The following is a 55,875-nucleotide window of genomic DNA, read 5'->3' on the forward strand; positions in this document are numbered from 1 at the left end:
ATCTTCTTCGAATTCACCGCCACCGCGGCCTCCCCTGCGCTGCTGTGCCCGTATGGAACGCCTGTTTGCCGGCGGTGAGTGTAGCTTCACGTCGTATTTGAGGACCAACGGCGCGCTGAACGGGGACCGTGCACGAGGAGGCGGCGCGGCGGCCCGCGCGGGATCATCGGTGCATGGACGTCACACTTCACCTCGCACAGGACCCCGAGGCCGACGAGCTGCTCGGCCGCTCCCCGCTCGCCGCGCTGATCGGGATGCTGCTGGACCAGCAGATCCCGATGGAGTGGGCGTTCAAGGGACCGTCGACCATCGCCGGCCGGATGGGCACGGACGACCTGGACGCGCGGGAGATCGCCGCGTACGACCCCGAGGCGTTCTCCGCGCTGCTCTCCGAGAAGCCGGCCGTGCACCGCTACCCGGGGTCGATGGCGCAGCGGATCCAGCAGCTGTGCCAGTTCCTGGTCGAGACGTACGACGGTGACCCGAGCGGCCTCTGGGAGGGCGTCGGCGACGGGCCGGAGCTGCTGAGGCGGCTTCAGGAGCTGCCCGGCTTCGGCAAGCAGAAGGCGCAGATCTTCCTCGCGCTGCTCGGCAAGCAACTCGGCGTGACGCCGCCCGGCTGGCGGGAGGCCGCGGGCGACTACGGCCCCCCGCGGGCCTTCCGGTCCGTCGCCGACATCACGGGCCCCGAGTCACTCGCCAAGGTGCGGGCACACAAACAGGAGATCAAGGCAGCGGCAAAGGCGGCGAAGAAGTAGCCCCCCGGGCCGGAACAGGCAGGCCCACGGCCGGGACCGGCCAGCCCGCTTGTCGGAAGAGGCGGGTCCGCACGTCGGGACGAGCCGGCACGCGGGGTCGCATCAAGCGGTCCCGGACGTCGGGTGAGAGCAGGGTCGCTGCTCGGAACGAGCAGGCCCGCGGCTCGGAACAAGCAGGTCCGCGGCTCCCAACAAGCAGGTCCGCCGCTCGGAACGAGCAGGCCCTCGGGCCGGGACAGGCGGGCCGCAGGTCCAGACCGGCAGGCCGCAGGTCCGGACAGGCGGGCCGCAGGTCGGGCAGCTCGGCCTGCTGGCCGGGACAGGCGAGTCCGATGGCCCGATGAGGCCGACCCGCGGTCGCAAGCGGCAGTCCCGCACGCCGGAAGGGGTAGGCGCGCGGGGTCGTATCAAGCGGGCCCCGGACGTCGGGTGAGAGCAGGTCCGCCGGCCGGGTCAACTGGGTCTGCCGGCCGGGGACAGACGGGCCGCCGGACGGGACGGATCGGCCCGCCGGTCGGAAGAGGTGGGTCCGTGCGGCGGGACGGGTAGGCGCGCGGGGTCGTAGCAAGTGGGCCCGGACGGCGGGTGAGGGCGGGGTCGCCGGGCGGAACAACTAGGTCTGCCGGCCGGGGACGGATGGTCCACCGGACGGGACGGGTCGGCCAGCCGGTCGGGGTAGGCAGCCGTCCGACGGTCGGAAGAGGTGGGGCCGTGCCTTGGATGAGGGGGGGGCGGGGCGGGCTGTGTCGACGGGGGTCGGCCGCCGGGCGGATGAGGCGGGGTCGTGCGTCATTCTTCTGGCCCGTTCCGGCGTGCGACGGGGTCGGTGGCGTTCTCAGCATGGAGCATGACCGAGCCACCGAGCGGATCCCCGAGGGGAGCGGAGTTCGACGACCGGCACGTGCACGCCACGCGTGACCCGCGCGCGCCGAGACCGCCCCACGAGGGTCCCGAGCCGCCCTTCGAGGGCCCGCTGCACATGCTGTCCAAGGCGGCCTGGCAGGCGGTGCTCCTCACCGGCGTCGCGTCCCTGATCCTCGGCGTCCTGGTCCTGATCTGGCCCGGCGCCTCGCTCGTCGCCGCCGGTGTCCTGTTCGGTCTGTACCTCCTCGTCAGCGGTGTCCTCCAACTCGTCGCCGCCTTCGGCACCCACAAGACGACCGCGCTGCGCGTGCTCGCGTTCGTCAGCGGCGCCCTGTGCATCCTGCTGGGGCTGTTCTGCTTCCGCGGCGCCATGCAGTCGATCCTGCTGCTCGCGCTGTGGATCGGTATCGGCTGGCTGTTCCGCGGGATCACCCAGACGCTGGCCGCCGCCTCCGACCCGGCGATGCCCGCACGCGGCTGGCAGATCGTCCTCGGAGTGGTCAGCGTCCTCGCCGGCGTCGTCCTGATCGTCTCGCCGTTCGAGTCGGTCGCCGTCCTGACGGTGGTCGGCGGCTGCTGGCTGGTCGTGGTGGGCGCCGTCGAGATCGCCACGGCCCTGCGCATCCGGGGTCGCGCCCGCCAGGTCCCGCGCGAGGTGTGACGGACCATGCCCACCACCGCCTGTGCCCCGCCGCCCCGCACCGACATATCCCCGCGCCGCCCACGCCCCGTCGGACCACGCGCCGGCGCCCCGTCGCCGGTCTCCGGCAGGTCCCCTTGCGCCACGGCGGTCTCGGGGCGAGGCGTGGGCCCGGCGGACTTCGGCGGTGCGGGCCCGGCCCGGCTTCCCGGCGGGGCCCCGTGCCTCACCGGTGCCTCCCGCGGGTGCCCGCCTAGGCCGAGCGGGGGGATTCCGCCCGCCATGCGATGGACGCCGTACACCGGCCGGGGAGATGACCTGCTGTGAGCACGCCCCAGCAGTCCCGCCGCGCCGTGCGCCGGCGCGCCTGGCCCCGGCTGCTCGTACTGCTGCTCGTGCTGCTGCTGCCGGTGGCGCACGCGGAGACGGCGGCCGGACCCGCCGCCGTCGTGGCGGGCGAGGCGGTCGAGGCCGACGTGCTCGACACCGCGCTGCGGCCGCCGGGGCGGGGCGGTCACCGACCCGTGGTGGCGCAGCGGCCGGTGCGGTCGGCCACCCCGCGGGGGCGGATCACGCAGGCCCGACCGGCGCACGCGCCGACCGGGCCGCCGTACCCGCTGCGGACCTTGCGCTCGGTGGTACTGCGCTGCTGACGGACCTGTGGTTCCCCCAGGTCAGTCGGTACGACGCAAGGAGTCACCACATGCCCACGGATCCCTACGCCGTCCTGCGCGCACTGGTTCGCGCGGAGGCCATCCGGAACGAACCGAAGACGGAACTCAAGGACACCAAGCAGCCGCAGCAGCCGCCGAAGAAGCGGGACCGCTGAGCCGTGGGCGGAGGCGGGCCCTACCGCCTCCGCCGCGCCGTCCCGAAGATCGAGCGGGTGATCTCCCGCCCGATCTGGGTGCCGATGGAACGCGCCAGGGACTTGAACATGCCACTGCCGACGACCTGTTCGACGACGGACTCCTCCCGCCGGGGCGCGCCCTTCGCCGCCCGCGGTTCCTGCTCCGCCTCGGCCTTCTCCCGCGGCGCCGGTCGCCGGGCCTTCGCCGCCTCCAGCTTCTCGTACGCCGACTCCCTGTCCACCGCCTGTGCGTAGCGGCCGAACAACGGCGAGGACGTCACTGCCCGGTCCAGGTCGGCCGCGTCGACCGGGCCCATCAGGGACTCGGGCGCCCGCAGCCGGGTCGCGGCGACCGGTGTCGGGGCGCCCCGCTCGCTGAGGACCGTGACCACCGCCTCGCCGGTACCGAGGCCGGTGAGGAGCTCTTCGAGGTCGTAGGCGGAGTCGGGGAACGTCCTGACCGTCGCCTCGAGGGCCTTCTGGTCGTCCGGGGTGAAGGCGCGCAGCGCGTGCTGGACGCGGTTGCCGAGCTGCGCGAGGACGTCACCGGGCACGTCCTTCGGGGTCTGGGTGACGAAGAAGACGCCGACCCCTTTCGAGCGAATGAGCCGCACGGTCTGCGTGATCGCCTCCAGGAACGCCTTCGACGCGCCGTCGAACAGCAGGTGCGCCTCGTCGAAGAAGAACACCAGCTTGGGCTTCTCGACGTCGCCGACCTCGGGCAGATCGTGGAAGAGATCAGCGAGCAGCCACATCAGAAAGGTCGAGAAGAGCTGCGGCTTGTCCTGGACGGCCGGCAGTTCCAGGACCGACACGAGGCCCCGGCCGTCCCGCGCCGTGCGGGTCAGCTCCGCCGTGTCGAACTCCGGCTCGCCGAAGAAGGGGCCCATCCCCTGTGCCTCGAAGGTGGTCAGCGCGCGCAGGATCACCCCTGCGGTGGCGGTGGAGAGGCCGCCGACGGACTTCAGCTCGGCCCTGCCCTCCTCGGAGGTGAGGAAGGCGACGACCGCGCGCAGGTCCTTGAGGTCGACCAGTTCCAGGCCCTTGGTGTCGGCGTAGTGGAAGATCAGGCCGAGGGACTGCTCCTGGGTCCTGTTCAGCTGGAGGACCTTGGCGAGCAGCACGGGGCCGAAGCTGGTGACGGTGGCGCGCAGCGGGATGCCGTGGCCGATGCCGCCGAGGGCGTAGAACTGGGCCGGGAAACCGGTCGCCGTCCACCGCTGGTGCACCTCGGCGGCGCGGGAGCGGATCTTGTCGTTGGGCAGGCCCGGCGCCGAGACGCCCGACAGGTCGCCCTTGACGTCGGCCAGGAACACCGGGACGCCCTGCGCGGAGAGTTGCTCGGCGATCAGCTGGAGCGTCTTGGTCTTGCCGGTTCCGGTGGCGCCCGCGACCAGGCCGTGCCGGGTGAGCATCGGCAGCGGGATGCGGATCTGGGCGTCCGGCAGGCACCGGCCGTCCCAGAGCAGGGCGCCCAGATCGAGGGCGGGTCCGCCGAACGCGTATCCGGCGGCGATTTCCAGGGCCTCCTGCGGGAGGGCGGGGGCGCCGCCCGGCGCCTCGGGGTGGGCGGCCGCGGGCACGGTCTCGCTGTCGCTCATGTCAGACCCCTGTTCCGTTTCACCCGAATTGCGGCATCTTTTCCAGCGTTGCACTCCCTCTCCATGGCTGCGCCCGGAACGTCTTGACCGGTAGGCTTTCCGTGTGATCTTCAAGCGCATCGGAAACGGCCGGCCGTACCCCGACCATGGCCGGGACAGCACCCGGCAGTGGGCGGACGTCGCGCCGCGCCCGGTCCGCCTCGATCAGCTCGTGACGACCAAGCAGCAGCTCGACCTGGAGACCCTCCTCGCCGAGGACTCCACCTTCTACGGTGACCTCTTCGCGCACGTCGTGAAGTGGCAGGGCGACCTCTACCTGGAGGACGGACTGCACCGGGCGGTGCGGGCGGCGCTCCAGCAGCGCCAGGTGCTCCACGCGCGCGTCCTGGAGCTGGACTGACCCGTCCCGCGCGGGGACGCGAAGCGGCACCGGCCGGTCACGGCTTGGCCCTTTCGGGTTCTCCTGAGCGGCGTCCAATGATCATCTAGTAGGCAGAGCCGCCCGCGCGCACTACGCTGCGCTCATGAGCATGCTGACTCCCCCTGGCATGGGCGGCCAGTACCGGATCACGGGGGACAAGTACCCACGGATGCGTCCACCCCGTCGGCGCGGCAGGCTCGTACTCGTCGTCACCGCGTCCGTCGTCGTGATCGGCGTCCTGAGCTGGGGAACCCTGCAACTCGTCGACGTGTTCACGGGCGGCGGCGACAGCGCGTCGGCGGCCGGCACGAAGGCGGGCTGCGCGACGAAGGCGAGTCCCTCGCCCAGCGCGGCCGCGGCCGTGAACCTGCCGAAGCCCGGTGCGGTCACCGTCAACGTGCTCAACGCCACGACCCGCAGCGGTCTCGCCAAGAAGACCGCCGACGAGCTGAAGAAACGTGGCTTCAAAATCGGCGAGGTGGGCAACGCGCCAAAGCAGTGGGACAAGAAGGTGAAGGGCACCGGACTGCTGATCGGGCCCACCTCGGCGCTGAACACCGCGCTGCCGGTGCTCGCCACCCAGCTGCCCGGCGCCGAGCGCAGCGCGGACCGGGCCCGCAAGGGCGCGGCGGTCGACCTCATCATCGGCAACGGCTTCAAGGAACTGGCGAAGAAGCCGTCCGCCGACCGTGCGCTGGCGGCCCTGACGGCGCCGCAGCCGGCGACGGCCACGAAGAAGAACTGCTGACCCGGCTCCACCACGCGCTGTCCCCCGGGCCCGCGCGCGGCGGTCTCTGAGTCCGCCTGCGCGGCGCCCGTCGGGTCCGTGGGCGGGCTCCTGTCAGGACCGGCGGACGGGCGCCCTATGCGTGGGGCGGGCGAGCGCGGGATGTCCCGGTCCTGGGGCTGCGGGCGGTTGCGGGAGCCGTACTAGGAGGGGCGGACTCGGACCGTGTGACGCCTTTGGTCGCCGCGGCCGTGTCCCACCGGCCCGGCGGTCGGCGCGGCGAGGGTCTGCTTCGGCGGGCGCTTCGGCCCCGCGCTCGGGTGGCCGTGGGAGTGCCCGTTCGCGTGCCGGTGGTGCGGGGTGCGGGGGCTCTGTCGCGGTGCGGGTCTGCCTCGCCCCTTCGGGTGGGCCGACTCAGGCCCGTCGGTGTCCGTCGGTGTCCGTCGTGCCGGGATGCTCCGGCGGCCGTGCGGCCGCGCGTCCGGCGGGTGTTCGGCCGCAGCGGCGGCCGCTGCTCCCGCCCCGGTGCACGTCGAGGCGCCGCCGGTCCTCTTCGCACCTCGCGAGCGACCGCTGGCATGGCGCGCGTCGAGGCCGTTCGGGTGGGCGCCCGTCGTGGAGGGGGCCGGGCGCCCCTGTGGGGTGGTTACTCGGCCGCGCCGTACATGCGGTCCCCCGCGTCGCCCAGACCCGGGACGATGTAGCCGTGCTCGTTGAGGCGCTCGTCGACCGACGCCGTCACGACCGTCACCGGGGTGCCCGCCAGCTCGCGCTCCATCAGCTCGACGCCCTCGGGCGCGGCCAGCAGGACCACCGCCGTCACGTCGTCGGCGCCCCGCTTGATCAGCTCCTGGATCGCCGCGACCAGGGTGCCGCCGGTGGCCAGCATCGGGTCCAGGACGTACACCTGACGCCCGGAGAGGTCCTCGGGCATGCGGGTCGCGTACGTGGAGGCCTCCAGCGTCTCCTCGTTGCGGATCATGCCCAGGAAGCCCACCTCGGCGGTCGGCAGCAGCCGGACCATGCCGTCCAGCATCCCGAGGCCGGCGCGCAGGATCGGCACGACCAGGGGGCGCGGGTGGGAGAGCTTGACGCCGGTGGTGGCGGCGACGGGGGTGGAGAGGTCCACCTGCTCGGTGCGCACGTCGCGGGTGGCCTCGTAGGCGAGCAGGGTGACCAGTTCGTCGGCCAGACGACGGAAGGTCGGGGAGTCGGTGCGGCGGTCGCGCAGCGTGGTGAGCTTGTGGGCGACCAAGGGGTGGTCGACGACGTGGAGACGCATGGGCACAACAGTAACCGCGCTTCGGCGCGGGTACTCCCTGGCGTCAAACCGCCCGTCCGGGGGAAGGTGAGAGGGATGGATAGGGGTGGTGTGCCTATGCCTGACCTGCCAGAGCTGCCCGACCAGGCGTCCAGGTCGGACGCCGGCGCGCAGGAGAACGACACGGCGCGCAGGCGCCGCCGGGCGCAGTTCCTGCGGGAACTCGCCGAGGCCAGGGAACTGCGTGATCGCGTCCAGCCGCGCCGCGCCAAGGCGGCCCGGCTGCGCCGCGCGATGCGCATGCGAACGTTCCGCTGGTAGCCCGCGCGTCCCGCACCCGGGTGGGAAGAACCCCGCCACGTGCGGTCGTTGCCGGGGTGGGGGTACGTGGCACCGGTCGAAAGCCGCGTACGATCCGCTGGTGGCGGCAACGAGTGTGCGGATGAGTGGTTCGCGGACATGCGATCAAAACAGCCGGACACAGCGGGCCGAAGACGTCCCCTGAACGCCTTGTTTCTGCCACGATTCCGAGTGGGTGGGGCTCGGAGCCCGAGCGCTCCCCGCCCGCAGCCTCCGCCGGGGGGACCCCCAACCGGCACGCCTAAGACCAGTGGGAGAGTCACGGTGTACTTCGCCGCACTGCTCGCGCGCACCGAAGACGGGTGGGAAGCGAGCGACACAGAGCTCGACGACGTGGAGACCCTGTCGGATCTGGCCGACCTGGCCCGGGAAGCCACTCCCGACGACGACACGGTGCTCGTCCTGATCGAGCAGGAGGACGCCTGGTTCGGCGTCGTCCGCATCGATGGTGAGGACGACCCTCGTATCTACGTCTCGGACGCCGCCGCCGCTGCCCGCAGCAGCTACGGCGAGATCCTTCTCACCGACGAACTGCTCGGCCGGGATCCCGCCGACGACGGCAACGACCTGGACGCCCTCGACCTGGACGGCACCGAGGACGGTGAGCCCGACGAGGACGGCGAGGACGCCGAGGAGGACGGCGGCGGCGCCGACGCCGTGCCGCACGGCCCGGTCGGTGACGTCGGCATCCTCGACGACCTGGGCGTCACCGAGAAGGAGTTGCTGTCGCTGTCCGCGGACGCGGTCACCGAGATCGCCGACGCGCTCGGCGCCTCGGAGACGCTGGAGACCGTCCGCTGATCCCGTCCGCCCCCCGCACGGCCCCGGATCCGGTGCGTGACCCCTGGCGGGCCGCGATGCGGCACGCACTGGACGAGGCCCGGCAGGCCGTCCGGGGCGGCGACGTCCCCGTCGGGGCGGTGGTCCTCGCCGCCGACGGCACGACCGTGCTCGCCGCCGGGCACAACGAACGTGAGGCCACCGGCGACCCGACCGCGCACGCCGAGGTCCTCGCGATCCGGCGGGCGGCGGCCGAGCTGGGCGAGTGGCGGCTGACCGGCTGCACGCTGGTCGTCACCCTGGAGCCCTGCACGATGTGTGCGGGTGCCCTCGTGCAGTCGCGGGTGGACCGGGTGGTCTACGGCGCCCCAGACGAGAAGGCCGGGGCGGCCGGCTCGCTCTGGGACGTCGTCCGCGACCGGCGTCTGAACCATCGTCCCGAGGTGATCGAGGGCGTGCTGGCCGCGGAGTGCGCGGGTCTGCTCACCGAGTTCTTCCGTGATCGCTGACGGTCCGGGGCCGGCGGTCCGGGCCCCGGAAACGGATTTCGGAGCATGCCGCACCTTGCTGTAAGGTCTCCCTCGGTAGCGTGTCCGAGCGGCCGAAGGAGCTCGCCTCGAAAGCGAGTGTGGCGCAAGTCACCGAGGGTTCAAATCCCTCCGCTACCGCTCGTAGCCGAAAGGGCGGCCCCGATGGGGCCGCCCTTTCGTGTTCCTCCGGCTGTTCCTCCGGCTGTTCCTCCGGCGTCAGCCGACGCGGACGTCCTTCTCCACCGTGACCTGGTCGATGTCCGTCGTACGGACGGTGATCTTCATGGTCCAGACGCCGGGCAGCGGGAGCTGGAGCCGGTCGGTGCCCCAGTAGCCGCCGCGGTTCTCCAGTGCGGCGTCGATCGGCCCGACGTCCTGCGCGCGCAGGGTGAAGGTCAGGCGCACCTCGGGGACGGTGACGATACCGCCGTCGGGGCCGAAGACGACGGCCTGCACCTGGTTCCGGCCGACCCGGCCCGGGGCGAGGTCGAGCTGCACCTTGCCGTGGCCGTTGGGGGTGCCGACGTCGAAGGGCACCACGCTGCTGGAGGCGGTGGGCCTACCGGCGTCGGCGGCCTCCGTCCGGGCCGCGGCCGACTCGGCGGCGGCCCGGCCCGGGAGGGTGATGGTCAGCAGGGTGGTGATCACCAGGACCAGCACGCCGGTCACGAACTCGGCGAGCACGGAGCGGCGCAGCGCCCGGCGGTGGTGGTCGTCCCCAGGTGCCGTGGGCGGGGGCCGGTCGTCGCCCGGTGAGTCCGCGTCCCGCGCGTCGGCGTCGGCGGGCGCGGATTCGGCGGGGCCGTCCACGGCCGGGCCGTTCCGGCTCACGGTCGCCCGGTGTCCCCCCACCCCCGCGCCCGCGGCCACCGGCTCCCGCTCCCGTACCTCGGCCTCCGCCCGCGCCGGTCCCGCCTCCGCCCACCGCCGGGTCCACCGGCGGGAGAAGCCTGCCGCCGCCAGCAGCAGCGCCACCGCGGCCACCTTGGCCAGCAGGATGCGGCCGTACGTCGTGCCGGTGAGGGCGTCCCAGGAGCCGAGGCCACGCCAGGACTGGTAGACGCCGGTGACGGTGAGGACGGCCACCGAGGCGAGGGCCAGTCGGGAGAAGCGGGTGACGGCGGCGAGCGTGAGGTCCTGCGGGGCCCGGTAGAGGACGGTGAGCAGGGCCGTCAGGCCGCCCAGCCAGATCGCCATCGCCAGCAGGTGCAGCACCGACGACGTCATCGCCACCGGCACCTGGATGCCGGCGGAGGCGTGTTCGGCGGCGGCCCAGGTGACGGCCAGCGCGAGGCAGAGCGCGATGCCGGGCGCGCGAGGGGCGGTGCGGCGGGCCGTGCGGCGTACGACGAGGAGGGCCGCGCCCAGCAGCGCCAGCCGGGCCAGCAGCGCCAGGCCGGGCTTGGTGGTCAGGGTGGTGCCGAGGACGGCCGGGTCGAGGGCGTCCGTCAGGCCGGTGCCGCGTTCGTAGGGGCCGCGCAGGAGCAGCAGGGCGGCCGTGGAGATCACGAGGGTGAGCCAGGCGGTGGGCAGGAACCGGCGCAGGGCGGCGGTGGGGCCGCCGAGGACCGTGGACAGGAAGACGGCGACGCCGATGAGGAGGGCCAGCCCTCCGTACGCGGCGTAGCGGGCGATGTTGTAGAGCGAGGCGATCGCCGGGTCCTCGGTCGGGCCGGTCACCGCAGCGGTCGTCGCCGACGGTTCGCCGACCGAGAAGATGAACGCGCCCGAGACCGGGTGGCTGTCCGCCGAGACCACCCGCCAGGCCACGGTGTACGTGCCGTCCGCGAGGCCGGTCGGCAGGCCGACCCGGACGGTGTCGGCGCGGTCGCCGGGCTGCGTGGCGGCGCCCGTGTCGACGGGGCGGTTCTCCGGGTCGATCACCCGGACCGAGTCGTCGAGCAGACCGACGGACTCGGTGAAGGTCAGGGTGAGGTGGCGGGGGGCGGAGGCGAGGACGGTTCCGTCGGCGGGGTCGGTGCGGCCGAGGGCGGCGTGCGCGGACGCGGGGGCCGCGCCGCCGAGGAGGCACAGGGCCAGCACGGCGACCAGCAGCAGCGGGCGCCGAAGTCGCCGGAGGACGCCGGGTGGGGGGAAGGCCTCGCCGCCGTTCCGGTCGTCGTCGCTCCCGTCGCTGCCGCTGCCGTCGTGCCGTGCTTCGCCGTCGCGCATCCCCATCGCTTCTCCGTCGTCGGATCTGCTTCCGGGATACGTACGGACGCGGGGCCCGCCGTGCTCATGCGAAGGACATACGGATGCGGGCGCCGATCCGCTCAGCCGGCGGCCCCGCCCGCCGTCCTGTCACCAGGTGGGCCGCGCCGAGATCCCCCCGTCCACCACCAGGTCGTGCCCCGTCACCCAGGACGCCAGGGGCGAGGCCAGGAAGACGCACGCGTCCCCGACGTCCTCCACCCGCCCCAGCCGCCCGAGCGGCACCGCCCGCTGCCAGCGCTCCACGCCCTGAGGCCAGGCCTGGGCGAGCCCTTCCCGGTCGATCAGCCCGGGGGAGACGGTGTTCACGCGGATGCCGTGGCTCCCGTACTCCAGCGCCGCCGACCGGGCGTGCATCACGACCGCCGCCTTGGAGGCGCAGTAGTGGGCGTGCGCCGGGGCCGGCGCGCTCGCCTCGATCGAGGCGATGTGCGTCACCGAACCCCCTTCGCCGCGCTCCCGCATGACCTCGACGGCCGCCTGGGTGCAGGCGAACACACTGGTCAGATTGGTGTCCACGACCGCCCGCCAGTCGGTGGCGGTCATCCCGGCGAGTTCCTGCACGGGCTGCACGGCGGCGTTGTTGACCAGTGCGGTCAGGCGCCCTCCGCCCCATTCGGCGGCCTCGCGCACCACGCGCCGGCACTCGGCCTCGTCGGCGAGATCGGCCTGGAGCACGACGGCCCGGCCGCCCAGGCCCTCCACCAGTGCCGCCACCTCACGCGCCGGCTCCAGCGACGTACGGCAGTGCACGGCGACCGCCGCGCCCTGTTCCGCGAACCGCAGGGCGATGCCCCGCCCGATGCCGCCGCCCGCGCCCGTGACGAGGGCAACCTGGCCCTCCAGCAACCTCATGGCCGGCACAGTTCCACGATCCGGTCGGTCAGCTCCGGGTGGCGGGCGGTCAGCTCGGCGGCGTCGCCGTGCTCGTACCCCTCGAAGGTGAAGCCGGGCGCCATCGTGCAGCCGAAGAACGTCCAGGAGCCGCCCTCGGCGACCCGCCCGCCCATCCAGGTGCCGGCCGGCACGGTGAACTGCGGGTGCTGGCCGGCGAGCACGTCCGGTCCGAGGACCACCGTGCGCGAGGAGCCGTCGGGGGCGAGGAGCAGCAGTTCCAGCGGGTCGCCGAGGTAGAAGTGCCAGACCTCGTCGGTGGGCAGGCGGTGCAGGGCGGAGTAGTCGTCCCGCCGGAGCAGGGCGACGATGGCGGTGCCCTCCGGGCGCCCGTCGGGGCGGTCCGGTCCGGCCCAGGTCTGCCGGAACAGGCCGCCCTCGCGCGGGATCGGCTCCATGGCGTAGTGCGCGACAAGCTCTTCTGCGGTCACGCCGGGCAGGCTACCGGGCGGAGCAGGAAGGCCAGTTGAGCGTGCTTCTCCGGCAGGTGCACGTCGGGCAGATTCACCTCCGGCAGTACGACCTTCGGACCGGCCACGAACCCCTGCTTCAGGAAGCGCTCGATCGCCTTGTCGTTGCGCACGTCCGGGTCGACGACGACGCGCTGCCGGCCGAGGACCAGCCACACGTAGGAGGCCGCGGCCTGCAGCAGCGACGCCGTCCAGCCGCCGCGGGACCCGCCGGATCCGGCGGGCGCGAGCAGCAGATGGAGGCCGATGTCGCCGGGCAGGACGTCGTAGCACTCGCCTACCCGGTCTGCATCCGGCTCGTAGGTCTGGAACAGGGCCGCCGGTTCGCCGTCCTTCACGAGGAGGTAGGCGTGATGGGTGGCGAGGGTGTCCATGTGGGCGTAGATGCCGGCCACCTCCTCAGCGGTGAGCCCGTTCATGCCCCAGAAGGCGGCGCGTTCCCGGCTCACCCAGCCGTGGACCACCTCGGCGTCGCCCTTCGCGTCGAGGGGCAGCACGCGTACGGTGCCGAAGCCGTCGACCACCTCTTCGTGGACGGCGGTGCGGTCGGCATACGGGTCAGTCATCGTCGGTCTCCTTGGTGAGGCGGGCCCAGTCGGTGACGACCGGGACGAGTTCTCCCCTGGTCCACAGGGGGAGTTGGTCGCGGTGGTGCGCCGAGCCGGGCACGCCGGACGCGCCCAGCGGCACCACCCAGAGGCTGTCCTCGCGCCGGGCCAGGTCCCACACGTAGCGGGCGGCCGGTCCGCGCGCGGCGAGGTCGGTGAGGCCGGGGACGGCGGAGGTGCACAGCACGCAGTCGTGGTCGCCGGACAGCGCCGGCTCGGCGTACGTGTCGGTGGCGTACGGCGTGCCGGGCAACGCCCGCCAGGGGGCGAGGCGGTGGGTGTCGCCCCAGGTGCGGCCGGCAGTGTCGGCGGTGGCCGGCGCCGCCACCTCCTCCAGGGCCGCCCGGACGAGCGCCGGACGGTCCATGCCGTACAGCTCCTCGGCCGTCAGCAGGTTCTCCAGGGCGAACGCGGTCCGTGCGGTGAGCCCCAGCCAGGGCAGCAGGACCTCCGGGTAGGCGGGCGGCTCGGTGAGCGCGGCGAACGCCGGGTGGGCGGCGAGGCGGCGGACGACGGCGCCGCGGACGGCCGCGTAGGCGGCGGCGGGCTCGCTCGTGGCGTCCATGCGCCGGTCCCAGCGCAGCAGCCGGTCGCGCAGCGCGGCGGCGGCGGGTGCGAGGCCGTCGAGGGCGGCGAGCAGACGCAGGAGGGGCGCGGCGGAGGCGAGGTGGGTGTCCGTGTGGATGGCGGGCATGTCGGCCGCCGACCACCGCTTCTTCTCGTCGAGCAGCGCGGCGATCCGGGCGGCGCGGTGCGGCGGGGCGAACTCGACGCCGAGCGAGGCGGACGGGCCGCGCTGGTTGGCCATCACCGCGATGCCGTCGGTCAGGCCGGCGCGCGGCATGGTGTGCCAGCCGTGCCACTCGTGGCCGGGCTCCCAGGCGGGCACGATCCGGACCTTGTTGGCCGAGGAGCGCACCGGCACCCGGCCGGCGACCCGGTGCAGGGTGCCGCCCTCGGTGTCGGCGGCCTGCACGACGTTGACCGGCTCCACCCAGCTGTCGAAGGCGCGGTCGACGTCGGCGACCGTGCGGGCCCGCAGCAGCGGGAGCAGGGCGGCGAAGCCGGCGTCGGCGAGGACGCGGGGCGGGTAGCGCAGGCTGAGGGCGAGCGGGGGCTCGGCGTCGTCCGGCAGCAGCGTGCCGTCGGTCAGACCCTCGGGCCCGCCGGCGACCACCGGTCCCCGTCCGGTCTCGATCACCTCGACCGGCACCGGCTCGGCGCCGCGCACCTCGACGACCTCCGTCACCCGGCAGGCCCGTTCCCACCGTCCGTCCGGGCCGAGGGCCTCCACGCCGGCGCCGGTCCTGCGCAGCCGCTCCCGGTACAGGTCCTGGTAGTCGGCCATGGCGTTGGTGATGGCCCAGGCGACCGAGCCGGTGTGCCCGAAGTGCGCGGTGCCGGGGACGCCGGGCACGGCGAGGCCCACGACGTCGAACTCGGGGCAGCTCAGCCGGATCTGCTGGTAGACGCCCGGCTCCTCGATGAAGCGGTGCGGATCCCCGGCGATCACCGCCTGTCCGGTGACGGTCCGTTCCCCGGCGGCCAGCCAGCCGTTGCTGCCGGAGGTGCCGGGGCCGTCCGTGGCGAACAGCGCCACCGCCTGCGGTCCCAGATGCCGGATCACCTCCTCGCGCCAGAGCTTCGCCGGGAAGCCCGCGAAGAGGAGATGGGTGGCGATCCAGACGGCGAGCGGGGTCCAGGGCTCCCAGCGGCCGGGGACGAGTCCCGCGTCGGCGAACTCGGGGGTGCGGCGGGCGCCTTCCGCGAGGCCCTCGTTGACGCCCTCGACGTAGGCCAGGACCCAGTCGGCCGTGTCGGGGTCCAGGGCCTTGAAGGAACGTTCCGCCGTGTCCGTGAGGCGCGCCCGTCTCGCGAGCACGTCCCAGGGCACGGCGGCCGTACCGAGGAAGGAGGCGGAGGTGCCCTGGGAGCGGTGGCGTTCGACCTCCAGCTGCCAGGCACGGTCGTGGGCCGTGACCCGCCCCTGGGCGCGGGCGAGTTCGCGGGCGTCGGAGGCGCGCAGGTGGGGGATGCCCCAGGCGTCGCGGTAGATCTCGATGGTCACCTGGACATCACCCTGTCATTCCTTGAGCTCTTTAGGTTAGGCTTCCCTAAGTAAGTCGTGGCGGAATGGTACGCGAGATGTGAAGGAGCACCATGGGGCAGGGGCACGGTTGGCAGGGCGCGGTCCTGAAGCTGATGGGCGCGAAGGACTTCCTCCTCACCGTCACCGGCGCCGAGGACGTCACGCCGGAGTACCGGCGGGTGCACTTCACCGACGGGGGGCTGCTCGCGGCGGCCGGCGTGCACCCCACGATGTGGGTCCGGCTGTGGTTCGACAACGGGGGCAAGTCGCACCAGCGCGCGTACACGCTGGTCGACGCGGACCCCGAGACGCACACCTTCAGCCTCGAGTTCGCACTCCACGAGGGGTGCGCCAGTGACTGGGCGCGGGCGGCGAAGGAAGGCGACACCATCGAGGCGACGGTCCAGGGCACGGGCTTCCAGCATCCCCGGCCCGAGCCCTCGCACGTCTTCGCGATGGGCGACCCTGCCTCGCTGCCCGCGCTCAACTCCCTTCTCGACGCCCTCGGTTCGGCGCCCGCGACGATCTGGTTCGAGGGTGAGCTGGACGGCCTGCCGTGCCAGGCGGACACCGACCGGCACGAGATACGCCAGGTGTCCCGTCCGGGCCTGGTCGACGACGTGCGGGCCACGCTGCCGGCGCTCCTGGCGGCCACCGCGGACCCGTACGTCTGGATCGCCTGCGACACCGCGACGACCCGCACCCTGGCGTCGTACGTGCGCAAGGACCTGTCGGTCCCGAAGGAGCGGATGCACGCGCTGGGGTACTGGCGGGCGACCTGACATCACCCGCGCGACCACGCGACCCGGGGCCGGCGTCCAGCCGGCCCCGGGTCTTCTTCGTTTCGCGGACGGCCCGCGGGGGTCCCCGCCGCCCTTCACTTGGACGCCCGTTGGGCGGAGCGCCGTGTTGATTTCTGTGAAAAACCCTCGCGGGCAGGGGGATTGAGGCGCGTCGGCGCGGTCACGTTTCCACAAACTACGACGTCATCTCTTGACGTATGACCGGACATGGGGCTGTTATTGCGCCACCTTCGTGTTCGGTCAGGTTGGTTTCTGATTGGTTTCGACCAATTTCCGGACCGGACCCCTGTCCCCCCAGGAGCCGTCATGCGCAGAACCCCCTCCGGTCTCACCCTCCCCGGCCCGAGCCGCCGCACCCTTCTGCGCGGCGTCGGTGGCGCGGCCGCTCTCGGCGCCGGAACCTCCCTGTTGAGCGCCTGCGGAGGCAGCGGCGCGGCCGCCGACCCGAAGACGGTCACGGTCGGGTCGAAGGCGTCCGACCCCGTGCCGAAGAAGGCGTACGCCGACATGTACGCGGCGTTCACGAAGCAGTCCGGGCTCACCGTCGACGTGAACACCAAGGACTCCAACACCTTCCAGGAGCAGATCAACTCCTACCTCCAGGGCACGCCGGACGACGTGTTCACCTGGTTCGCCGGCTACCGGATGCAGTTCTTCGCCGCCAAGGGCCTCGCCACCCCGGTCGACGAGGTCTGGGAGAAGATCGGCGGCAACTTCCCCGAGGCGATGAAGGCGCTCAGCAAGGGCGAGGACGGCAAGTACTACCTCGTGCCGCTCTACACCTACCCCTGGGCGATCTTCTACCGGAAGAGCGTCTTCGCGGAGAAGGGTTACGAAGTCCCCACCACCTGGGACGACTTCATCGCGCTGTGCAAGCGGATGCAGAAGGACGGCCTCGTCCCGATCGCCTTCGGGGACAAGGACGCCTGGCCCGCCCTCGGCACCTTCGACCAGATCAACTTCCGCAAGAACGGCTACGACTTCCACGTCGACCTGATGGCCGGCAAGGCCTCCTGGACCGACGCCAAGGTCCGCGCCGCCTTCGACCTGTGGGCCGAGATACTCCCCTACCACCAGGAGGGAGCCATCGGCCGCACCTGGCAGGACGCCGCCCAGACGCTGGTGGCGAAGAAGGCCGGCATGTACCTGCTGGGCACCTTCGTCGCCCAGCAGTTCTCGAACGAGGCCGACCTCGAGGACCTCGACTTCTTCGCCTTCCCGGAGATCGACCCGGCCTTCGGCCAGGAGACCGTCGAGGCGCCGACCGACGGCTTCATGATGAGCAAGAGCCCGAAGAACAAGGAGGGTTCGCTCAAGCTCATGGAGTACCTCGGCTCCCCGGCCGCCGAGGAGACCTACCTCACGTCGGACCCCAGCAGCGTCGCCGCCTCGACCAAGGCCGACACCTCCTCGTACACCCCGCTCCAGAAGAAGGCGTACGAGATGATCGCCGGCGCGAAGAACCTGACGCAGTTCATGGACCGCGACAGCCGCCCGGACTTCACCTCCACGGTCATGCAGCCCGCGCTGCAGAAGTTCATCCGTGACCCCAAGGGCGTCGACGGCCTGCTCTCCTCCATCGAACGCCAGAAGAAGACGATCTTCGCGTCCTCATGACCACGGAACTCACCACGGAGAACCCGGAGGCGGCCGACGTGCCGCCTCCGGGCGCTGCCCCGCTCGCGCGACGGAAGGTGCCCAGGGGCCACCGGCGCCTGCTCACCCGCCGCGACCGGCTCACGCTGGGCCTGATGGCGACCCTGCCGACGGTCCTGCACATCGCCCTGGTGTGGGTGACCGCGCTCGCCTCGATCGCGCTCGCCTTCACCACCTGGGACGGCATCGGCTTCGACTCGATCCACTGGGTCGGGCTGCGGAACTTCAAGGAGCTGTTCGAGCAGAACCCGCAGTTCTGGCCCGCCGTCCAGCACAACGTCGTGTGGTTCGCGGTGCTGATCGTGATCCCGACGCCGCTCGGGCTGTTCCTGGCCGTGCAGCTGGACAAGAGGATCCGGTTCAGCCGCGTCTACCAGACGGCGTTCTTCCTGCCGGTGGTGCTGTCCATGGCCGTCATCGGCTTCGTCTGGCAGCTCGTCTACAACCCCGACACCGGCCTGATCAACAGCGTCATCGGGGCCAACGAGCCCGGCAAGTACATCGACTGGATCGGCGACCCGGACCTCAACCTCTGGGCGGTGCTGGTCGCCGCGTCGTGGCGGCACACCGGCTACATGATGATCCTCTACCTGGCCGGCCTGAAGGGCGTCGACCCGACGCTGCGCGAGGCCGCCGCGATCGACGGCGCGGGCGAGTGGCAGACGTTCCGCGGCGTCGTCTTCCCGGCGCTGCGCCCGACCCACACGATCGTCCTGGTCGTCACCATCATCGAGGCACTGCGCGCCTTCGACCTCGTCTACGTCTTCAACGGCGGCGCCGAGGGCACCGAACTGCTGTCCATCCTGGTGACCAGCAACATCATCGGTGAGTCGAGCCGCATCGGATACGGATCGGCGATCGCGGTCGTCCTGCTGCTGATCTCGCTCGTCGTGATCATCCCCTATCTGGTCAGCACCTTCCGGAAGGAGCGGCGGGCATGAGCGCAACGACGGTCGTCCCGAAGAACCGCGCCCCGATCCGCCCCGGCCGCGTCGTGCTGCACCTCGTCCTCGGGACCATGGCGCTGGCCTGGCTGGCCCCCTTGCTCTGGGCGGTCTACGCGGCGCTGCGCCCGTACGCCGAGACCAGCGAGAAGGGGTACGTCTCCCTCCCGGACACCCTGAGCCTCGACAACTTCACGAACGCGTTCACCCAGTCGGACATGACGCACTACCTCGTGAACACGCTGGTGATCGCCGTCCCGGCGGTCCTGGTCACCCTGTTCCTGTCGTCGATGGTGGCCTTCTACGTCAGCCGCTTCGACTTCCGGGTCAACCTCGCCCTGCTGCTGCTCTTCACGGCCGGCAACCTGCTGCCCCAGCAGGTGATCATCACCCCGCTGTACCGGCTCTACCTCCTGGTGGACCTGCCCGGCATCACCATGAGCGGCAAGCTGTACGACTCCGCCCTCGGCCTCGTCCTCATCCACGTGGCCTTCCAGTCCGGCTTCTGCGCGTTCGTGCTGAGCAACTACATGCGCTCGCTGCCGCACGAACTGACCGAGGCCGCGCTGGTCGACGGCGCCTCGGTGTGGCGCCTGTACTGGCAGATCACCCTGCCGCTGTGCCGCCCGGCGATGGCGGCCCTCGCGACCCTGCTCTCCATCTGGATCTACAACGACTTCTTCTGGGCCCTGGTCCTGATCTCCACCGGCGAGAACATGCCGATCACCTCGGCGCTGAACAACCTCTCCGGCCAGTTCTTCACCGATCCCAACCTGGTCGCCGCAGGCGCCCTGCTCACCGCCATCCCGACGCTGATCGTCTACTTCCTGCTCCAGCGGCAGTTCGTCAGCGGCCTCACGCTCGGCGCCAACAAGGGCTGACGTCCGCCTTTTCGAGAGAGAACCACCGTGTCCCACTCCTTCACGCCGCTGGCCTCCGTGCCCGTGGACGTCTCACGAGCCCGCGTCCACGAGGAGGGCTGGCAGTCCTGGAGCCCCAGCGGCGCCTACCACCTCACCGGCCGGCCGTACCGCCCGACCAACGCCAACTGGGCGACCGTCTGCTACCGGCCCGGCGTCACCGTCCCCGAGGGCGCCTTCCAGGGCGAGGGACTGCTCGCCCTCGACCCGGGCGACGGCACCCCGGTCCGCCTGTGGGCGGCCGCCGACCCGACCCGCGAGGTCCCCTCGATCCGGCTGACGGTGACGGACGGCACGGCACAGGTGAGCGCGGACGGCCGGGTGAAGGAATGGACCGGCACGCACATCCAGTCGGTGCTGGCCGACTGGGCCGACGCGCTCGGCCTCCCGGCCCCGCGGCCCGCCCCCAGCGTGTGGTGCTCCTGGTACGAGTACTTCACCGCCGTCACCGAGGACGACATCCACGAGAACCTCCGCGCGATGGACACCCTCGACCTGCCCGTCGACGTCGTCCAGATCGACGACGGCTACCAGAGCGCCCTCGGCGACTGGCTCACCCTCTCCGGCCGGTTCCGCTCCCGCGAGGGCATGGCGGCCGCGATCCGCGCGAAGGGCCGCCGGGCGGGCATCTGGACCGCCCCCTTCCTGGTGGACCCGGCGAGCGCCCTGGCCGCCGAGCACCCGGACTGGCTCGTACGCTCCCCCGACGGCGCCCCCTTGCACGCCGGCCGCAACTGGGACCACGACCTGCACGTCCTGGACACCACGCACCCCGCCGCCGCGGCCTACCTGACGGAGGTCTTCCGCACCCTGAGCGCCGAGGGGTACGACTACTTCAAGGCCGACTTCCTCTACGCGGGCGCGCTGGACGGCGTACGGCACGCGGACGTGGACGCGCTGACGGCGTACCGCTCCGGCGTCGAGTTGATCCGCGCGGCGATCGGCACGGACGCGTACCTGCTGGGCTGCGGCGCGCCGGTGCTCCCGTCGATCGGCCTGTTCGACGCGATGCGGGTCAGCCCCGACACGGGCCCCCACCGCCGCCCCGAGGCCGACGACTACAGCCAGCCCGGACAGGATCCCGCCGAGTTCACCGGCGCGGGCCGTCAATGGCAGCACCGCCGCCTGTGGATCAACGACCCCGACTGCCTGATGGCCCGCCCGGCCGTCGAGACCCGCGAGCGCTGGGCGGCCCACGTGGAGGCCACCGACGGCCTGATGGCCTCCAGCGACCGCCTGCTGTCGCTGGACGAATGGGGAGTGACGACGACGCGCCGCCTGCTGGGAGGCACAGGGGGCTGAGGTGGCGCCGCCGTTCGGACGGGTGGGGCGGGAGGTCGGCGTGCCGTGGCGTCCGCGGGCGTCGGCAGCGGTTCACATGGGAGGGGCGCCACGCCGGCCCGCCGTGCGAGCCCCGCATCGAGGACGGGCCACGACGACGGAGCTGAGCCATGCCCGAACTGCCGGATGTCGAAGCCTTCCGGAACGTGTTCGCGTCCTGCGCTTCGGGCCGGGTCGTGCGGCGGGTCGAGGTCCGGGACACGGGCGTCCTGCACGGCGTGAGCGCGCGGCGGCTGCGCGAGACGCTGGAGGGCCGGCGGTTCGGCAGGCCCGAACGCCACGGCAAGTGGCTGCTCGCCCGCACCGGCGGCGGCCACACCCTCATGCTGCACTTCGGCATGACCGGCAGCCTGGTCTGCGAGCGCCCGGACACCGCCGCCGCGCCCCACGACCGCGTCCTGTTCACGGTGAGCCGGGACCGTCAGCTCCGCTTCCGCGACCAGCGCAAGCTCCAGGGACTCTGGCTCGTCGACGACGCCGGGGTCGCCCGGCTGCTCGAACGGCAGGGCCCCGACGCGATGGCGGTCGGCCGCGAGGAGTTCGGGGCCGCGCTCTCCGCCCGCCGCGGCACCCTCAAGACCACGCTCACCGACCAGTCCGTCCTGGCGGGCCTCGGCAACCTCCTCGCCGACGAGATCCTGTGGCGCGCGGGGCTGCGACCGGCCGCCCGGGCGAGCGACCTCACCGAGGCCGACCGGCGGCGCCTGTACACCCGGATGCGCGGCACCCTGCGCGCGGCGGTCGGCGCGGGCAGGGTCCCGCCGCGCGACTCCTGGCTCACCGGCCACCGCGACGATCCCGACCCGCACTGCCCCCGCTGCGGCACCCCCTTGCACCGATCCCGCCTGGGCGGCCGGACCACGGTGTGGTGCCCGCACTGCCAGCCGGGAGAGGCGTGACCCCCGCGTCACCGTCCGGTGGTCGCCGCTCCCGCCCGCAGCGGGCAGCGGCTGCCCGTGCCTGAGTCCGGGAGCGGCTGCCTGTGTCAGGGGCCGCGAGCCGCTGTTTGCGTCGGCGGATGGGCGCCGCGGGCGTGACGCCCGCGTGAGCGAGCTGGAGCCGCTGCCCGTGTCTGCGTCCGGGGCCCCCGTCTGCGTCCGGGAGCGGCTGCTTGCGTCGGTGGCTGGGCGCGGTGGGCGTGACGCCCGCGTGAGCGAGCGGGAGCCGGCGGCCGCGGCAGCGACCGAGAGGCGCCGCTCGCGTTCTGCGGCCGCGAGCCGCCGCCACCGTCGGCGACCGGGAACCGTCGCGCGCCTCAGTGGCCGAGCGTGGCGACGCCCGCCTGTGCGTACTTCTCGTCCAGGTCGCCGGACGGCGCACCCGCCACACCGATGCCCGCAACGGGAGCGCCCTTGACGGCGACCGGGGCGCCGCCCCCGAGGAACAGGGTGCCGGGGATGTCCTTCAGGTTCGGGGCCTGCTGCAGGCGCTTCGCGAGTTCCGAGGTGGGCGCGTTCCAGGAGACGGCGGTGAACGCCTTGCGCTCGGCGGACTCGTACGACTGCGGGCCGGCGCCGTCGCCGCGCAGGGTGACGAGCGTGTTGCCGTCGCGGTCGACGACCGCCACGGAGACGCGCTGGTTCTCCTTCTCGGCGGCGTGCAGCGCGGCCTGCGCGGCCTCGGTGGCGGCGGCCACGTCGAGGTGCGTGGTCTGCGTGAGGTGGTGCCGGGCCACGTCCTGCTCGGGGCTCGCCGCGCTGGCGGCGACGGTGCCGCCGGTGAGGCCGAGGGCGAGGAGGGCGGAGGCGGTGACGAGACGGGCGCGCTTCATGGTGGGCCTTTCGGTCGGGACCCCTCGTGCGGGGCGGTTGCCTCTCCGATCCTCACGGCGGGCCGGACGGCGACCGGTCGTCGGTCCGGCTGCGCGCGCCGAGCGGTCCGGACGACGAGGGGGTCATCCGTTCGGATGACCCCGGGTGCGGTGATGTGGGCGACACTGAAGGTGTTTGCCCAGTTCAGAGGCCGAGTGAGGGTGCGCGGAGTGGTGGTGAGGAGATGACCGTACGGGAGCAGGTCCCGCCGGAGGGGGCCGTACCGGAGCGGGCCGTGACGGGGCGCGGGGACGACGTGGAGTCCCCGGACGTCGGCACCCGCACCCTCACGCTCGTCATGCACGCGGCGTTCTTCGTCCTGCTCGGCGCCTCCCTCGCCCGCTACCTGGCGCGGCACGCCGCCGACCCCCTCACCCCCTGGGTCGTCGCCCTGAGCGCCCTGCTGGCCGCCCTCTACGTCCTCGGCCCCGCCCTGGGCACCCGCCCCACCCCGCGCCGCCTGATCTGGCTGGGGGCCGTCGTCGCGGTCTGGGCGGTCCTCGTGGTGCCGGCCCCGAGCTTCGCCTGGTGCGCGGTCCCCCTCTTCTACACGGGCCTGCGCACCCTGCCGCCGCGGGCCGCGATCACGCTGGTGGTGCTGCTCACGGCGCTGGTGGTGGCCGCGCAGCTGAAGCTGGCCGGCTGGCCGGACCCGAACGTCGTGCTGGCGCCCCCGGCGGTGGCGGCCATCGCCACCACGGTCTTCGTCGTCATGGAGGGCCAGGCCGCCCGGCAGCGCGTCCTCATCGACGACCTGGTCCACACCCGCCGCGAACTGGCCGCCACCGAACGCCGCGAAGGCACCCTCGCCGAACGGGAGCGGCTGGCCCGCGAGATCCACGACACCCTCGCGCAGGGCCTGTCCAGCCAGAGCATGCTGCTCCAGGCCGCGGACCGGATCTGGGACGCCTCCCCGGACGCGGCCCGGGACCATGTCCGCACGGCCGCCGCGATCGCCGAACGGGACCTCGCCGAGGCCCGCCGCTTCGTCCACGACCTCACCCCCGCCGACCTTGCCGAGGCCGGCGACCTCGCCGAGGCCCTGCGCACGCTGGCCGACCGCGAGTCGACCGGCTCCCTCACGGTCCGCTTCCACGCCGAGGGCACCCCTGCGGCGCCGCTGTCCGAGATGGTGCAGTCGGCGCTGCTGCGCACCGCGCAGGGCGCCCTCGCGAACGTCCGCGAACACGCGGCCGCGACAACCGCCACGCTCACGCTGACCTGCCTGGACGACCAGCTGGTCCTGGACGTCGCGGACGACGGCCGCGGCTTCACCCCCGGCATCCGGTCCTCGTCGCCCGCCCGCGGCCACGGCCTGCCGGCGATGCGGGCCCGGCTGCGTCAGGTGGGCGGCGCTCTCACGATCGAGTCCACGCCGGGCGAGGGCACCGTCCTCTCCGCCTGCGTCCCCCTCACCTCGGAGCCGGCATGACGACGGTCCGCGTCCTCCTCTGCGACGACCACGCGGTGGTACGGGCGGGGCTGCGCGCCCTGCTTGCGAGCGCTCAGGGCATCGAGGTGGTCGGCGAGGCAGCCACCGGCGAGGAGGCGCTGGCCCTGTCGCGGAAGCTCACCCCGGACGTGGTCCTGATGGATCTCCAACTGGGTGCCGGGATGACCGGAGTGGACGCCACCCGCAGGCTCACCTCGGGCGACGGCACCGCGCACGTCCCCCATGTCCTGGTGCTGACCACCTACGACACCGACGCCGACATCACCCGCGCCATCGAGGCCGGCGCCACCGGCTATCTCCTCAAGGCGGAACGCCCCGAGGAGCTCTTCGCCGCCCTGCGTGCCGCCGCCGAGGGCCGCACCACCCTGTCCGCCCCGGTCGCCGACCGGGTCATGGCCCGCCTGCGCGCGCCGCGCCCCGGCCTCACGCCCCGGGAGCACGACATCCTCCGCCACCTCTCCGAGGGCCTGACCAACCGCGACATCGCCCGCACCCTGTTCATCAGCGAGGCGACGGTGAAGACCCACCTCCGGCGCATCTACGACAAGTTGAACGTCGACACGCGCGCGGGAGCGGTGGCCGTGGCGATGGAGCGGCGCCTGGTGCCTTGAGGACCAGGTGCCGTGAGAAGCCGGGCGGGAACGTCCTCGACGGACGCCCGGGCGGGGCCGGCGGACGGTTTACGGCCGGCTGCCGGGATCACCGTCGCCGTCGAGCAGGGGATGCTCGTCGTCCCCGAAGTCAGGGGCCTGGAACGGGTTCGTCGTCGGAGGCGGCGAGACCGCGGCTCCGCCGCGGGGTTGCCCTTCCACGGCGGAGAACAGCGAAGTCGGATCGATGGGAGGTCTCTCTTTCGTCACGGGTCCCTGACGGGCCCCGGTGTGCCGCGACCGGGCACTGCGGTCCTACAGCTTGGTCATCTTGCTGTACGGGCTCAGGATGCGCATCTGCGCCGAGCCGAAATCGACGAGCGCGGCGATTCCGTCCTCGATGCCGATCACGCGGCCGAGGCCGTACATGTCGTGTGTGACCTGGTCGCCCACCGCGAAGTGCTCGGGAGCGCGAGTGACCGGGGCCTTGAAGGGGCTGGTAGGCAAATGACGCTTCGGTACATCGGGCTTTGTCATCGCCCCCAGTATGCGCCCAGGTGTGTCCCCCTGGGGAACGCCGGAGGGCCGGACCTTTACGGTCCGGCCCTCTGAGCTGGCGGAGGATACGAGATTCGAACTCGTGAGGGGTTGCCCCCAACACGCTTTCCAAGCGTGCGCCCTAGGCCTCTAGGCGAATCCTCCGCCGGAAACATTACATGACCGAGAGGAGTGCTCGCGAACTCGTTCCCGCACCTCAGCATCGGGTAGGCTGTGCGAAGCCCCTCACGCGGCGCTATCTGACTGAACTCCCCCAGGGCCGGAAGGCAGCAAGGGTAGGTCGGCTCTGGCGGGTGCGTGGGGGGCGTTCGCGTGTCCGGGGCCGTGGGAGGCCGAGGATCCCCGGGATTCCGGGGCGGATCCCGTTGTCGGTGGGCGCCTATAACCTCGTATGCGTGTCGTCTCTCGCGCTGTACCGCCGCTATCGCCCGGAGTCGTTCGCCGAGGTCATCGGGCAGGAGCATGTAACCGACCCGCTGCAGCAGGCGCTGCGGAACAACCGGGTCAATCACGCGTACCTGTTCAGCGGTCCGCGGGGATGCGGCAAGACCACCAGCGCCCGGATCCTGGCCCGCTGCCTCAACTGCGAGCAGGGGCCCACCCCGACGCCCTGCGGGGAGTGCCAGTCGTGCCAGGACCTCGCGCGCAACGGCCCCGGTTCGATCGACGTCATCGAGATCGACGCCGCTTCGCACGGTGGTGTGGACGACGCCCGTGAGCTGCGGGAGAAAGCCTTCTTCGGCCCCGCGAGCAGCCGGTACAAGATCTACATCATCGACGAGGCCCACATGGTCACGTCGGCCGGCTTCAACGCGCTCCTCAAGGTCGTCGAGGAACCCCCGGAGCACCTGAAGTTCATCTTCGCCACCACCGAGCCCGAGAAGGTCATCGGGACGATCCGCTCCCGCACGCACCACTACCCGTTCCGGCTGGTGCCGCCCGGCACCCTGCGGGAGTACCTCGGAGAGGTGTGCGGCAAGGAGGAGATCCCGGTCGAGGACGGTGTGCTGCCGCTCGTCGTGCGGGCCGGCGCCGGATCCGTGCGTGACTCCATGTCCGTCATGGACCAACTGCTCGCGGGCGCCGGGGCGGACGGTGTGACATACGCCATGGCCACCTCCCTGCTCGGCTACACCGACGGGTCGCTGCTCGATTCCGTCGTCGAGGCGTTCGCCACCGGGGACGGCGCCGCGGCCTTCGAGGTCGTGGACCGTGTGATCGAGGGCGGGAACGACCCGCGGCGCTTCGTCGCCGACCTGCTGGAGCGGCTGCGGGACCTCGTGATCCTCGCGGCGGTTCCGGACGCCCTGGAGAAGGGGCTCATCGACGCCCCCGCCGACGTGCTGGAGCGGATGCGGGCCCAGGCCGGCACCTTCGGCCCCGCGGAGCTCAGCCGCGCCGCCGACCTCGTCAACGAGGGCCTCACCGAGATGCGCGGCGCCACCTCGCCGCGCCTTCAGCTGGAGCTGATCTGCGCGCGCGTGCTGCTGCCCGCCGCCTACGGCGACGAGCGGTCCACGATGGCCCGCCTCGACCGTCTGGAGCGGGGCGTGAACTTCTCCGCGGGAGCCCCGGCGCCCGCCATGGGATACGTTCCCGGACCCGACGCGCACGGGGCAGCGCCCGCGAGCACGGCCGCGGCCGTACCGCCCGGCGGCGGCGTCGCCGCGGCACGTGCCGCGGTGCGCACCCCGGGCGGCGGCGCCCCGGAAGCCGCGGGTGCCGCACCGGCGGGCCCGGCCGGGTCCGGCGACCGGCGGGCCGACGTACCGCCCGCCGCGGCCCCCGGCGCGGGCGGGCCCGCCCAGCCGCCCGCGCCCCCCACCCCGACGGAGGCACCGGCGCCGGCCCCCGCTCCGGCAGCACCCGGCGCCTGGCCCACGGCCACCCCGGCCGGCTCCGGTCCCGCCGCCCGGCGGCCCGGCGGCTGGCCCACCGCCACGACCCCCGGTGGCGGCGGACGGCCCGCGTCGGCCCCCTCGCCTGCCCCTGCTCCTGCCGCACAGGCACCGGCGCCCACACCCGCGCCCGCCCCGGTCGCACCGGCCTCCCCGCCCCCGGGCGGCGGCCCTGACCCCCGCACGCTCTGGCCGAACATCCTCGAAGCGGTGAAGAACCGCCGCCGCTTCACCTGGATCCTCCTCAGTCAGAACGCCCAGATCACCGGCTTCGACGGCACCACGCTCCAGCTCGGCTTCGTCAACGTCGGAGCCCGCGACAACTTCGTGAGCAGCGGCAGCGAGGACGTGCTGCGGCAGGCCCTGGCCGAGCAGTTCAACGTCCACTGGAAGATCGAGGCCCTCGTCGACCCCTCGGGCGGCGGCGCGGCACCACCGCCGCCGGGCAGCGGCGGCGGGGGTGGTTACGGCGGCGGCGGGGCGACCGGCGGCTTCGGTGGCGGTGGCGGCTCCCTGGGCTCCGGCGGCGGAGCCGCGAGCGGCGGCTTCGGCGGCGCCGCGCCGGGCGGCACCGGCGGCGGGACCACGACCGCCCAGCGCCCGGCGTCGGGGCAGCCGTCCTCGGCCGCCCCCGCCCCGGTTGGCGCCGCGTCCGCCCCGGCGGCGGCCCCTCACCCCCCGGCCCGGCCCTCCGCGCCCGAGCCGCCCCCCGTCTCCATCGAGGACGACATCCCCGAGGACGACGACCCCGACCTCGACGAGTCCGCCCTCTCCGGCCAGGACCTGATCGTGCGGGAACTCGGGGCGACGGTGATGGACGAGTTCTCGAACGACTGACGACTGACGACTGACCCACGACGCATGACCAGTGACGCATGACGCATGACGCATGACGACTGACAGACGCTGGCGACGGCCGGCGGGCGCTGACGTCCGGCGATGAACGCCCCCCTTTCGGAGAAACCCACAACGCCCCGCCCCGCCCTCCTTCGGCATCCCCCACAAACCCACCCCACCCGCTCCCGTTAGGCTGGCCCCGTGAAGGTCCTCGTCATCGGTACCGGCGCCCGCGAACACGCCCTGTGCCGCTCCCTGTCCCTCGACCCCGCCGTGACGGCGCTGCACTGCGCCCCCGGCAACGCCGGCATCGCCGAGGTGGCCGAGCTGCACCCCGTCGACGCCCTGGACGGCGCGGCCGTGTCCGCGCTGGCCCTGGAGCTGGGCGCCGACCTCGTGGTCGTGGGCCCGGAGGCCCCGCTGGTCGCGGGTGTCGCGGACGCCGTGCGCGAGGCGGGGATCGCCGTGTTCGGCCCCTCCCAGGAGGCCGCGCGCCTGGAGGGCTCGAAGGCCTTCGCCAAGGACGTCATGGCCGAGGCCGACGTCCCGACCGCCCGCTCGTACGTCTGCACGACGGAGGCGGAAGTCGACACCGCGCTCGACGCCTTCGGCCCGCCCTACGTGGTCAAGGACGACGGTCTGGCCGCCGGCAAGGGAGTCGTCGTCACCGCCGACCTCGACGCCGCCAAGGCGCACGCCGTCGCCTGCGACCGCGTGGTCATCGAGGAGTACCTGGACGGCCCCGAGGTCTCCCTCTTCGCCGTGACCGACGGCGAGACGGTCGTCCCGCTCCAGCCGGCCCAGGACTTCAAGCGCGCGCTGGACGGCGACGAGGGCCCGAACACCGGCGGCATGGGTGCGTACTCCCCGCTCCCCTGGGCCGACCCGAAGCTCGTGGACGACGTCCTGCAGAGCGTCCTGCAGCCGACGGTCGACGAGATGCGCCGCCGCGGCACCCCCTTCTCCGGCCTCCTCTACGCCGGACTGGCGATCACCGGGCGGGGAGTGCGGGTCATCGAGTTCAACGCCCGGTTCGGCGACCCGGAGACCCAGGTGGTCTTGGCCCGCCTGAAAACCCCGCTGGCCGGCATCCTGATGGCCGCCGCCACCGGCAACCTCGCGAGCATCGAACCGCTGCGCTGGAGCGAGGACGCGGCCGTCACCGTCGTCATCGCCTCGCACAACTACCCCGGCACCCCCCGGACGGGCGACCCGATCACCGGCCTGGACGCGGTGGCCGAGCAAGACGCCCCGCACGCGTTCGTCCTGCACGCCGGCACCAGGCAGGACGGCGACTCGGTCGTCAGCGCGGGTGGCCGGGTCCTGTCCGTCACCGCGACGGGCGGCGATCTCGCCCAGGCCCGCGAGCGGGCGTACCGCGCCGTCACCCGCGTCCACCTGGACGGCTCCCAGCACCGGACGGACATCGCGGCGAAGGCGGCGTCGGGCGCCTAGCCCGAACCCGCCCCGATCTTCGTCGTCAGCCGTCTGACCAGGCACTCCGCAGGCCCCGGACCCCCCATGGATCCGGGGCCTGATCCTTGCCCTGCGTCATCCACCTTTCCCCAGAGCCATTCCATCGAGTGACCGATGCCGTATCCGGCTGACGGGGGCCGGGGCCCCAACTAGGGTGCGGCGCAAGCGTTCCGGCACTTGGCCCACCGGCATTGCGATGTCAGTGGTGGGTGCCACAGTGGGGGAGTGAGCAACGCCAGGACAGCCAGCAATGCCAGGACGGGAGGGGGTGAGGTCCGGACGTGACAGGCATCGGTGTGGAGACAGGGACTCAGAGCGCACGTCACCGTGCGCTGGCCGTGCTGCGGATCCGCAGCCGGGCACTGGCCGCCGCCGTGCTGCCCGCGGCCGTGGCCGTGGTCCTGCTGGCGGGCGGCTCCACCGGCCGTCTCGCCGGCGCCGGGTGGGACGGCGCGCGCTGGGCGGTGAGCGCGGTCGCGCTTCTCGTGCTGCTGGCCGCCGGCGGCTTCGCGCTGCTGCTCGCCCGGGCCCGGCCCGCGATGAGCCCGACGGTTGCGATCGCCGAGCGTGCGGCGCCCGATCTCTACCGGCTGGTGCGTGACCTCGCCGACCGCCTCGACGTCCCCGCTCCCTCCGCGATAGCGCTGACCCCGGACTGCGACAGCTGGCTGGAGGACCGCACGCATCCGGCTCACGGCCCACCGGCCGGGCCGACCGCCCGCGACGAGATGACGAACCCCGTACGACGGCACGGGCAGCGCCGTACGACGGCCAGTCCCGTCCTCGTCATCGGCTCCCCCTTCCTGTGGTGGATGCGCGTCGGCGAACTGCGCGCGGTGCTCGCCCCGGTCGTCGCCGGTACGGGGCCTTCGGCCCATCCCGACATAGCGGCCGCCCGGCGTTTCGTGCGGGCCCTGGACGCGGCGGTCGCCGTGGCCTCGGCACCGGGCCGCCGCCGCGTGACCCGCACCGGGTGCGCGGCCGCCGGCCGGCTGGCCCGGCTGCTGCTGCGCAGCTGCCGCGAGCACGCGGCCGAGATGGAGCGCGGGGTCGCCGCGGCGGCCGCCGAGCGTGCACAGGCTGTGGACTACGGGCTGCGGATCGTCGCGCAGGAACAGGTCGGCCTGGCGTACGCCGGCTGGGACCGCCTGCTCACCCGGGTCGCGTTGCCCGCCTGGCGGATGGGCCGCTGGCCGTCCCGGCTGGACGCCGGCGTCGTCGCCGCCCTCACCGAGCTGTCCCGGCGGGACCGCCTCGCCGAGGGCTTCGCCTCGCGCCTGGGCGAGCGTCCCGCCTGCGACCTCCTCGAAGAGCCCGGCCTGGTCGACGAGGCCACCTCACTCCTCGCGGCCCGCCTCTTCCACGGCGGCCCGGCGGAGTCCGGTCCCGACTGGTCGCCGGTGGCCTGGCAGGAGTATCCGGACGAAGTGGTGGACCGCAAGTGGCGCACCGACGCCGCCCGCCTCCACCGCGTCCTGGACACCCTCGGCGTACGCCGCGCCACCCGCGACACCGACCACGGCCCCACCCTGGCCCGCGTCCTGAACCACCTGACGGACCCGCCCCTGAACCCGGACCCGGAGCACGAAGCCCCCACGGCCGACGCCACGCCGCTCGACGCCGACCAGGCGGCCCCGGACCGGCCCACCGACCCGGCCACCGTCATCGACGGGACCCGGACCCCCGACCCGGCCCCGGACACCGCACACGCGGACCTCCCGGAACCTGAGGCCATCGAACACCTCGAACACCTCGAACATCTGGAAGACCTCGCGGACTTCGCCGACTTCGAGGACCCGGAGGACTCGACGCCCAGCGACCCCCGCAGCGCCGCCCTCGCCGCGGGCCTCAGTGCGGAACTCGCCCGCGAAGAGGCGGTCCACGCCCCGTCCCGCGCGAGCGCGCCCGCCCCCAGCCCGGACGCCCTGTGGGACGACGGCGCCCTCCCCCTCTTCCCCCTGCAACCCCCGCGCACCCCGCGCGAGCTGCTCGCCGACCACGTCACGGCGATGGTCTGCTGCGCCGCGATGGACACCGCCGGCGCCGCTCCCGGCCTGGACTGGCTCGACGGCCCCTCCCTCCTGGTCAAGGGCGAGCGCGCCGCCGACCTGACGCCCCGGGTCCTGAGCCTCATAGAGGACGGTGACCCGGCCCCGCTCAGAGCCTGGCTGGCCGAGGTCGGGATACGCGCGGAGAAGCCTGTACGTCTTGTCTGAGCCGGGCGCGACCGCCCGCCTTTCGGCCCGCACCCCTCCTGCCCCCGCCTCCTGCGGAGTCGCCGCTTCCGCTTTCGGTCAATTCGAAACGAACAGTGACGAAGTCCGTGCGTAATGTGATGTGCTGGGTAAGGAACGCGCACATGGCAATCGCACGCGACATAAGACAGTCGTACAAATGCGACAGCGGGTCACGCCAAAGCGGCCCCAAGCGATCCACAACAGAAGAAACCGCACCGCACCGCGCCACAGCACACTCACCGCCGCCGAGAGCGACCGCACGACCAGAACACACGGCGCCGAGGGAGGGGAACGACCATGGGGTCGGAGCAGATTCGACGCTGGGAGTCGGGAGCACTGGCACACGCCGTGACGGATCCTTTCGGCCAGGGCCCGCTTCCCTGGCTGCGCGGCAGCGAGACGTATTTCGACGACACCGGCCAGGTGGTCCCCTGGTACGTGGACCCGGCCCCCGCCGGCCGGCAGGCCCTGGGCACCGCGTCCGCACGTGTCCCCGCCCCGCGCTCCGGCGGTCCCCGCGCCGCCGACGACGTGCGACGCCAGATCAAGGGCTTCGTCTCCACCGGCGCGGCCGCTCCCGGCGAGGCCGTCGACTTCCACGTCACCGTCGACCCGCCCCAGGAATTCGCCGTCGACGTCTACCGCATCGGGCACTACGGCGGCGACGGCGCGGCCAAGATCACCACCAGCCCCCGCCTCTCCGGCATCGTGCAGCCCCCGCCGCTCACCGCCGACCGCACGGTCTCCTGCCACCACTGGTGGCTGTCCTGGCGGTTGCAGATCCCGTCGGACTGGAGCGTCGGCGCGTACGTCGCCGTCCTCACCACCGTCGACGGCTACCGCTCCCACGTGCCGTTCACGGTCCGCGACGACCACCCGGCCGACCTGCTCCTGCTGCTGCCGGACGTCACCTGGCAGGCGTACAACCTCTACCCCGAGGACGGCCGCACCGGCGCGAGCCTCTACCACGCCTGGGACGAGAACGGCCGGCTGCTCGGCGAGGCCGACGCCGCGACGACCGTCTCCTTCGACCGGCCGTACGCCGGAGCGGGCCTGCCCCTGCACGTCGGCCACGCCTACGACTTCATCCGCTGGGCCGAGCGCTACGGCTACGACCTCGCCTACGCCGACGCCCGCGACCTGCACGCCGGCCGCGTCGACCCCACGCGCTACCGGGGCCTGGTCTTCCCGGGCCACGACGAGTACTGGTCGACGAACATGCGCCGCACCGCGGAGCTGGCCCGCGAGCAGGGCACCTCCCTCGTCTTCCTCTCCTCCAACTCCCTGTACTGGCAGGTCGAGTTGGGCCCGTCCCCGTCCGGCACCCCCGACCGCCTCCTGACCTGCCGCAAGCGCAAGGGCCCCGGCAGGCCGCTGCTGTGGCGAGAGATCGACCGCCCGGAGCAGCAGCTGATCGGCATCCAGTACGCGGGCCGGGTCCCCGAACCGCGGCCGCTGATCGTCCGCAACGCGAGCCACTGGCTGTGGGAGGCGACCGGCGCGCACGAGGGCGACGCGATCGAGGGGCTGGTGGCCGGCGAGGCCGATCGCTACTTCCCGCGCACCCCGCTGCCCGACCACGACGAGCGGATCCTGCTCGCCCACTCCCCGTACACCGACGGCGAGGGCGTCCCGCGCCACCAGGAGACGTCCCTCTACCGCGCCCCCTCAGGCGCCCTGGTCTTCGCCGCAGGAACGTTCGCCTGGTCCCCGGCGCTGGACCGCCCCGGCCATGTGGACCCGCGCATCCAGCGCGCCACCGCCAATCTCCTGGACCGCATCTGCAAACGCGACTGATCACGGCGGACGCCGCCCGGCCCGACCGTCCGCTCCCTCACGACCCGCTGTCCCCGCCCATCCCGGCATACGGGAGAATCGACCCACTTGGACAGAACCACGGGGAGGAACCGTGTCCGGATTCGTCGAAAAGCCCGAGCCGACCGAGGTTCCGGGCCTGGTGCATCTGCACACCGGCAAGGTGCGCGAGCTGTACCGGAACGAGGCGGGCGACCTCGTGATGGTCGCCAGCGACCGCATCTCGGCCTACGACTGGGTGCTGCCGACCGAGATCCCCGACAAGGGCCGCGTCCTCACCCAGCTGTCGCTGTGGTGGTTCGACCAGCTCGCCGACCTGGTTCCGAGCCATGTCCTGAGCACCGAACTCCCGGCGGGCGCTCCCGCCGACTGGGCGGGCCGCACGCTGGTCTGCACGTCCTTGCGGATGGTCCCCGTGGAGTGCGTGGCCCGCGGCTACCTCACGGGCTCCGGCCTCGCCGAGTACCAGGAGACCCGTACGGTCTGCGGCCTCGCCCTCCCCGAAGGCCTCGTCGACGGCTCCGAACTCCCCGCCCCGATCTTCACCCCGGCCACCAAGGCCGAGGTCGGCGAGCACGACGAGAACGTCTCCTACGAGGAGGTCGCCCGCCAGGTCGGCGCGGAGACCGCCGCCCAGCTCCGCCAGGCCACCCTCGCCGTCTACGGCCGCGCCCGCGACATCGCCCGGGACCGGGGGATCGTCCTCGCCGACACAAAGTTCGAGTTCGGCTTCGACGGCGACGACCTCGTCCTGGCGGACGAGGTCCTCACGCCCGACTCCTCCCGTTTCTGGCCGGCCGACCAGTGGGAGCCGGGCCGCACGCAGCCGTCGTACGACAAGCAGTACGTCCGTGACTGGCTGACCTCGTCCGAGTCCGGCTGGGACCGCAGGAGCGAGCAGCCCCCGCCGGCACTGCCGCGGCACGTCGTCGAGGCGACCCGGGCCAAGTACGTGGAGGCGTACGAGCGTCTGACGGGCCTCGCCTGGTCGTAGCGGAACGCGGAGAGCCCCCCGGTCGAAACCGGGGGGCTCTTCTCGGAGCGGACGACGAGGCTCGAACTCGCGACCTCAACCTTGGCAAGGTTGCGCTCTACCAACTGAGCTACGTCCGCAGTGCGCCGTGGCGCGTCAGCAACTATACCCAACCTCGCTCGCGGGCGAGACGTGCGGCCGCATGCCGGTTCTCCACACCGAGTTTGGACACGGCCGACGAGAGATAGTTCCGCACGGTCCCCTGGGACAGCGCCGCCCGCTCGGCGATCTCCGCGACCGGTGCCCCGTCGGCGGCCAGCTCCAGGACCTCCGCCTCCCGGGCGGTGAGGGGCGAGTCACCGGCGGAGATGGCGTCCGCGGCCAACTCGGGGTCGACGTAACGGTTCCCGGCGTGCACGGTGCGGATGATCTCCGCGAGCCGCTGCGCGCTGACCGTCTTCGGCACGAACCCCCGGACGCCCGCCGCCAGGGCCCGCTTCAGATGTCCCGGCCGCCCGTGGCTGGTGACGATCAGCGTCTGGCAGCCGGGCAGTTCGGTCCGCAGCGATGTGGCGACCTTCACACCGTCGGCTCCCGGCATCTGGAGGTCCAGCACGGCCACATCGGGCTCGTGCGCCCGCGCCATCGCCAGCGCCTCCGGCCCGCTCGCCGCCTCGGCGACCACCACGAGGTCGTCCTCCAGCGACAACAGGGCGGCCAGCGCACCCCGGATCAGATGCTCGTCGTCGGCGAGCAGCACCCGCACGGTCACGACGCCACCCCTACGGAGGCGGTCAGCGGCACCTCGGCCACCAGCCGGAACAGCCCGCGACCGGAGGGACCGGCCTCCAGCGTCCCGTCGACCGCCGCCAGCCGCTCCCGCAGCCCGGCGAGCCCCGAGCCCCCGCCCGTTCCCGTCCCCGTGCCGGCGCCCGCGACAGCCGTCACTCCGTCGTTCTCCACGGTCAGTACCACCCGCCCCTTGAGCATCCGCAGCCCCACCACGCATCGTTCGGCATTCCCGTGCCGCAGCACATTGGTGGTCGCTTCCCGCACCACCCACCCCAGCGCCGACTGCACCTCGTCCGGCAGTCTCGCCGCCGTCTCCTCCCCGGACACCTCGCAGGCGATCCCGGCGGCCGTCAGCACGCCCTGCGCACCGGCGAGTTCGACCCCGAGGTCGGCCTCCCGGTAGCCCCGTACGACCTCCCGCACCTCGCGCTGCGACTCCTGCGCGATCCGCTGCACCTCGATCATCTGCTCCACGGCCTCGGGCCGCCCGCGCCGCGCCAGTTGCACCGCCAGCTCGCTCTTCAGGGCGATCACGGCGAGGTTGCGTCCCACCACGTCGTGCATGTCCCGCCCGAACCGCAGGCGTTCCTCCGCCACGGCGAGCCGGGCCCGCGTCTCCCGGGCGGCGTCGAGTTCGTAGACGCCGTTGAGCAGCCAGACGGAGAAGACGGAGGTGAACGCGAGGAAGCCGGTCGCGAACAGCGCCACCGCCCCCGTCACCAGCGCCTGGGACGGGGAGCGGCCCAGCGCCAGGGCCGTCAGGGCGGTACCCGCCGAGAAGCCGAGCACGAGGCCGACCACCCGGCGCCGGTCCCGGACGCCGAGGGCCAGCGCGCCCACGCCGAACGACAGCACGGCGGCCGTCATGGTGCCGAGCGCGGTCGTGGTGTCGTCGTCGGCCGGGCCACGGTCGAGGACCACGAGCACGAGGACGACCGAGGCCGCGCTGAAGACACCCAGCGCCCCCATCGTCCGCAGCGGCTGGGGACGCAGGCCGCGCACCCAGTCCAGTGCCCAGGTGGCGACCAGCGCGCAGAACGCCGCGTGGACGCAGATCAGCAGGAACAGCCAGGTCCCGAGCGGCTGCCGTACCCCTCCGAGGAGCGGCAGGCCACACACTCCCGCCTCGACCACCGGGAAGAAGTGGAACGACCACCGTGTGTAGGTCTCCACCTGCGCCGGCGTGCTCTTGCTCCGCCACCATCGTCCCGGCCTGGACATCCGACCGCCACTCCCGTCCGTCAGCGCCTCGGCTCCCACCGGAACCACCGCTGTACAGCAAACACCGCGAGGCAGGTCCAGGCCAGCGCGACGGCCAGCGCCCCGAGCGCCTCGTAGGCCGGCAGATCCCCGGTCCACGCGCCCCGCACCAGTGTGATGACGGGCGTCAGTGGCAGCAGTTCGCACACCGAGGCGATGCGGTCGGGCAGCACTTCGAGGGGAATGGTCACACCCGAGCCGAGCATGGACACGAACAGCAGGGGCAGGCTGGTCACCTGGGCGCTCTCGGCGGTCCGGGTGAAAGTGGCCGTGACCGCGGCCAGTGCCCCGCACAGCACGAGTCCCACCAGTACTCCCACGACCGCCAGATGGGGCGCGGGCGGTGCTCCGAGGTCGAGCAGCACCGTGCCGCCGACCGCCATCAGGACGCACTGGGCCAGCCCGATCGCCGACGCCGGCAACGCGGTCGCCAGCAGGATCTCCTTGTCCCGCAGCTCACCGGTGCGCAGCCGCTTCAGGACGAGTTCCTCCCGGCGCACGACGTAGGCGCTGGTCAGGGCCGAGTAGACGGCGAAGAGCAAGGAGAAGCCGATGGCGGCGGGCAGCAGCACCGTGCCGATGGTGAGCCCGGCGTCCGCGAGGTCCATCCCGTCGACGGCGGTGCGCACGCTGAGCGGCAGCAGCAGGGGAACGGCCACCGCCGTGACCAGCGTGGCGCGGCTGCGCCCGAGCAACGTCAACTCCGCCCGTGCCAGCGAGGACATCCGGCCCCCGGCCGTGGTGCTGCTCATGCCGCCACCCCTTCCTTCTCCGCCGTGGCGGCCGAAGCCTGCCCGGCGATCCGCAGGAACGCCTCCTCCAGTGAGGCCGATCGCACATCCAGCCCGCGCAGCTCGACTCCGGCGCCGCGGGCCCACAGGAGCAGCTCGGTGGCGGTCCGCTGCACCTCGTGCGTGCGCAGCCGTACCGTCCGGCCGTCCGTCTCGTGCCCGACGACGCCCAGCTCGCCGAGGGCCGGCAGGTCCCCGAGGAAGTAGGACTCGGGCAGCTCGAAGGAGATCCGGGCCGGCTGGGTCGCCGTCACCTCGGCGGGGGTCCCGGTCTCGGCGATCCGCCCCTGGTGCAGGATCGCCAGCCGGTCGGCGAGACCCTCGGCCTCCTCCAGGTAGTGCGTGGTCAGCAGCACCGTCGTTCCGGCGTCCCGCAGTTCCCGGACCAACTCCCAGGTGTCGCGGCGCCCTTCGGCGTCGAGGCCGGTCGTCGGCTCGTCCAGGAACAGCACCTCGGGCCTGCCGAGCAGCGCCAGCGCCAGGTCGAGCCGCCGCCGTTCACCCCCGGACAGCTGCTTCACACGGACGTCGGGCCGCCGGCCGAGCCCGACCAGCTCCAGCGCCTCGCCCACGGGCCGCGCCCCGGTCGTGCAGCCGGCCCACATCCGGACCGTCTCCGCGACGGTCAGCTCGGAGGGGAACCCGCCCTCCTGCAGCATCACCCCGGTCCGCGGCCGGACGGCGGCGCGCTCGGCGTAGGGGTCGTGCCCCAGTACCCGGACGCGACCCCCGGAGGGTGCCGCGAGGCCTTCCAGCAGTTCGACGGTCGACGTCTTGCCCGCCCCGTTGGTGCCCAGCAGCGCGAAGACCTCGGCATGTTTCACGTGGAACGTGATCCCGCGTACCGCCTCGAACCCGCCCCCGTAGACACGGCTCAGATCGGTGACCTCAATCACGTGATCGTGCTCGTTCGTGTTCATGCCTTCAGCATCCCGGCGGGCGATCGCCGGAAGCAGTGCACGGTGTCATCACTGCTCATGACAAATGTCAGACGCCTCATCGGGTAGGGCGTCGGACTCCTGCGCGTACGCCGAAGGCCCCGGTCATTGACCGGGGCCTTCGATAAAGAGAGCGGACGACGAGGCTCGAACTCGCGACCTCAACCTTGGCAAGGTTGCGCTCTACCAACTGAGCTACGTCCGCATATGCCCCCGACCGGCTTTCACCGATCGGTGCGAGCACCAGCCTACCTGATCCACAAGTGTGGTCTGTACGGCGATGCAGAGCGGGTGACAGGAATCGCACACTGCGCCTTCCCCCTGGAAGGGGGATGTTCTACTACTGAACTACACCCGCATGTACTCCGTGAGCTGGGTTTTTTCTTCCCGGCCCGTCGGCGTGCTCCAGACTCTAGCTGATCACCTGGGGTGCTGTGCAAGTCGGTTGCGCCAGGGGGCGTCTGAACGCCCGTCGGGGCCCGGCCCACGGAGCCGGTTCGGACGCCGGGATCACTGCGCCGCGGTGAACGCCTCGTAGACCTTCTTGGGGATGCGGCCCCGGGCCGGCACGTCCATTTTGTTGGCCTGTGCCCAGGCCCGCACGGCCGCCGGGTCGGGGGCGACCTCCGTCTGCCGGTAGGCCTTGCCCGACCTCGACCGCTTGCGGCCGGCGTCCACGTAGGGCGCGAGCGCCTTACGCAGTTTCTTGGCATTGGCTTCATTCAGGTCGATCTCGTACGACTTGCCGTCGAGCCCGAAGGCGATCGTTTCCGCCGCTTCCGAGCCGTCGATGTCGTCAAAGAGAGTGACCACGACCTTCTGCGCCACGAATATCGGTCCCTTCGTACGGCACGTCTATCCAGCTCAGCTGCGACGACATGCCGAGTGTCGGCTTTTGCCAATTCATTTGTACAGTGCCCGGCAAAGCATTGTGAAGCCCGACTAAATCTCTCCGCGTGTCCCGATGCAATAGCTCTCGCGGGTGGATCTCGCATCTTTCCCGGAACTTTTCGTGAACGCGCGCTGTCGATGCGTGACCGTGACCATCGATCCGTAGCTTCCTACAACTCTACCCGCGTAGAAATTTTGTGCGGGTAGTCTGAAGGAACCTGCTCAGCACCACACACCGGGAGTGCCAGTGGCACGCGTCGTAGTCGACGTCATGCTCAAGCCGGAGATCCTCGACCCCCAGGGCCAGGCGGTGCAGCGCGCACTGCCGCGCCTCGGTTTCGACGGCATCTCCGACGTACGTCAGGGAAAGCGATTCGAACTGGAAGTGGACGGACCGGTCGACGAGGCCGCGCTCGCCCGCATCCACGAGCTCGCGGAATCCTTCCTCGCCAACACCGTGATCGAGGACTTCACCGTCAAGGTGGAGGAAGTCGCGGAGGCCGCCAAGTGACCGCTCGTATTGGCGTCGTCACTTTCCCCGGCAGCCTCGACGACCGGGACACGCAGCGCGCGATCCGTATCGCCGGCGCCGAGCCCGTCGCCCTCTGGCACAAGGACAAGGACCTCAAGCAGGTCGACGCCGTGGTGCTGTGCGGGGGATTCTCCTACGGCGACTATCTGCGCGCCGGGGCCATCGCCCGCTTCTCGCCGGTGATGGAGCCCCTCATCGAACAGGCGAGGTCCGGACTGCCGGTCCTCGGCATCTGCAACGGCTTCCAGATCCTCACCGAGGCCCACCTGCTGCCCGGCACGATGCTGCGCAACAACCACCTGCACTTCATCTGCCGCGACCAGAAGCTGCGGGTGGAGAACGACCGGACCGCCTGGACCAGTGACTACAGCGCCGGCCAGGAGATCCACATCCCGCTGAAGAACATCGACGGGCAGTACGTCGCCGACGAGCGCACGCTCGACGAGCTGGAGGCGGAGGGCCGGGTCGCCTTCCGCTACCTGGACGTCAACCCCAACGGTTCGCAGCGCGACATCGCCGGCGTCACCAACGCGGCCGGGAACGTCGTCGGTCTCATGCCGCACCCGGAGCACGCCGTCGAGTCCCTCATCGGCACCGGCCGCACCGACGGCCTGCCGTTCTTCACCTCGATCCTCAAGAAGCTGGTCAACGCATGAGCCGGACGCCTCTGGACACGGTCGAGCACGCGGCCGCGACCCCCGACGTCGAGCTGCCCTGGGCCGAACTCGGCCTGAAGAAGGACGAGTACGAGCGGGTGGTGGAGATCCTCGGCCGCCGCCCGACCGGCGCCGAACTCGCCATGTACTCGGTCATGTGGTCCGAGCACTGCAGCTACAAGTCCTCCAAGGTCCACCTCCGCCAGTTCGGCGAGAAGGCGCCGCAGAGCGACGCGCTGCTGGTCGGCATCGGGGAGAACGCCGGCGTCGTGGACGTCGGCCTCGGCTACGCGGTCACCTTCAAGGTCGAGTCGCACAACCACCCGTCGTACGTCGAGCCCTACCAGGGCGCGGCCACGGGTGTCGGCGGCATCGTCCGCGACATCATCGCGATGGGCGCCCGCCCGGTCGCGGTGGTCGACCCGCTGCGCTTCGGCGCCGCCGACCACCCCGACACCAAGCGCGTGCTGCCCGGCGTCGTCGCCGGCATCGGCGGCTACGGCAACTGCCTGGGCCTGCCCAACATCGGCGGCGAGGTCGTCTTCGACTCCTGCTACCAGGGCAACCCGCTGGTCAACGCCGGTGCCATCGGCGTGATGCGGCACGAAGACATCCACCTCGCCAAGGCGTCCGGCGCGGGCAACAAGGTCATCCTGTACGGCGCCCGGACCGGCGGCGACGGCATCGGCGGCGCGTCGATCCTCGCCTCCGAGACCTTCGACGACGCGAAGCCCTCCAAGCGCCCCGCGGTCCAGGTGGGCGACCCGTTCCAGGAGAAGCTCCTCATCGAGTGCACCCTGGAGGCGTTCGCCGAGAAGCTGGTCGTCGGCATCCAGGACCTCGGCGCGGCAGGCCTGTCCTGCGCCACGTCCGAGCTGGCCTCGAACGGCTCCGGCGGCATGACGGTCGTTCTCGACGACGTACCCCTGCGCGACTCCACGCTCTCCCCCGAGGAGATCCTGATGAGCGAGTCGCAGGAGCGGATGTGCGCGGTCGTCGAGCCGGGCAAGGTCGAGCGCTTCCTGGAGATCTGCGCGAAGTGGGACGTCATCGCCACCGTCATCGGTGAGGTGACCGACGGCGACCGCCTGGAGATCTACTGGCACGGCGAGAAGATCGTCGACGTCGACCCGCGGACCGTCGCCCACGACGGCCCGGTGTACGAGCGTCCGTACGCCCGCCCCTCCTGGCAGGACGCGCTCCAGGCGGACGACGCGAACAAGCTGCCGCGTCCGGAGTCGGCCGAGGAGCTGAAGGACCAGGTCCTCAAGCTGGTGGCGTCCCCGAACCAGGCGTCGAAGAAGTGGATCACCTCTCAGTACGACCACTTCGTCCAGGGCAACACCGTCCTCGCCCAGCCCGAGGACTCCGGCATGATCCGGATCGACGAGGAGACCGGCCTGGGCGTCGCCATCGCGACGGACGGCAACGGCCGTTACGCCAAGCTCGACCCGTACAAGGGCGCGCAGCTGGCCCTGGCGGAGGCCTACCGGAACGTGGCCACGACCGGCGCCAAGCCGCTCGCGGTCTCCGACTGCCTGAACTTCGGCTCCCCCGAGGACCCGGCGGTGATGTGGCAGTTCGCGGAGGCGGTACGCGGACTTGCGGACGCCTGTCAGCAGCTGGGCACGCCCGTGACCGGCGGCAACGTCTCCCTCTACAACCAGACCGGCGAGGCGGCGATCCACCCGACGCCGGTCGTCGCCGTCCTCGGCGTGATCGACGACGTGGCCCGCCGCACGCCGGTCGCCTTCCAGGAGGAGGGGCACCTGCTCTACCTCCTCGGCGACACCCGCGAGGAGTTCGGCGGCTCGGCCTGGTCCCAGGTCGTCCACGACCACCTCGGCGGCCTGCCGCCCGAGGTCGACCTGGAGCGCGAGCGCCTGCTGGCCGAGATCCTGATCTCGGCCTCCCGCGACGGCATGATCGACTCCGCGCACGACCTGTCGGACGGCGGACTGATCCAGGCGGTCGTCGAGTCGGCGCTGCTCGGCGGCAAGGGCGCCCGCCTGGTCGTCCCCGACGGCTTGGACGCCTTCACGTTCCTCTTCTCCGAGTCCGCGGGGCGCGCGATCGTCGCGGTCCCCCGCTCCGAGGAACTCCGCTTCACCGACATGTGCGGCGCCCGCGCCCTCCCGGCGACCCGGGTCGGTGTCGTCGACGGCACCACGATCGACCTCCAGGGCGAGTTCACCCTCCCCCTGGAAGAACTCCGCACCGCACACGAGTCCACCATCCCGACCCTCCTCGCGTAACCACCCGCCCGACGGCCACAAGGCCCCGCCCGTTCCCGGGCGGGGCCTTCGCCACCCCGCCACCCGCCCGACAGCGCCCCCCGGCCGGCCGCGGTGTCCGTCCCGGCGGTGGTTGCGTCGCCGGCTCGGGCAGTGGTGGGGTGCTTTTCCGGTGGCGGCCCGGGTGGTGGTGCCGGCGGGCGGCCGCGGTGTGCGTCACGGCAGTGGCTGCGGTACCGCCCCGGTGACCGCCCGGATGGTGGTCGGCAGTGGTTCGCGGCGCCCGGCCCGGCGGCGGCCAGGGATGTGGTGCTTGCGGTGGCTGCGGTGTCTGTCCGGGCGGGGACGCCGATGCCCGTCCGCTCCGCCGCCCCCGCCGCGCTCCCGGCGCGCACGGTCGTAGGCTCCCGCCATGCCCCCGGCCAAGAAACGCCCCCGTGCCTACGACCCCGTCAAGACCCGTGCTGCCGTTCTGGCACAGTTCGGCGAGGTGCGTCGCGCCGTCCGCGGCCTCACCCCGGAGCAGCTCGCGTTGCCCACGCGGTTGGGGGACTGGGTCGTGCGGGATCTCGTCGCGCACACCGGGATGGCGCTCGCCGCCGTGAGCCGGCTGCTCGGCGAGGCCGAGCCCGCGCGGCAGGACGCGCGGTTGTCCGACTGGCCCGCCGCCATCGGCGCCGACGCACCGGCGATCGCCGGCACGGCCCGGCACCTCGCCGAGCTCCATCCCGACCTGGACGCCCACCTCGCCGACGTCGAGCGGCGCTTCACCGCCGACCTCGACGCGCACCCGGGCACCCGTCTGCTCCCGACCAGCGCCGGCGCGCTCCCCCTGGCCGACTACGTCGTCACCCGCACCGTCGAGCTGGTCGTGCACACCGACGACCTCAACGCCGCGGTGCCGGGACTGGACGTCCCCCTCGACAGGCAGGCCCTCGCCGCCGCGACCCGCCTCCTCGCCGACGCGCTCGCCGCGAAGGCCCCGGGCGGCTCCACCGAGGTGCGGATCCCGCCGTACGCCGTGGTGCAGTGCGTCGAGGGTCCGCGGCACACCCGGGGCACCCCGCCCAACGTCGTCGAGACGGACCCGCTCACCTGGATCCGGCTCGCGACCGGACGCCTCACCTGGCCGGACGCCCTCGCCGAGGCCAAGGTGAGCGCCAGCGGGGAACGGGCCGATCTGGCGAATCTGCTCCCCCTGATGGCCTGAGAGGGGAACCGATCACCCCACCCGCCCCGTCGAATCGGCATGTCCAGGCAGAAGCAGTACCTCACCGTCACCTCGGCCCTCGCTCTCCTCCCGCTCGCCGTCGCCTGCGGCAGTGAGCAGGCGGGCAGTACGACGGCCGACGCCTCGAAGCCCGTCACCGGCGTCCACTGGAGCGTCGACAGCGTCACCGTCGACGGCACGCAGCACGACGCCCCCGCCGACGCGCACGTCACGATCGACGAGAGCGGCAAGGCGCAGGGCAACTACGGCTGCAACCACTTCAGCGCGCAGGCCTCCTTCGACGGCGACCGCGTCCGGCTCGGCGACGCGACCACGACCGAGATGGCCTGCGAGGAGAAGCCCATGACCTTCGAGAAGAACCTCGCCCGCACCCTCGCCGACGGCGCCCTGCGGACCGAGGTCGAAGGCGACCACCTGACGCTCACCACGGAGGCCGGCGACACCGTCCGCCTGACGGAGGAGAAGGCCGCCCCGCTGTACGGGACGAAGTGGACGATCACCGCCCTCGGCAAGGGCGGCCCGGACGGCACGGCCGAGTCCCTCCCCCAGGGCGCCGAAGGCACGGCCCACCTCACCTTCGACAAGGCCACCGGCCAGGTCAGCGGCCGGCTCACCTGCAACAAGGTGACCGCCGAGGCCACCGTCCGCGACGGGCGGATCACGCTCGGCCCCGCGTCCACCACGCGCATGATGTGCGAAGCCTCACTCATGGCGACCGAAAAGCGCCTGCTGGGCTTCTTCGACGGCACCGTGACCTATCGACTGGACCACCACAGCCTGACGCTGACCAGCGAAAACGGCGAGACTGTCACGGCCGGTGCCGGAAAGTGATCTCTACCGCCCGGTATCCCCAATTCGGACCAGTGGACGACCTCGCCTACACTCGGTGGCGTGCCACGTGGTGACGGTCGACTCAATCACGATCTGCTTCCCGGCGAGAAGGGCCCCCAGGACGCATGCGGCGTCTTCGGTGTCTGGGCTCCAGGCGAAGAGGTCGCAAAGCTCACGTACTTCGGGCTCTACGCCCTCCAGCATCGGGGCCAGGAATCCGCGGGAATCGCGGTCAGCAACGGCTCCCAGATCCTCGTCTTCAAGGACATGGGCCTGGTGTCCCAGGTCTTCGACGAGACGTCGCTAGGTTCCCTGCAGGGCCACATCGCGGTCGGTCACGCCCGCTACTCCACCACCGGTGCCTCGGTGTGGGAGAACGCCCAGCCGACGTTCCGCGCGACCGCGCACGGCTCCATCGCGCTCGGCCACAACGGCAACCTGGTCAACACGGCCAAGCTCGCCGAGATGGTCGCCGAACTCCCCAAGCAGGACGGCCGTACCACCCGGGTCGCCGCCACCAACGACACCGACCTGCTGACGGCCCTGCTGGCCGCGCAGGTCGACGCCGACGGCAAGCCGCTGACCGTCGAGGAGGCCGCCCCGGTCGTCCTGCCACAGGTCAGGGGAGCCTTCAGCCTCGTCTTCATGAACGAGCACACCCTCTACGCCGCCCGTGACCCGCAGGGCGTCCGCCCGCTGGTCCTCGGCCGCCTGGAGCGCGGCTGGGTCGTGGCGTCCGAGAGTGCCGCCCTGGACATCGTCGGGGCCAGCTTCGTGCGCGAGGTGGAGCCGGGCGAGTTCCTCGCCATCGACGAGAACGGCCTGCGTACCTCGCGATTCGCGGACGCGAAGCCCAAGGGCTGTGTCTTCGAGTACGTCTACCTGGCCCGCCCCGACACCGACATCGCCGGCCGGAACGTGTACCTGAGCCGGGTCGAGATGGGCCGCCGGCTCGCCAAGGAGGCGCCCGCCGAGGCCGACCTGGTCATAGCGACCCCGGAATCGGGCACCCCGGCCGCCATCGGCTACGCCGAGGCCTCGGGCATCCCCTTCGGTGCGGGTCTGGTGAAGAACGCGTACGTCGGACGTACGTTCATCCAGCCCTCCCAGACGATCCGCCAGCTCGGCATCCGGCTGAAGCTGAACCCGCTGAAGGAAGTCATCAAGGGCAAGCGGCTGGTCGTCGTCGACGACTCGATCGTCCGCGGCAACACCCAGCGCGCCCTGGTCCGCATGCTCCGCGAGGCGGGCGCCGCCGAGGTGCACATCCGGATCTCCTCGCCGCCCGTCAAGTGGCCCTGCTTCTTCGGCATCGACTTCGCCACCCGGGCCGAGCTCATCGCCAACGGCATGACGATCGAGGAGATCGGCACCTCGCTCGGCGCCGACTCCCTGGCGTACATCTCCATCGACGGCATGATCGAGGCAACCGCCATCGCCAAGCCGAACCTGTGCCGCGCCTGCTTCGACGGCGAGTACCCGATGGAGCTCCCGGACCCCGAACTGCTGGGCAAGCAGCTTCTGGAGACCGAGCTGGCGGCCGGTCCGGCGGCCACGGCCGCGGCCGACGCGATCCGCCGTCCGTAGGCCTCAGAGCCTCGTATCACCAACCGAAAGATCCCAGGCAATGTCTGCTGCAGACAATCAGTCGCCTCCGGCGACGGGTCCTGTCACCGGTGCCTCCTACGCGGCCGCCGGTGTCGACATCGAGGCGGGCGACCGCGCGGTCGAGTTGATGAAGGAGTGGGTGAAGAAGACGCAGCGCCCCGAGGTCCTCGGCGGCCTCGGCGGTTTCGCCGGCCTCTTCGACGCCTCCGCCCTCAAGCGCTACGAGCGCCCGCTCCTCGCCTCCGCCACGGACGGCGTGGGCACCAAGGTCGACGTCGCCCGCCAGATGGGTGTGTACGACACGATCGGCCATGACCTGGTCGCGATGGTCATGGACGACATCGTGGTGTGCGGCGCGGAGCCGCTGTTCATGACCGACTACATCTGCGTCGGCAAGGTGCACCCCGAGCGGGTCGCCGCCATCGTGAAGGGCATCGCGGAAGGCTGCGTGCTGGCCGGCTGCGCCCTGGTGGGCGGTGAGACGGCCGAGCACCCCGGCCTGCTGGGCGAGGACGACTTCGACGTCGCCGGCGCCGGTACGGGCGTGGTGGAGGCCGACCGGCTGCTGGGCGCGGACCGCATCCGAACGGGTGACGCCGTCATCGCCATGGCGTCCTCCGGTCTTCACTCGAACGGGTACTCGCTGGTCCGGCATGTCCTGCTGAACCAGGCGGGCCTGTCCCTGGAGGCCCACGTCGACGACCTCGGCCGCACCCTCGGGGAGGAGCTGCTGGAGCCGACGAAGATCTACTCGCTGGACTGCCTCGCGCTCACCCGCACCACCGAGGTGCACGCCTACAGCCACGTCACGGGCGGTGGTCTCGCGGCCAACCTGGCCCGGGTCGTCCCGGACGGCCTGCACGCGATCGTGGACCGCTCCACCTGGACCCCGGCGCCGGTCTTCGACCTGGTCGGCAGGGCGGGTGACGTCGAGCGCCTGGAGCTGGAGAAGACCCTCAACATGGGCGTCGGCATGATCGCGATCGTCCCGGAGGAGTCCACCGAGGTGGCCCTGGCGACCCTGGCCGACCGCGGGGTCGAGGCATGGGTGGCCGGCGAGATCACGGACCGTGGCGAGCACCCCGCGGGCGCGGCCCTGGTCGGCGACTACGACAGCTGAGCCCCGTGCGGGCAGCACAGAACCCGGTCGGTGACCAGGGGTCACCGACCGGGTGGGTGTTCAGTGCAAGGTCAAGCGCCGCGACGATGTGAGGACTGGCCTTCCTCGTCCTCGTCGTCGTCCTCATAGAGGTCGGCGTACCGTGCGTACAGGTCGTCGTCCTGCTCATCGTCCTCGAATTGATCACCGTTCGTACTCGGCGACGTATTCGCAGTCGATGCGCCCAGCTCCTCGGCCAGGCGTGAGAGATCTGTCCCACCGCTGTTGTACTTCAGCTGGCGGGCGACCTTCGTCTGCTTGGCCTTGGCCCGGCCGCGCCCCATGGCTCGACCCCCTCAACGACGGGGCTCGACGGCCCCAGAGTCTTGACACGCGTTCATGTTCCGGCACGGGCTCTCCGTGGAGAGACCGGTCCGTAGGGCTTCCACGGTACCTGAGCCCGCGCCCATACGGTACGTCGCCCGCAGCACGCGCGTGTGCACAGAACCTGCGAGGCGCCCCGTCCTCGCTGGTCAGTGGCGATTTTAACCACTTATTGGCGGCCGACCCGCCGGTCGAAGTGAGAGTTCTCTCCAACTGTCCACCGGCAGGTACCGCTCAAACCCTCCGAGGAGGCCTGCGGAACGTCACCATCCGCGGGCCGCGCGGGCCTCCGCCATCCGCTGCTCGGCGATCCGGTCGGCAGCGGCGGCCGGCGGAATCCCATCCGCCTTCGCACGTGCGAATATGGCCAGCGTGGTGTCGTAGATCTTCGCCGCCTTCGCCTTGCACCGGTCGAAGTCGAAGCCGTGGAGTTCGTCCGCGACCTGGATGACGCCGCCGGCGTTCACCACGTAGTCGGGCGCGTAGAGGATCCCGCGGTCGGCGAGGTCCTTCTCGACACCCGGATGGGCCAGCTGGTTGTTGGCCGCGCCGCACACCACCCGCGCGGTCAGCACCGGCACGGAGTAGTCGTTCAGCGCCCCGCCGAGCGCGCAGGGGGCGTAGATGTCGAGGCCGTCGACGCGGATCAGCGCGTCGGTGTCGGCGACCGCCGTGACGCCCGGGTGCCGCTCGGTGACCCGGCGCACGGCGTCCTCGCGCACGTCCGTGACGTGGACCTCGGCGCCCTCCGCCATCAGGTGCTCCACCAGGTGGTGGCCGACCTTGCCGACACCGGCGATGCCGACCCGGCGGCCGCGCAGCGAGGGGTCGCCCCACAGGTGCTGTGCGGAGGCGCGCATGCCCTGGTAGACGCCGAAGGCCGTGAGGACGGAGGAGTCGCCCGCCCCGCCGTTCTCGGGGGAGCGGCCGGTGGTCCAGCGGCACTCCCGGGCCACGACGTCCATGTCGGCGACGTACGTGCCGACGTCACAGGCGGTGACGTACCGGCCACCGAGGGAGGCCACGAAGCGCCCGTAGGCGAGCAGCAGCTCCTCGCTCTTGATCCGCTCGGGGTCGCCGATGATCACCGCTTTGCCGCCGCCGTGGTCCAGCCCGGCCATGGCGTTCTTGTACGACATCCCGCGCGCGAGGTTGAGCGCGTCGGCGACCGCCTCGGCCTCGTTCGCGTACGGGTAGAAGCGGGTACCGCCGAGGGCGGGGCCGAGGGCGGTGGAGTGAAGGGCGATCACGGCCTTCAGGCCGCTCGCGGGGTCCTGGCAGAGCACGACTTGCTCATGTCCGCCCTGGTCCGAGTGGAACAGGGTGTGCAGTACATCAGCAGGTGCGCCGGCTACGTCGGTCACGGTGGTGACTCCTGAGGTAAAAAGCGGCGATCGGACGGGGTCCCGTGCGGGTGGCGGGGCCTGTGAGCATGAGATTAGAGCCTTCCGGCCCCGCCGACCGAGCAGTGCTCAGGATCACCTCCGCACGGAGTACGTCCGTGCGACGATTTGCATAGTTTTCCCGCGCGTTTGTGGGCGGGTTCCGCAGGTTTCCCCGGCAGGCGGCGGGGGAGGGAGCAGGCGTGCCCAAGGTGTCCTCGGTGATCGTCCCGTACGCGGCGTACCTGCGCGTGTACGAGCCGCTGGCCGCCTTCCCGGAGCAGGAGCGCGATCACTGGGCCCGCTACGCCCGCCGGCCCGACCGCCCCTCGTACCAGGACGAACTGCGCCGCTCGCTGGCCGACTTGCTGCCGACCCCGCCCGTGCCCGTGCCGGTGCACGAGAGCGCGGACGCCTTCGTGCTGGAGGCCGACGGGGTGGTCCACGTCTGCCCCTGGCGGACCCGGCTGCGAGGCTGGCAGGCCCTCGGTGATCTCGCGGAGGAGCTCCCGCCCCCGCTGCTGGACGCCGTGCTGCCGCCGGTCCTGCGCCACCAGGCGACCCAGGACTACGAGCGCTGGCTGGCCGGCAACCCGGACGCCCGCCCCTGGATCCGCACGGCGACCTGGCAGGTGCCGCTGAACTGGTTCGTCCTCGTCTCCGACGAGGAGCGGGAGTACGACCAGGGCTCCGGCGGCACCGACGCGGTCCCGCCCGTGCTGCGCTACCGCACCCCCATGGTCCAGGCCCGTCGCCGGGTGGCCCGGGGTCTGCGCACGCTGCGGAACGCCATGGACGAGGGGCCGCTGATCGACGGCCTCGTGGACGTCGGGCGCTGGCTGGAGGAGTTCCACCCGCGCTCCCTGGTCGAACTCGACTACGGCGGGCTGGTGCACGCCCTGCGGGCCGGTGATCTGGAGGGCGACCACTCGGCGGCCGACGTGGCCGAGGGGATCGAGGCGCTGCGCCAGGGCGACGGGGTCGCGGCGGGCGAGGCGTACGCCCGCCTCGTGGAGCGCTGGCGCTCGGTGCGGGACCTGCGCTCGGCGAACTGACGTACCGTCCTGTGACCTGGCTTACGGTCCGTCAACAAGGGATCCAGAGCCCGATCTGGGCGTATGTGTCAAGAGTGTGATGCATGCGACAAGCGTGATGGAGCGCACGTACATGGCTCTTGCGTCCCTTGCCCATCCTCATGCCAAAATAGGACAAGGAGTCCGGGGAGGACTCTGTCCGTCCAGGTGTGTTCAACTGTGGGCGGATTCTACGTAATGCGTGCTTTGGGGGGTCTGGTGACTCCTGATCGCCCTGTGACTGATCGTCACGGTGGCGTGACTGTCCGCTATGGCATGGTCCATCGGCATCCGTCGCTGATGAACACCTGGGAGGGCAATTCCATCGGTTTGGCCGACGCGGCTGGACAGATGGTGTAGTTGTAGTGCCGAGGACAAGCCGTTCGTCCTATAACCGACTCGACTCGCGTCCGCCATTTCGGGCAACGCGGGTCAAGGTGCAGAATTTAGAGGAAAGAACCGAGAAGGTTCGGTTCTCCCGAGGAGGCCGCTCATGACCGCTCGCACCCCTGATGCCGAGCCGCTGCTGACCCCGGCTGAGGTCGCCACGATGTTCCGCGTCGACCCGAAGACGGTCACGCGGTGGGCGAAGGCCGGCAAGCTCACTTCCATCCGTACGCTCGGCGGGCACCGCCGCTACCGCGAGGCTGAGGTGCGCGCTCTGCTCGCGGGCATCCCGCAGCAGCGCAGCGAGGCCTGAACAACTGAATAACGGGGCAAATCGGCCGGTCCCCCCACCTGCCGAGGCGCCCGAAACCAAGCTCCAACCGACGCGGGTCCTGCCCCAACAGGGCTCTCGCCCAGTGGCTTCAGGCAACTGACAGGGTGCGTCGTCGATCGCGCTGGACTCCGCCGGGTCCAGCGCGATCTTTTTTGTGCGCGGGGTGGTCGGCCTGTGGGCGGGCTTGTCGGAGTCTGGGGAGGGGTGTCGGAGCTGCTGTGAGGAGGCCCCCCAGGAGAGTGCAATTGCACATATTAAATTGACCAGTTGTAGGAGAAGGGTAAGTACCGCTGTTTCAGAAACTCATGCGGTGACTCCCGTCACATGCCACCGTGCTTGTTGCCTCTGGCCTATGTGCGGTAAGGGAGTTGGGGATGTGAGGCAGGGTTCGCGGGGCACTCATGCGTCGGCGGGACGCTCGTCCGCGACGCTCTCCTCGGGGGTGTCCGTGGCGAGCGGTGCGGGGTCCGCGGCGAGGGCGAGGCGCAGCAGCCGATGGCAGACCGGGCAGTGCCGGGTCAGATGCCGGTACGACGACGCGGCCGCCAGATGCGCCCGGAGCAAGGCCCGCGTCTCATGCCTCACCGATGCCGCCATACGCCACCTCCGGGGGCCCAGCGGGCGTGTTGCCCTGGTTTCTGAGTACCTACCGAATCTGACGCCGTCAAGGCACCCCAGACACCCACGACCGAGGCCCGCCCCCCTTGAACATGGCTGAGGCCCGCGTCCCTTGACGGGTTGCGGGCCTCAGCCTTACTGCGCTCTGTCGCCTGCGGCTGCGCCGCGGGCGCGGCCTCTCGCGTGGCGCGGGGGGGTGGTCATGGCTGAGGTCCGCCCCCCGTTGACGGGATGCGGGTCTCGGTCGTGCTGCGGTCCTGATGGGATTTGCTGTGTCGCCTGCGGCTGCGCCGCGGGCGCGGCCTCCCGTGTGGCGAGGCGGTGTGGCGTGGGGGCGGTCATGACTGAGGCCCGCCCCCGTTGACGGGATGCGGGCCTCAGTCGTATGCGGTCCTGACGGGATTTGAACCCGCGGCCTCCACCTTGACAGGGTGGCGAGCACTCCAAACTGCTCCACAGGACCAGGTTTCGCGGCGCCATTTCTGCGTTGCGCTGCGAGAAGAGACTGTACAGGAGCCGGGCCGCCTGGTCGAACTCACTTAGTGTGCGGGGCTCCTCACGGCGCCGCGGCGTCGATCGCCTTCACGATCCGCTTGTCCGACACGGGGTACGCCGTGCCCAGCGCGTGCGCGAAATAGCTGACGCGGAGCTCCTCGATCATCCAGCGGATGTCCAGGACGGCGGCCGGCACCGGCCGGCCCTGCGGCATCTGCTCCAGGAGCCAGGCGTACTCGTCCCGCATCTCCTGGACCTTCTCCATGCGGGTGGTGTCCCGCTGGACGTTCGTCGGCATCTGCTGCAGACGCCGGTCCGCGGCCACCAGGTAGCGCATGAGGTGCGGCAGCCGGCCCAGCCCCGCCGCCGTCACGAAACCGGGCTTCACAAGGGCGTCCAACTGCTCGCGCACGTCCGCGAGGTTTGCCAGCAGCGCGGGGCTGCGTACGGCCTTCAGGCGGCGCTCACAGGCCTGCCAGGCGGCCAGGACCTGCTGCACCTGGCCCACCGCGCGCACGGTCGTGTCGACGATCTCGGCCCGCACCTTGTCGTAGAGCTTGCGGTACGACTCCTCGTCCCACACCGGCCCCCCGAAGTCGGCGATCAGCTTGTCCGCGGCCGCCGTCGCACAGTCGTCGAAGAGGGCCTGGACGGAACCGTGCGGGTTGGCCGAGAGGGCGAGCTTGTGGGCGTTGGTCAGCTTGTCCGAGGCGAACTTCGCGGGGTTGACCGGGATGTTGCGCAGGATGAGCCGGCGCGTGCCCCGCCACATGGCCTCGGCCTGCTCCGCCTCGGTGTCGAAGAGCCGTACGGAGACCGTGTCCGCCGCCGGACCGTCGTCGACGAGGGCCGGGTAGGCCTTGACCGGCTGGCCGGCCCGGCGGGTCTCGAAGACGCGGGTGAGCGTGCCGATCGTCCAGTCGGTCAGGCCCGTGCGCTCGACGGACTCGCCGCCGCTGCGCTCCGCGGTCGCCGCGGCGGCCTGCGAGAGGGCCTTGCGGGCCTTCGGCTTGAGCTGGATCCGCAGCGCCTCCAGATCCTTGTCCTCGGCCAGCTTGCGGCGCCGCTCGTCCACGATCCGGAAGGTGATCCGCAGATGGTCGGGGACCTTGGCCCAGTCGAAGTCGTCGGCGGTGAAGGGCACGCCGACCATGCGCTTCAACTCGCGGGCCATGGTCGTGGTGAGCGGCTCCTGGAGGGGCACGGCGGCGTCCAGGAAGCGCTTGGCGAAGTTCGGCGCGGGCACGTAGTTGCGGCGGATCGGCTTGGGCAGGGTGCGGATGAGCTCCGTGACCACGTCCTCCCGCAGGCCCGGGATCTGCCAGTCGAAGCCCTCGTCGGTGACCTGGTTGAGGACCTGGAGCGGGATGTGGACGGTGACGCCGTCGGCGTCCGCGCCCGGCTCGAACTGGTAGGTGACCCGGAACGTGAGCGGGCCCTGGCGCCAGGAGTCGGGGTAGTCCGCCTTGGTGACCGCCTCCGCCGACTCGCGGATGAGCATCTCTCGCTCGAAGTCGAGGAAGTCGGGCTGCTCGTGCCGTTTGCGCTTCCACCAGGAGTCGAAGTGCGCGCCGGAGACGACGTGTTCGGGCACCCGCTGGTCGTAGAAGTCGAACAGGGTCTCGTCGTCGACCACGATGTCGCGGCGTCGGGCGCGGTGCTCCAGCTCCTCGACCTCGCTGAGGAGTCGGCGGTTGTCGGCGAAGAACTTGTGGTGGGTCCGCCAGTCGCCCTCGACGAGCGCGTTGCGGATGAACAGCTCGCGGCTGGCCTCCGCGTCGATCCGGCCGTAGTTCACCTTGCGCTGGGCGATGATCGGGACGCCGTACAGCGTGACCTTCTCGTACGCCATCACCGCCGCCTGGTCCTTCTCCCAGTGCGGTTCGCTGTACGTCCGCTTGATCAGGTGCCCGGCGAGGGGCTCGACCCACTCGGGCTCGATCTTCGCGTTGACACGGGCCCAGAGGCGGGACGTCTCGACGAGCTCGGCGGACATCACGAACCGGGGCTGCTTCTTGAACAGCGCCGAGCCGGGGAAGATCGCGAACTTGGCGCTGCGCGCGCCCAGGTACTCGTTCTTGTTGCCGTCCTTCACGTCCTTCATCCCGATGTGGGAGAGGAGGCCGGCGAGGAGGGAGGTGTGGATGTGGTCGGCGGGGGCGTCGTCCTCGTTCAGGTGGACGCCCATCTGCTTGGCGACGGTGCGCAGCTGGGTGTAGATGTCCTGCCATTCGCGAATGCGCAGGAAGTTGAGGTACTCCTGCTTGCACATGCGGCGGAAGGACGACGAGCCGCGCTCACGCTGCTGCTCGCGCAGGTAGCGCCAGAGGTTGAGGTAGGCGAGGAAGTCGCTGGTCTCGTCCCGGAAGCGGGCGTGCTGCTGGTCGGCCTGGGCCTGCTTGTCCGACGGGCGTTCGCGGGGGTCCTGGATGGAGAGCGCGGCGGCTATGACCATGACCTCGCGGGCACAGCCGTTCCTGTCGGCCTCCAGGACCATCCGGGCCAGCCGCGGGTCGACCGGGAGCTGGGCGAGCTTGCGGCCGGTGTCCGTGAGCCGCTTGCGGGTGTCCTTCTGCGCCGGGTCCAGCGCGCCCAGTTCCTGGAGCAGCTGCACGCCGTCGCGGATGTTGCGGTGGTCCGGGGGGTCGATGAAGGGGAACTTCTCGATGTCGCCGAGACCCGCGGCGGTCATCTGCAGGATGACGCTCGCCAGGTTCGTACGGAGGATCTCCGCGTCCGTGAACTCCGGGCGGGCCTCGAAGTCGTCCTCGCTGTAGAGGCGGACGCAGATGCCGTCGGACGTACGGCCGCAGCGGCCCTTGCGCTGGTTGGCGCTGGCCTGGGAGATCGCCTCGATGGGCAGGCGCTGGACCTTGGTGCGGTGGCTGTAGCGCGAGATGCGGGCGAAGCCGGGGTCGATGACGTACTTGATGCCCGGGACGGTGAGGGAGGTCTCGGCGACGTTGGTCGCCAGAACGATCCTGCGTCCGGTGTGCTGCTGGAAGACCCGGTGCTGCTCGGCGTGCGAGAGCCGCGCGTACAGCGGAAGGACCTCGGTGAACCTGTACTTCTTCTTCTCCAGCGCGTCCGCCGTGTCGCGGATCTCCCGCTCACCGGAGAGGAAGACGAGGATGTCGCCCTTGCCCTCGCCCATCAGTTCCTCGACGGCGTCCGTGATCGCGGTGATCTGGTCGCGGTCGGCGTCGTCCGACTCCTCTTCGAGCAGCGGCCGGTAGCGCACCTCCACGGGGTACGTCCGCCCGCTGACCTCGATGATCGGGGCGTCGCCGAAGTGCCGCGAGAAGCGCTCGGGGTCGATGGTCGCCGAGGTGATGACGACCTTGAGGTCGGGCCGCCTCGGCAGCAACTGCGCGAGATAGCCCAGCAGGAAGTCGATGTTCAGGGACCGCTCGTGGGCCTCGTCGATGATGATCGTGTCGTAGGCGCGCAGCTCGCGGTCGGTCTGGATCTCGGCGAGCAGGATGCCGTCGGTCATCAGCTTGATGAAGGTGGCGTCCGGGTTCACCTGGTCGGTGAAGCGGACCTTCCAGCCGACGGCCTCGCCGAGCGGCGTGTCGAGTTCCTCGGCGACCCGCTCGGCGACCGTGCGGGCGGCGATCCGGCGGGGCTGGGTGTGGCCGATCATGCCGCGGGCGCCCCGGCCGAGCTCCACGCAGATCTTGGGGATCTGCGTGGTCTTCCCGGACCCGGTCTCACCGGCGACGATCACGACCTGGTGGTCGCGGATGGCGTCGGCGATCGCGTCCTTCTTCTGGCTGACGGGGAGCTGCGGCGGATAGCTGACCACCGGCGCCTGCGCCCGGCGGTCGGCCATCCGGGTCTCGGCCTTCTCGATCTCCGCCTCGATCTCGGCGAGTACGGCGTCACGGGCCTCCGGCTTGCGGATCTTCCGTGCACCTTCGAGCCTGCGACCGAGCCGATGCGCGTCGCGCAGGGAGAGGT

At 71.9% G+C, this 55,875-nt stretch carries 50 protein-coding genes, 6 tRNA genes and 1 other RNA gene (2 of these 57 running past the window's edge); 33 read left to right on the top strand and 24 right to left on the bottom strand.

Annotated elements, in window-relative coordinates; genetic code table 11:
• Positions 1-23, bottom strand: partial view of a hypothetical protein gene (locus tag ACZ7LV_RS34400; protein ID WP_471945281.1) — the 5' portion only. The gene continues 154 nt to the left of window position 1, outside the view; only the first 23 of its 177 coding nucleotides appear in the window; it begins with the start codon at positions 21-23; its stop codon lies beyond the left edge, outside the window.
• 150 nt (positions 24-173) lie between these two features.
• Between ACZ7LV_RS34400 and ACZ7LV_RS34405 the strand changes: the two genes are divergently transcribed.
• From ACZ7LV_RS34405 to ACZ7LV_RS34420, 4 genes are all read left to right on the top strand, one after another.
• Entirely contained in the window at positions 174-758 is a 585-nt protein-coding gene (locus ACZ7LV_RS34405; RefSeq protein WP_471945282.1) for an HhH-GPD-type base excision DNA repair protein, read from the top strand.
• An 847-nt stretch (positions 759-1,605) separates the two neighbouring features.
• Positions 1,606-2,283, top strand: coding sequence for an HdeD family acid-resistance protein (locus tag ACZ7LV_RS34410; RefSeq protein ID WP_471945284.1), 678 nt, complete (start codon positions 1,606-1,608; stop codon positions 2,281-2,283).
• Positions 2,284-2,585: 302 nt separating this feature from the next.
• Positions 2,586-2,915: a hypothetical protein gene (locus tag ACZ7LV_RS34415; protein WP_471945286.1), complete on the top strand. Its 330-nt coding sequence runs from the start codon at positions 2,586-2,588 to the stop codon at positions 2,913-2,915.
• Positions 2,916-2,965: 50 nt separating this feature from the next.
• A complete protein-coding gene (locus ACZ7LV_RS34420; RefSeq protein ID WP_471945288.1) occupies positions 2,966-3,091 on the top strand; it encodes a hypothetical protein in 126 nt (41 codons plus the stop codon).
• A gap of 20 nt (positions 3,092-3,111) precedes the next feature.
• Here the strand turns inward: ACZ7LV_RS34420 and ACZ7LV_RS34425 are convergent, their stop codons facing one another.
• The gene (locus ACZ7LV_RS34425; protein ID WP_471945290.1) at positions 3,112-4,713 is read right to left on the bottom strand and encodes a helicase HerA-like domain-containing protein; all 1,602 of its coding nucleotides are present in this window, start codon (positions 4,711-4,713) and stop codon (positions 3,112-3,114) included.
• A 103-nt stretch (positions 4,714-4,816) separates the two neighbouring features.
• Here ACZ7LV_RS34425 and ACZ7LV_RS34430 point away from each other — a divergent pair, with 103 nt between their 5' ends.
• Positions 4,817-5,113: a type II toxin-antitoxin system VapB family antitoxin gene (locus tag ACZ7LV_RS34430; protein WP_003991361.1), complete on the top strand. Its 297-nt coding sequence runs from the start codon at positions 4,817-4,819 to the stop codon at positions 5,111-5,113.
• 148 nt (positions 5,114-5,261) lie between these two features.
• Positions 5,262-5,882: a LytR C-terminal domain-containing protein gene (locus tag ACZ7LV_RS34435; RefSeq protein WP_471945362.1), complete on the top strand. Its 621-nt coding sequence runs from the start codon at positions 5,262-5,264 to the stop codon at positions 5,880-5,882.
• Positions 5,883-6,507: 625 nt separating this feature from the next.
• Here the strand turns inward: ACZ7LV_RS34435 and upp are convergent.
• Positions 6,508-7,143 carry a uracil phosphoribosyltransferase gene (upp, locus tag ACZ7LV_RS34440; protein ID WP_401674734.1) on the bottom strand — a complete coding sequence of 212 codons (636 nt, stop codon included), beginning with the start codon at positions 7,141-7,143 and terminating at the stop codon, positions 6,508-6,510.
• Positions 7,144-7,239: 96 nt separating this feature from the next.
• Between upp and ACZ7LV_RS34445 the strand changes: the two genes are divergently transcribed.
• The 4 genes from ACZ7LV_RS34445 to ACZ7LV_RS34460 all read left to right on the top strand — a co-directional run bounded on the left by ACZ7LV_RS34445 (position 7,240) and on the right by ACZ7LV_RS34460 (position 8,930).
• Entirely contained in the window at positions 7,240-7,443 is a 204-nt protein-coding gene (locus ACZ7LV_RS34445) for a hypothetical protein (protein ID WP_401674732.1), read from the top strand.
• A gap of 303 nt (positions 7,444-7,746) precedes the next feature.
• Positions 7,747-8,283: a tRNA adenosine deaminase-associated protein gene (locus ACZ7LV_RS34450; protein ID WP_471945292.1), complete on the top strand. Its 537-nt coding sequence runs from the start codon at positions 7,747-7,749 to the stop codon at positions 8,281-8,283.
• Positions 8,284-8,339: 56 nt separating this feature from the next.
• Positions 8,340-8,771: a tRNA adenosine(34) deaminase TadA gene (tadA, locus tag ACZ7LV_RS34455; RefSeq protein ID WP_401675805.1), complete on the top strand. Its 432-nt coding sequence runs from the start codon at positions 8,340-8,342 to the stop codon at positions 8,769-8,771.
• 74 nt (positions 8,772-8,845) lie between these two features.
• Positions 8,846-8,930: transfer RNA gene (locus tag ACZ7LV_RS34460), tRNA-Ser, on the top strand.
• Positions 8,931-9,008: 78 nt separating this feature from the next.
• Here the strand turns inward: ACZ7LV_RS34460 and ACZ7LV_RS34465 are convergent.
• From ACZ7LV_RS34465 to ACZ7LV_RS34485, 5 genes are all read right to left on the bottom strand, one after another.
• Complete coding sequence (locus ACZ7LV_RS34465; protein WP_471945294.1) at positions 9,009-10,964, bottom strand: copper resistance CopC/CopD family protein; 1,956 nt, start codon at positions 10,962-10,964, stop codon at positions 9,009-9,011.
• Positions 10,965-11,093: 129 nt separating this feature from the next.
• Positions 11,094-11,858 carry an SDR family NAD(P)-dependent oxidoreductase gene (locus tag ACZ7LV_RS34470; RefSeq protein WP_471945296.1) on the bottom strand — a complete coding sequence of 255 codons (765 nt, stop codon included), beginning with the start codon at positions 11,856-11,858 and terminating at the stop codon, positions 11,094-11,096.
• The gene (locus ACZ7LV_RS34475) at positions 11,855-12,295 is read right to left on the bottom strand and encodes a cupin domain-containing protein (protein WP_471945363.1); all 441 of its coding nucleotides are present in this window, start codon (positions 12,293-12,295) and stop codon (positions 11,855-11,857) included. Before ACZ7LV_RS34475 ends, ACZ7LV_RS34470 begins: the two co-directional genes overlap by 4 nt.
• Before the next feature lie 29 nt (positions 12,296-12,324).
• Entirely contained in the window at positions 12,325-12,933 is a 609-nt protein-coding gene (locus ACZ7LV_RS34480; protein WP_471945298.1) for a GNAT family N-acetyltransferase, read from the bottom strand.
• Positions 12,926-15,043, bottom strand: a complete 2,118-nt coding sequence (locus ACZ7LV_RS34485; protein WP_471945300.1) for a penicillin acylase family protein — start codon at positions 15,041-15,043, stop codon at positions 12,926-12,928. Before ACZ7LV_RS34485 ends, ACZ7LV_RS34480 begins: the two co-directional genes overlap by 8 nt.
• A gap of 92 nt (positions 15,044-15,135) precedes the next feature.
• Between ACZ7LV_RS34485 and ACZ7LV_RS34490 the strand changes: the two genes are divergently transcribed.
• The 6 genes from ACZ7LV_RS34490 to ACZ7LV_RS34515 all read left to right on the top strand — a co-directional run bounded on the left by ACZ7LV_RS34490 (position 15,136) and on the right by ACZ7LV_RS34515 (position 21,627).
• Complete coding sequence (locus ACZ7LV_RS34490; RefSeq protein ID WP_471945302.1) at positions 15,136-15,846, top strand: siderophore-interacting protein; 711 nt, start codon at positions 15,136-15,138, stop codon at positions 15,844-15,846.
• 327 nt (positions 15,847-16,173) lie between these two features.
• Complete coding sequence (locus ACZ7LV_RS34495; protein WP_471945303.1) at positions 16,174-17,484, top strand: ABC transporter substrate-binding protein; 1,311 nt, start codon at positions 16,174-16,176, stop codon at positions 17,482-17,484.
• A complete protein-coding gene (locus ACZ7LV_RS34500) occupies positions 17,481-18,464 on the top strand; it encodes a carbohydrate ABC transporter permease (RefSeq protein ID WP_471945305.1) in 984 nt (327 codons plus the stop codon). The genes ACZ7LV_RS34495 and ACZ7LV_RS34500 overlap by 4 nt, the downstream gene beginning before the upstream one ends.
• Positions 18,461-19,348, top strand: a complete 888-nt coding sequence (locus tag ACZ7LV_RS34505; protein WP_471945307.1) for a carbohydrate ABC transporter permease — start codon at positions 18,461-18,463, stop codon at positions 19,346-19,348. The genes ACZ7LV_RS34500 and ACZ7LV_RS34505 overlap by 4 nt, the downstream gene beginning before the upstream one ends.
• 27 nt (positions 19,349-19,375) lie before the next feature.
• Positions 19,376-20,689: a glycoside hydrolase family 36 protein gene (locus tag ACZ7LV_RS34510; protein WP_471945309.1), complete on the top strand. Its 1,314-nt coding sequence runs from the start codon at positions 19,376-19,378 to the stop codon at positions 20,687-20,689.
• A 149-nt stretch (positions 20,690-20,838) separates the two neighbouring features.
• Positions 20,839-21,627, top strand: coding sequence for an Fpg/Nei family DNA glycosylase (locus ACZ7LV_RS34515; RefSeq protein WP_471945311.1), 789 nt, complete (start codon positions 20,839-20,841; stop codon positions 21,625-21,627).
• A gap of 356 nt (positions 21,628-21,983) precedes the next feature.
• On the opposite strand, the gene ACZ7LV_RS34520 is transcribed toward ACZ7LV_RS34515, so the two are convergent.
• Positions 21,984-22,499, bottom strand: a complete 516-nt coding sequence (locus ACZ7LV_RS34520) for a GlcG/HbpS family heme-binding protein (RefSeq protein ID WP_471945313.1) — start codon at positions 22,497-22,499, stop codon at positions 21,984-21,986.
• Between the two features lie 224 nt (positions 22,500-22,723).
• Between ACZ7LV_RS34520 and ACZ7LV_RS34525 the strand changes: the two genes are divergently transcribed.
• Both ACZ7LV_RS34525 and ACZ7LV_RS34530 read left to right on the top strand, forming a co-directional pair.
• Positions 22,724-23,971: a sensor histidine kinase gene (locus tag ACZ7LV_RS34525; RefSeq protein ID WP_471945315.1), complete on the top strand. Its 1,248-nt coding sequence runs from the start codon at positions 22,724-22,726 to the stop codon at positions 23,969-23,971.
• Entirely contained in the window at positions 23,968-24,603 is a 636-nt protein-coding gene (locus ACZ7LV_RS34530; protein ID WP_471945316.1) for a response regulator, read from the top strand. Before ACZ7LV_RS34525 ends, ACZ7LV_RS34530 begins: the two co-directional genes overlap by 4 nt.
• Positions 24,604-24,897: 294 nt before the next feature.
• On the opposite strand, the gene ACZ7LV_RS34535 is transcribed toward ACZ7LV_RS34530, so the two are convergent.
• Together ACZ7LV_RS34535 and ACZ7LV_RS34540 are read right to left on the bottom strand one after the other, a co-directional pair.
• Positions 24,898-25,119 carry a hypothetical protein gene (locus tag ACZ7LV_RS34535; RefSeq protein ID WP_401674648.1) on the bottom strand — a complete coding sequence of 74 codons (222 nt, stop codon included), beginning with the start codon at positions 25,117-25,119 and terminating at the stop codon, positions 24,898-24,900.
• Between the two features lie 77 nt (positions 25,120-25,196).
• Positions 25,197-25,284 (bottom strand) — tRNA-Ser (locus ACZ7LV_RS34540).
• Positions 25,285-25,357: 73 nt separating this feature from the next.
• Here ACZ7LV_RS34540 and ffs point away from each other — a divergent pair.
• The 6 genes from ffs (at position 25,358) to ACZ7LV_RS34570 (ending at position 34,397) form a co-directional block, all read left to right on the top strand.
• Positions 25,358-25,452: signal recognition particle sRNA small type (gene ffs, locus ACZ7LV_RS34545), an RNA gene on the top strand.
• An 83-nt stretch (positions 25,453-25,535) separates the two neighbouring features.
• On the top strand, positions 25,536-27,875 hold the full coding sequence (locus ACZ7LV_RS34550) for a DNA polymerase III subunit gamma and tau (RefSeq protein ID WP_471945318.1): 2,340 nt from the start codon (positions 25,536-25,538) through the stop codon (positions 27,873-27,875).
• A 201-nt stretch (positions 27,876-28,076) separates the two neighbouring features.
• On the top strand, positions 28,077-29,330 hold the full coding sequence (gene purD, locus ACZ7LV_RS34555) for a phosphoribosylamine--glycine ligase (protein ID WP_471945320.1): 1,254 nt from the start codon (positions 28,077-28,079) through the stop codon (positions 29,328-29,330).
• 302 nt (positions 29,331-29,632) lie between these two features.
• Positions 29,633-31,567 (top strand): M48 family metalloprotease, encoded by a 1,935-nt coding sequence (locus ACZ7LV_RS34560; RefSeq protein WP_471945322.1) that lies wholly within the window; start codon positions 29,633-29,635, stop codon positions 31,565-31,567.
• Positions 31,568-31,885: 318 nt separating this feature from the next.
• A complete protein-coding gene (locus tag ACZ7LV_RS34565) occupies positions 31,886-33,385 on the top strand; it encodes a N,N-dimethylformamidase beta subunit family domain-containing protein (RefSeq protein WP_471945324.1) in 1,500 nt (499 codons plus the stop codon).
• 112 nt (positions 33,386-33,497) lie between these two features.
• Complete coding sequence (locus ACZ7LV_RS34570; RefSeq protein WP_471945326.1) at positions 33,498-34,397, top strand: phosphoribosylaminoimidazolesuccinocarboxamide synthase; 900 nt, start codon at positions 33,498-33,500, stop codon at positions 34,395-34,397.
• 46 nt (positions 34,398-34,443) lie between these two features.
• On the opposite strand, the gene ACZ7LV_RS34575 is transcribed toward ACZ7LV_RS34570, so the two are convergent.
• From ACZ7LV_RS34575 to ACZ7LV_RS34610, 8 genes are all read right to left on the bottom strand, one after another.
• Positions 34,444-34,516, bottom strand: a tRNA-Gly gene (locus ACZ7LV_RS34575).
• A gap of 23 nt (positions 34,517-34,539) precedes the next feature.
• Positions 34,540-35,148, bottom strand: coding sequence for a response regulator (locus tag ACZ7LV_RS34580; RefSeq protein ID WP_471945327.1), 609 nt, complete (start codon positions 35,146-35,148; stop codon positions 34,540-34,542).
• Positions 35,145-36,389: a sensor histidine kinase gene (locus tag ACZ7LV_RS34585; protein WP_471945328.1), complete on the bottom strand. Its 1,245-nt coding sequence runs from the start codon at positions 36,387-36,389 to the stop codon at positions 35,145-35,147. The genes ACZ7LV_RS34580 and ACZ7LV_RS34585 overlap by 4 nt, the downstream gene beginning before the upstream one ends.
• A 20-nt stretch (positions 36,390-36,409) precedes the next feature.
• Positions 36,410-37,180: an ABC transporter permease gene (locus ACZ7LV_RS34590; RefSeq protein WP_471945329.1), complete on the bottom strand. Its 771-nt coding sequence runs from the start codon at positions 37,178-37,180 to the stop codon at positions 36,410-36,412.
• Positions 37,177-38,139, bottom strand: coding sequence for an ABC transporter ATP-binding protein (locus tag ACZ7LV_RS34595; protein WP_471945330.1), 963 nt, complete (start codon positions 38,137-38,139; stop codon positions 37,177-37,179). The genes ACZ7LV_RS34590 and ACZ7LV_RS34595 overlap by 4 nt, the downstream gene beginning before the upstream one ends.
• Positions 38,140-38,289: 150 nt before the next feature.
• A tRNA-Gly gene (locus ACZ7LV_RS34600) sits at positions 38,290-38,362 on the bottom strand.
• An 81-nt stretch (positions 38,363-38,443) separates the two neighbouring features.
• Positions 38,444-38,515 (bottom strand) — tRNA-Gly (locus tag ACZ7LV_RS34605).
• Between the two features lie 152 nt (positions 38,516-38,667).
• Positions 38,668-38,985 (bottom strand): histone-like nucleoid-structuring protein Lsr2, encoded by a 318-nt coding sequence (locus ACZ7LV_RS34610; RefSeq protein ID WP_365454801.1) that lies wholly within the window; start codon positions 38,983-38,985, stop codon positions 38,668-38,670.
• A 310-nt stretch (positions 38,986-39,295) separates the two neighbouring features.
• Between ACZ7LV_RS34610 and purS the strand changes: the two genes are divergently transcribed.
• From purS to purM, 7 genes are all read left to right on the top strand, one after another.
• Positions 39,296-39,559: a phosphoribosylformylglycinamidine synthase subunit PurS gene (gene purS, locus ACZ7LV_RS34615; protein WP_053763366.1), complete on the top strand. Its 264-nt coding sequence runs from the start codon at positions 39,296-39,298 to the stop codon at positions 39,557-39,559.
• Positions 39,556-40,236 carry a phosphoribosylformylglycinamidine synthase subunit PurQ gene (purQ, locus tag ACZ7LV_RS34620; RefSeq protein ID WP_401674617.1) on the top strand — a complete coding sequence of 227 codons (681 nt, stop codon included), beginning with the start codon at positions 39,556-39,558 and terminating at the stop codon, positions 40,234-40,236. Before purS ends, purQ begins: the two co-directional genes overlap by 4 nt.
• Positions 40,233-42,491 carry a phosphoribosylformylglycinamidine synthase subunit PurL gene (gene purL / locus ACZ7LV_RS34625; protein ID WP_471945331.1) on the top strand — a complete coding sequence of 753 codons (2,259 nt, stop codon included), beginning with the start codon at positions 40,233-40,235 and terminating at the stop codon, positions 42,489-42,491. The genes purQ and purL overlap by 4 nt, the downstream gene beginning before the upstream one ends.
• A 391-nt stretch (positions 42,492-42,882) precedes the next feature.
• Positions 42,883-43,680 carry a maleylpyruvate isomerase family mycothiol-dependent enzyme gene (locus ACZ7LV_RS34630; RefSeq protein ID WP_471945332.1) on the top strand — a complete coding sequence of 266 codons (798 nt, stop codon included), beginning with the start codon at positions 42,883-42,885 and terminating at the stop codon, positions 43,678-43,680.
• 39 nt (positions 43,681-43,719) lie between these two features.
• A complete protein-coding gene (locus ACZ7LV_RS34635) occupies positions 43,720-44,532 on the top strand; it encodes an META domain-containing protein (RefSeq protein WP_471945333.1) in 813 nt (270 codons plus the stop codon).
• 60 nt (positions 44,533-44,592) lie between these two features.
• A complete protein-coding gene (gene purF / locus ACZ7LV_RS34640; RefSeq protein ID WP_471945334.1) occupies positions 44,593-46,119 on the top strand; it encodes an amidophosphoribosyltransferase in 1,527 nt (508 codons plus the stop codon).
• 40 nt (positions 46,120-46,159) lie between these two features.
• Positions 46,160-47,260, top strand: coding sequence for a phosphoribosylformylglycinamidine cyclo-ligase (purM, locus tag ACZ7LV_RS34645; RefSeq protein ID WP_471945335.1), 1,101 nt, complete (start codon positions 46,160-46,162; stop codon positions 47,258-47,260).
• A 71-nt stretch (positions 47,261-47,331) separates the two neighbouring features.
• Here purM and ACZ7LV_RS34650 read toward each other — a convergent pair whose 3' ends face one another.
• Positions 47,332-47,583 carry a DUF3073 domain-containing protein gene (locus ACZ7LV_RS34650; RefSeq protein ID WP_401674599.1) on the bottom strand — a complete coding sequence of 84 codons (252 nt, stop codon included), beginning with the start codon at positions 47,581-47,583 and terminating at the stop codon, positions 47,332-47,334.
• A gap of 303 nt (positions 47,584-47,886) precedes the next feature.
• The gene (locus ACZ7LV_RS34655) at positions 47,887-48,987 is read right to left on the bottom strand and encodes a Leu/Phe/Val dehydrogenase (protein WP_471945336.1); all 1,101 of its coding nucleotides are present in this window, start codon (positions 48,985-48,987) and stop codon (positions 47,887-47,889) included.
• 221 nt (positions 48,988-49,208) lie between these two features.
• Between ACZ7LV_RS34655 and ACZ7LV_RS34660 the strand changes: the two genes are divergently transcribed.
• Both ACZ7LV_RS34660 and bldC read left to right on the top strand, forming a co-directional pair.
• Complete coding sequence (locus ACZ7LV_RS34660; protein WP_471945337.1) at positions 49,209-50,060, top strand: DUF8083 family protein; 852 nt, start codon at positions 49,209-49,211, stop codon at positions 50,058-50,060.
• Positions 50,061-50,571: 511 nt separating this feature from the next.
• Complete coding sequence (gene bldC / locus ACZ7LV_RS34665) at positions 50,572-50,778, top strand: developmental transcriptional regulator BldC (RefSeq protein ID WP_003949541.1); 207 nt, start codon at positions 50,572-50,574, stop codon at positions 50,776-50,778.
• A gap of 420 nt (positions 50,779-51,198) precedes the next feature.
• Here bldC and ACZ7LV_RS34670 read toward each other — a convergent pair whose 3' ends face one another.
• From ACZ7LV_RS34670 to hrpA, 3 genes are all read right to left on the bottom strand, one after another.
• A complete protein-coding gene (locus ACZ7LV_RS34670; protein WP_471945338.1) occupies positions 51,199-51,396 on the bottom strand; it encodes a DUF6274 family protein in 198 nt (65 codons plus the stop codon).
• Between the two features lie 409 nt (positions 51,397-51,805).
• Positions 51,806-51,880: transfer RNA gene (locus tag ACZ7LV_RS34675), tRNA-Asp, on the bottom strand.
• 93 nt (positions 51,881-51,973) lie between these two features.
• On the bottom strand, positions 51,974-55,875 hold the 3' portion of the coding sequence (gene hrpA, locus ACZ7LV_RS34680; protein ID WP_471945339.1) for an ATP-dependent RNA helicase HrpA. 37 nt of this gene lie beyond the right edge of the window; only the last 3,902 of its 3,939 coding nucleotides appear in the window; the start codon falls outside the window, past its right edge; the stop codon is at positions 51,974-51,976.

This window comes from Streptomyces sp. NPDC107562, from assembly GCF_055657325.1.

Excerpts from the sequence above, each read along its gene's own strand:
- ACZ7LV_RS34410 (WP_471945284.1), top strand. The coding sequence starts at position 1,606 with ATGACCGAGCCACCGAGCGGATCCCCGAGGGGAGCGGAGTTCGACGAC.
- ACZ7LV_RS34535 (WP_401674648.1), bottom strand. The coding sequence starts at position 25,119 with ATGACAAAGCCCGATGTACCGAAGCGTCATTTGCCTACCAGCCCCTTC.
- ACZ7LV_RS34425 (WP_471945290.1), bottom strand. The coding sequence starts at position 4,713 with ATGAGCGACAGCGAGACCGTGCCCGCGGCCGCCCACCCCGAGGCGCCG.
- ACZ7LV_RS34490 (WP_471945302.1), top strand. The coding sequence starts at position 15,136 with ATGGGGCAGGGGCACGGTTGGCAGGGCGCGGTCCTGAAGCTGATGGGC.
- ACZ7LV_RS34635 (WP_471945333.1), top strand. The coding sequence starts at position 43,720 with ATGTCCAGGCAGAAGCAGTACCTCACCGTCACCTCGGCCCTCGCTCTC.
- ACZ7LV_RS34470 (WP_471945296.1), bottom strand. The coding sequence starts at position 11,858 with ATGAGGTTGCTGGAGGGCCAGGTTGCCCTCGTCACGGGCGCGGGCGGC.
- ACZ7LV_RS34630 (WP_471945332.1), top strand. The coding sequence starts at position 42,883 with ATGCCCCCGGCCAAGAAACGCCCCCGTGCCTACGACCCCGTCAAGACC.
- tadA (WP_401675805.1), top strand. The coding sequence starts at position 8,340 with ATGCGGCACGCACTGGACGAGGCCCGGCAGGCCGTCCGGGGCGGCGAC.
- ACZ7LV_RS34525 (WP_471945315.1), top strand. The coding sequence starts at position 22,724 with ATGACCGTACGGGAGCAGGTCCCGCCGGAGGGGGCCGTACCGGAGCGG.
- ACZ7LV_RS34520 (WP_471945313.1), bottom strand. The coding sequence starts at position 22,499 with ATGAAGCGCGCCCGTCTCGTCACCGCCTCCGCCCTCCTCGCCCTCGGC.
- ACZ7LV_RS34465 (WP_471945294.1), bottom strand. The coding sequence starts at position 10,964 with ATGCGCGACGGCGAAGCACGGCACGACGGCAGCGGCAGCGACGGGAGC.
- ACZ7LV_RS34590 (WP_471945329.1), bottom strand. The coding sequence starts at position 37,180 with ATGAGCAGCACCACGGCCGGGGGCCGGATGTCCTCGCTGGCACGGGCG.
- ACZ7LV_RS34650 (WP_401674599.1), bottom strand. The coding sequence starts at position 47,583 with ATGGGGCGCGGCCGGGCCAAGGCCAAGCAGACGAAGGTCGCCCGCCAG.
- ACZ7LV_RS34480 (WP_471945298.1), bottom strand. The coding sequence starts at position 12,933 with ATGACTGACCCGTATGCCGACCGCACCGCCGTCCACGAAGAGGTGGTC.
- ACZ7LV_RS34515 (WP_471945311.1), top strand. The coding sequence starts at position 20,839 with ATGCCCGAACTGCCGGATGTCGAAGCCTTCCGGAACGTGTTCGCGTCC.
- ACZ7LV_RS34405 (WP_471945282.1), top strand. The coding sequence starts at position 174 with ATGGACGTCACACTTCACCTCGCACAGGACCCCGAGGCCGACGAGCTG.
- bldC (WP_003949541.1), top strand. The coding sequence starts at position 50,572 with ATGACCGCTCGCACCCCTGATGCCGAGCCGCTGCTGACCCCGGCTGAG.
- upp (WP_401674734.1), bottom strand. The coding sequence starts at position 7,143 with ATGCGTCTCCACGTCGTCGACCACCCCTTGGTCGCCCACAAGCTCACC.
- ACZ7LV_RS34565 (WP_471945324.1), top strand. The coding sequence starts at position 31,886 with ATGGGGTCGGAGCAGATTCGACGCTGGGAGTCGGGAGCACTGGCACAC.
- ACZ7LV_RS34475 (WP_471945363.1), bottom strand. The coding sequence starts at position 12,295 with ATGGAGCCGATCCCGCGCGAGGGCGGCCTGTTCCGGCAGACCTGGGCC.
- ACZ7LV_RS34595 (WP_471945330.1), bottom strand. The coding sequence starts at position 38,139 with ATGAACACGAACGAGCACGATCACGTGATTGAGGTCACCGATCTGAGC.
- ACZ7LV_RS34445 (WP_401674732.1), top strand. The coding sequence starts at position 7,240 with ATGCCTGACCTGCCAGAGCTGCCCGACCAGGCGTCCAGGTCGGACGCC.
- ACZ7LV_RS34435 (WP_471945362.1), top strand. The coding sequence starts at position 5,262 with ATGGGCGGCCAGTACCGGATCACGGGGGACAAGTACCCACGGATGCGT.
- ACZ7LV_RS34530 (WP_471945316.1), top strand. The coding sequence starts at position 23,968 with ATGACGACGGTCCGCGTCCTCCTCTGCGACGACCACGCGGTGGTACGG.
- ACZ7LV_RS34495 (WP_471945303.1), top strand. The coding sequence starts at position 16,174 with ATGCGCAGAACCCCCTCCGGTCTCACCCTCCCCGGCCCGAGCCGCCGC.
- ACZ7LV_RS34500 (WP_471945305.1), top strand. The coding sequence starts at position 17,481 with ATGACCACGGAACTCACCACGGAGAACCCGGAGGCGGCCGACGTGCCG.
- purL (WP_471945331.1), top strand. The coding sequence starts at position 40,233 with ATGAGCCGGACGCCTCTGGACACGGTCGAGCACGCGGCCGCGACCCCC.
- ACZ7LV_RS34420 (WP_471945288.1), top strand. The coding sequence starts at position 2,966 with ATGCCCACGGATCCCTACGCCGTCCTGCGCGCACTGGTTCGCGCGGAG.
- ACZ7LV_RS34585 (WP_471945328.1), bottom strand. The coding sequence starts at position 36,389 with ATGTCCAGGCCGGGACGATGGTGGCGGAGCAAGAGCACGCCGGCGCAG.
- purM (WP_471945335.1), top strand. The coding sequence starts at position 46,160 with ATGTCTGCTGCAGACAATCAGTCGCCTCCGGCGACGGGTCCTGTCACC.
- ACZ7LV_RS34505 (WP_471945307.1), top strand. The coding sequence starts at position 18,461 with ATGAGCGCAACGACGGTCGTCCCGAAGAACCGCGCCCCGATCCGCCCC.
- ACZ7LV_RS34670 (WP_471945338.1), bottom strand. The coding sequence starts at position 51,396 with ATGGCGGCATCGGTGAGGCATGAGACGCGGGCCTTGCTCCGGGCGCAT.